Source organism: Labrenzia sp. 5N, assembly GCF_012395805.1.
GTDB lineage: Bacteria > Pseudomonadota > Alphaproteobacteria > Rhizobiales > Stappiaceae > Roseibium > Roseibium algicola.
Genome location: NZ_JAAZTM010000005.1, coordinates 337,511 through 378,832, shown reverse-complemented (window position 1 = coordinate 378,832; position 41,322 = coordinate 337,511). Strand labels below are relative to the sequence as shown.

Sequence of the window (41,322 nt, the reverse complement as noted above, 5' to 3'; positions counted from 1 at the left end):
ACTGATCTTCAAGAATTCAATTCCGAAAAGTGCGGTGTTCGGTTTGGAAATGGGTACACATTTCGAAAGTAATGGGGGCGCAAAGCTGCCATTGAATCAATAGGTGTTGGAGGACTGCTCAGGGCCGAAATTGCCAACGCATGCCGGACCAACGAATGTCAGCTTAACCCTTTCGAGACACGTAAGCCGACCGTCCGCTCCCACCCCCAAATCTACCAGTCGGCAATGCGTCTCTCGGCTTACCCTTTTACTGGAACCACCTCATAAAATTTCCTCATCTTCCCTTACGTTAATTCTTGCATTGCCACACACATCGGCTCACTATCGAGAGCAGTTACTTGTCATACAAAGCCCTGTGACGCGCCATTTCTTGTGCGCTTCAAAGCAAAAGAAAGATGTGCCTGCTGAAGGCATTCAAGGCGCGACAGTCGATCTGGAACCTGACGTATGCCAATTACCTTCGCACCTCGTATCGCCATGTTCGGATTTGACGCCACGGCCTCGCCCAAGTGGCAAATGGTACCCAGGGGGTGGGAGCGCACGATTGTGGTGCGGGGGGCAGGTGCCCTAATTCCCGAATTGACCCCCAATGACATTGCCAGGGTCACCTATCGCCGTGTCGGCGCCGAACATCATCTGACGCTCAAGGGCCTCAAGGCCGGCAAGGGGTTTGTCCGCTTTGTGCCGAATGCCGGGTTTGCGGGGCCTGTTCCCAACAGCGACATTCTGGAAATCTCGGTCAAGACCGAGGTCAAGATCAACACGGCGTTTCACTATGTGAAGGACAACGCCGGCCACAAGACCAACCGCAACATGGGCGACCTCAACGCCCTGATACGGGGCGTCAACCGGTTGCTGGACACCCAGGCCAACGTGCGGATGTACAGAAAGAGCGCACGCACGATAACGGTTCCACAGAACCTGGGCGCCACGGTACGGTTTTCCAGCCACCTGGCGGGTGTTGCGGCCGCCGAACATGAATGGGACGATGTCACGGCCTTTGCCGATGCTGCCGCGGATTTCAATGTCTTCTTCGTGTGGCAGTATGAGCAGGATGCGACGCCTGCGGTCAACAACACCCGGGCCGGAACCCTGGCCGCCGAGAAGAACTGCCTGATGCAAGATACGATCACCGGCTCGACCCATGCCGAAACCCTGGCACACGAGACCATACACCTGCGCGGCATCGGCCCGCACAGCGGAACCGCAACGCACCTGATCGCCAGTGGCGCGGTGCGGACGGGGCAGCTGATTTCGCGCGCCCAGGCCAACATCATCAATCCGTCGGGCACATGATGGTTCGACACCGCAACCTGGCCGGATGCATCGCAGGGGCGTTTCTGGTCACCTGGCTTGCAGGAAGCACTATGGCAGACGACATGAACCTTGAGGCAGAGATCGATACCGCGCTGGCCGGAGGCTCGCCGGAGGCTGTGGTGGAGGCAGGCCCGGCCGCCGTCGCTCCCCTGGCCGCGCGCCTGGCCGCGGCGAAGAGCACCGGGGAAAAATCAGCCCTGGTGGAGCTGCTGTCCGCCGTCGGCGGTGCAGACGCCCTGGCGCCCGTCTTGCCCTATATCGGTGATGCCGACCCGGACCTGCGCGCGCGCGCCAGCGCCGCAGCGCTGAAAGTCGTGCTGGCCAATGGCCCACCGTCTGGCCCCGTCGCCAAGCAGCTTCAGACCGAAGTAACAGCGGCGCTGGAAGCGCCGGACGCGGAAGGCGGCGTGTTGCTGCTGGGGGCACTGGCACCCGGAGCGGAAGACGCGCTTGAAGCTCACCTTTCCGGCACGCGGCTAGTCAAGGCACAACCACAGGGGCCCACGGCCCCCGCAGCCCTGGCAGCCCGGCTGGCGCTTTCGGCTTTGGGGGACGATGAAGCGCGAACCAGCCTCCTGAGGCAAATCCCCGAGGCCGAGCCGGACAGTCTCGTCTTCATGCTGAAGGCCTTGCCCCTGATTGACGCGCCCGAGGTTCTGCATGCCCTGGCCGCAACCACCCTTTCCTCAGACGCCCCCGTCGCAGACGGTCTGCCAAGCGGAGCGGAACCCGCCCGGGAGGTGGCCGACGTCGCGGTCGAGGCGTTTGTCGCGCGCCTGAACCTCACCCCTGGCTTCAAGGTGACGCCGGGTGCCATCTACACGGCGGACCAACGGGCCGAAGTCGAAAGGCTCATCACGGGTTCAATCCCGAACTAGGCAAACCGGTCTTCCAACTCTCTTTTTCGCCCCTGATACTTCAGCCCAGGACAAATGACCGGATTTTACATTAACGAAAGGTCCCATCGGTAAACTGGAGAAAACCTTCCAGAGACGAGAAAGTGATGCCGTCTTCCAGTAACGCCGCTCTCGAAATTCTCAATCTTCACAAGCGTTTCAGCGAACCCGCGGTCAACGATCTCTCGTTGAAGGTGCGCAAAGGCGAATTCTACGCCTTGCTCGGCCCCAATGGCGCCGGCAAAACCACCACTCTGCGCATGGTCGCCGGCCTGCTTCAGGCCGACGCGGGGGCGGTCAGGGTCTGCGGCATCAATGCCTTCGCGGATCCGATTGCCGCCAAGCAGGTTCTGGCCTGGGTTCCGGACGAACCCATGGTCTACGACAAGCTGACGCCGCTTGAATATCTCGAATTCGTGGCAGGCCTCTGGAGCATGCAGCCGGACCTTGCAAGGTTCAAGGCCGACAGCCTTCTGGACGCCTTCGGACTTGCCCCCCATGCCAATGAGCGCTGCGGCGGGTTCTCGAAAGGCATGCGCCAGAAGGTGGCGCTTGCCGGTGCCCTGATCCACGAACCGCGCCTGATCATCCTCGACGAACCGCTCACCGGCCTCGATGCAGGCTCTGCCCGCCAGGTGAAGAAGGTGCTGACCGGGCTTGTCGCGCAGGGCGTGTCGATCATCATGACGACCCATATCCTGGAGGTGGCGGAGCGCATGGCCGACCGGATCGGCATTATCGCCCGCGGACAGCTTGTTGCCGAAGGAACGCTGGAAGAGCTGCGCCAACGGGCAAGCGCCGGCGGCCATTCCCTGGAGGATATTTTCCTGGAAATCGTGGGCGGCGATGCCGGCGCACATGCGAATACGGCCGAACTCCTTGATGAGAAGGTGGCATGAGAGCGTTGGCGGCCCCTTCCGCCCTGATGCGTTTCTCCCGCCATGAATTGCGGCTGGCATGGCGCGACTGGGCCTGGATGTTTTCAGGCTGGCGCAGCACGAGCCTGCGGCGCGCCTTGATCGGCATGAGCATCTTCTACGCGGTCATGCACCTGATCGCCTACGCGGTGCTTTCCCCCCGCTTTGCCACCGGGTTTGTACTCGACCAGACAGCACAGGCAGCGCTTTCGGTCACGGTGCTGCTCAGCTTCACCATGATGCTGTCACAGGCGATGGAGTCGGTAACCCGTGCGTTCTACGCAAGGGATGACCTGGACCTGATCCTGTCTTCCCCCGCCCCCTCGCGTGACCTGTTTCTCGTGCGCATCGTCATGATGGCCTTGACGAGCTGGGCCATGTCGGCGCTGGTCATCTCACCGTTCCTCAACGTTGCAGTGGTGCTTGGCGGGGAACACTGGCTGGCGGGATATGTGGTTCTTCTGGCGGTATCGCTGAACGCGACCGGGGCAGGCGTTTTGATCACGCTCGCGCTGTTCCGAACGGTTGGCGCGCAGCGCACGCGCTTTTACGCGCAAATTCTCGCAGCGGTCGTTGGCGCGGCTTTCCTCATCGGGATGCAGGTGGTGGCGATCCTGTCCTTCGGGTCGATGTCGCGGTTCACGCTGTTCGATCCCGCCTTTCTGGCAAGCCATGCGCCGGGTGAGGGCTCGCCGTGGTGGTTCCTCGCCCACACGGTGGCCGGACAGACCAATGCCGTGTTCCTGTTCCTGGCGCTTTCCGTCGCGTTTTTTGCGGTCGGGGCCTGGCGCGGCGCGGTCCAGTTTCGCAGCATTGTCGTGCTCGCACTTGGCGTTACGGAAAAGACCCCGCGCAGCCGCGCTTCCGAGCGGACCTTTCGCAGTTATTCGCCGCTCGGCGCGCTCGTCTTGAAGGAACTCAAGCTCATCGCCCGCGATCCCTGGCTGATATCCCAGACGCTGATGCAGGTTCTCTATCTCATTCCGCCGGCAGTCATGCTCTGGGTCAGCTTTGGCGAGAAAACCGAGATTTCCGTGATCGTCGCGCCGGTTGTCGTCATGGCGGTTGGACAGCTTGCCGGCGGCCTCGCCTGGCTGACCATCTCCGGTGAGGACGCACCCGACCTGATTGCGACAGCCCCCATCTCTGCGTTCACACGCCTGTGGGCGAAAGTGCTGTCGGTGCTGACGATTATCGCAGCAATCGTGCTGCCGATCTCCCTGGGTCTGGCGCTCATATCGCTCTGGGGCGCTGCCATCACCGCCGCCGGCGCCATGACCGCGGCAGCAAGCGCAGTGCTTGTTCAACTCTGGTTCCGGGCACAGGCCAAGCGCACAACCTTCCGGCGCCGTCAGGTCGCTTCCAAGGCCTCCACGCTTGCGGAGGCCGCCGCATCCATTGCCTGCGCGGCCGGGACGGCCCTCGTCGCGGCGGCAAGCCCGCTGGCGATCCTCCCGGTCTTCCTGCTCCTGAGTGTGCTCGGGATCTCCTGGAGCATCCGCCCGAAACACAGCGCAAGCGCCTGAGGGGCACCACACTTCAAGCAAGTGGCTGTTGACTGAAGCATCGCCAGCCAATCCGCCTATGGGGCGGTGCGAAGGGGCAAATCGACCGCCGGAACGACGCCCAAGCAAGTTCGCTCAAGGATCCTGCAAAGCTCTGCGCGTGCCGCATTCGGCAAGATATCGATGATAGAAATCCGTGTTCAGGTCGCTCGCCTGGCGTTGCAGTGAAGTCGTTTCGATAGCCTGGCCGGGCATGCCCAGCCAGTCCAGCAGGAGCTGTGTTGCCGCGCGGGGATCCTGGGCGAAGCGCTCATAGGTGGCATGGAACGGCACGATGCCGTTCTGTCTGAAATAGGCCAGCCAGCTTTCGCAGTCCTGCGAAATCCAGTTCACAAGCCTGTCGATACTTTCAAAATCGTAGCTGGGCTCGGCGATGCGCTCCTGCGCGGAAACCCATTGCTGGGTCTGGATGGCAATGTGAAGCGATACGGCCTGATAGTAGATATCGCCCCGGAGATTGTAGACGTAGAGGCAGTCGCCGAAGAGCTCCTCCAGCCTCCTCACGCCGAGCTCCCGCAACAGGTCGAACTGATAATTGTGCAGCATCAGCGAGACCGGCAGACCGGAACCGGCGTCAAAATCCCGGATCGCCCGCACATAGCGCTTCAGCTCCTCTGCCGTTGCGGGCAAATCGTGAAACTCCGGCAGGAAGTGCCGGATCTTCTTGTCGAAATGCCCCTGCCCGAACCACTCGTAGCTTTGCCGGGTCACCTTCGACGCACTCAGCGTCGTTGCCAGCGCCGTGCTGCCCGTTCTCTGGGTAGAAGCAAATACGATCGTGTCGCACGCAAGGCGGTGTGGGGCTGTCACAAAGGTACCTCGCCCGGGAGAAATGTTGGCAACCGCAAGCTTGGGCCGCCTGGATTTGCGGGTCAACAGGCGTTCCGACACATCGCCTTGAAACGGCCGGCAGGCGCCTTCAGAGTGATTGATGGATCAAATTGCCACGCAGAACCCTACGAAGCAGATCTCCCCTCCGGTCGATGATTGCGCCAGCCAGTGGGCTCTTATCGACTAAAAGTTAGCCAACTGGAAAACTTTCTTGACATGACGGACGCCGCATCATTACTTAGCCATATGGCTAACTTAGATTCGATCTTCCACTGTTTGTCCGACACGACCCGGCGCGCGGTAATCGCACAATTGGTCAACGGACCAGCCCCGGTTTCGGAACTTGCGGCATCCCATGAAATGGCGCTGCCGAGTTTTCTCAAACACATCAATGTGTTGGAGAAGAGCGGTTGGATCGAAACGAATAAGTCCGGCCGAATCCGAACTTGCCGCCTTCGCCCGGAAACGGTCCGTGCTGCAGAAGGCTGGCTGGAACAACAGCGACGCCACTGGGAGGCGCGGCTCGATCGGCTCGACGCATTTCTGGCCAACATGAATGAGGCAGAGGACAAGGAATGACACACGACCCCGAACTTGATTTGGTGCTCGAACGGAAGGTTTCCGCATCTCCCGCACAGCTTTGGCGCGCCTGGACAGAACCGGAGCTGCTTGCTCAATGGTTTGCCCCCAAACCGTGGACAGTGGCGCGGGCCGCTATCGAACCGCATCCCGGCGGGATTTTCACTGTCGTTATGGCGTCGCCGGAAGGGAACGAAATGGCAGAACCTCCCGGCTGCGTTCTACTTGCAAAACCCGAGCAGCGACTGGTCTGGACTGATGCCATGGGGCCAGGTTTCAGGCCCAACGGCGAAACGTTCATGAGCGTGGACATCACCATGCGCCCTACCGAAGGCGGAACGTATTACCGGGCATTGGTGATGCACAAAAATCCGGAAGACAGAAAACGGCACGAGGAAATGGGTTTCCACTCTGGATGGGGAACCTGCCTCGACCAACTCGAAGCTTTCGCGCGCAGTCTTTGACAGTCAGGCGCGACAGGCAAGGCTGAGGATAACCTTTCCATGAAAAGACATATGACGAGTGCCGCTTTGATCTTGTCGATGCTGGCGTCACCCAGCATCGCGCTTGCCGACTCTACACTACAAAACGGCTATGCCGAGGTGAACGGCATGCGGATGTATTACGAGATAAGCGGTGAAGGCGAACCGATTGTTGTCCTCCATGGGGCATACATGAACATTCAGTCTATGGGTGACATCATCCCAATGCTGGCGGAGACCAGACGCGTTTACGCGGTGGAACTCCAAGGGCACGGCCGGACGGAAGATATAGACAGGTCCATAACTTACCCTGCCTTGGCAGAAGATGTTGCCCTATTCATGGATGCCCTGAACCTGCCAGAAGCAGACGTTTTCGGCTACTCCATGGGCGCTGCAGTCGGGTTTCAGCTTGCGGTGCGCCACCCTGGGAAGGTCGATCAACTGGTCGCCGCTTCCCTTGCCTACGACATTGAGGGCATGCAGCCGGAATATCGCGCCATGGTACCCTCCATGACGCCAGATATGTTCACCGGAACACCGATCGAGCAAGACTGGAAGAGGTTGGCACCCGATCCGGACGGGTTCGACGATTTCGTTACACGCATGATCGGTCTGGAACATGAGCCGGTATCCTGGGAAGAGGACGTCAGGACCTTGCAGGCCCCTGTGCTCCTGATTTCCGGCGACGCCGACGTCTCGACCCTTGAGCACTCGGTGGCAATGTTCCGTCTTCTGGGCGGCGGTTCGATGGGCGATCTGGGAAATCCCTTGCCCGCGTCGCGCCTTGCGATTTTGCCGGCAACCTCCCACACCGCGATCATTCGGCAACCGGAATTGCTTAATGCGTTCATTGCCCCCTTCCTTGCGGGAGAAACACCGAAAGGCATGTTCGACTACCCCTCCCAGATCGGGCTGGCCGGCATCGACAATTTCCGACGCAGGCACCGGTGTTGCCGCTCGTGCAGAACGCACAACAAAATCAAACCTCAACACAGGTCAAGGCATGTACACGCTCGTGAACACCGCAACGGCGGCACACTACAATTGGGGCGACAACTGTGACGGCTGGGTTCTGGCGAACAGCGACCCACTCCTGATTATCGAGGAGTTCATGCCCGCACGCACAGCCGAACAGCGTCACTATCACTCCCGCGCGAGGCAATTCTTCTATGTTCTCGATGGTTGGTTGACGATGGAGATAGAAGGCCATTTGTATAAGGTCCCGGCCCGGCAAGGCATCGAGATCCCGCCCCTTGTATCCCATCAGGCAAGAAACGACGAACGTTCCGGAGTGACGTTTCTGGTCATATCGACCCCAACGTCCCGCGGTGACAGAACTATCGCGCCTCCGAACCAGGATCAGATCACATGATCAGAATTGCAGTTGTTACAGATATTCATCATCACGCAACGCATGGAAAATCTGCTCTCCATTCTCTCGCGGACTTCGTGGTCTGGGCAAACACCGAAAAGCCAGACATTGTTCTTGATCTGGGAGATCGCATTACCGACGTTGACAAACAAACAGATATGCGTCTCCAGAGAGAGGTTGCAGAAATCTTCGCGGAACTGGAAGCACCGGTGCAGCATTTGTGCGGCAACCATGATCGTGACAACCTGAGCGTTGGTGAAAACGCGGAAATCCTGCGCACTGGGCTGGATAACACCGTAATTGACCTCGGTGACTGGCAACTTGCAGTGTGGCGCGCCGATACCAGATTCACATATCATGAGACGAACGCAGGGTTTGTTCTGCCTGAAGCCGACCTTCGCTGGTTATCTCAGATGACCCAGCAGGTCGACAAGCCGACACTGATCGCCAGTCACATCCCGTTTTCAGGACACAGCCAGATCGGCAATTACTATTTTGAGCGAAATGCCGAATATTCGACCTATCCGCAATCACAGCGCATCCGCGCAGCTATTGCCCAGGCGCGGGTGCCACTCGCCTGTATCGCAGGACACGTGCACCGGAACACGGTCACAACAATTGACGGCATTCCACACCTCACACAGCAAAGCCTGACCGAATGCTTCACCACGGGCGGAGAGCCTGCCCACGCCTGGGGTCTTTTGAAACTCGGCTCCAAACTTGAGTGGCAAGTTTTCGGGAACGATCCGTTTGAGCTGAGGCTCACTCCCTCTCGGAAACGCTCGCCGGCTCCTCTCGCTCCCTTCGTCTTCGAGCAGCGCGCATAATTATAGTAAGCATTCGGGTTAACGCAGCGGCTTTTTGGGTTGCCACTAAGACATTCAGCCTCCCGGTTATCCCCTCGCAACATGTCTTGCTTCGTTCAGCGTCGCCATTGTTTCCTTGCGCGGATTTCAGATGACGTGCGACACAAGGCTTTCAGCTCAGCCACAAGACGGATCAAGAATGCCGCGGCCAAAGAAAGTTTCGGATTTTGATGTTCTCAATGCCGCTCTGGAAGTCCTGACGGAAAAAGGAGCAGGCTTCACGTTAAGTGACGTTGCCAGCCGGGTAGCGCTCTCCCGGGCAACTCTCATCCAGAGATTTGGTGATCGCGACGCCATCCTCCACAGGATGGCAAGACATGAGGTCGACACGACCAGGGCCTGGCTTGCCGAACTTCCTGTCAACCGGGGAAAAGACAATCTCTGGCGGTTTCTGGTCGAGATTGTCGAGAGCATGGGCAGCGGAGAGGGGTTCTCCGCACGGGTTGCGATCGCGGCTCTGGAAGCGCGCGATCCCATTCTCCGGGCTTGTGCAAACGAACGGTATCAACTTGTCCAGGCCGCGATAGCGGCTCGTCTCACCGACCATCAGCATGCGGAAGAGATTGCAGTCCATCTGCATGCCCTAATCGCTGGCGCCACCATGCAATGGGTTGCAAGTGACGAAAGAGTTCCACTGCCAACCTTTGTCCTCGAACGTCTCGAAACCGCGTTCAAATGGCTGCCTATCGATTGACAAAACTCACTTCCATTTATAACCTTCGCGTAGGTTATAAATGGAGGGCGCAATGAATCGGCGAGATGCCATGGCGTTGGTCGTGTCAGCTGCAGTCTTTGCAAGAAGCTCTCTTGCCAGAGAGAGCGGAGACCTGATGTTTGTCGACAGTGGAGACGTTCGCATTGCAACCCAGACCTTCGGAGTTCCTGAAGGTACGCCACTCCTCCTCATAATGGGGGCGACCGCGTCCATGGTCGGGTGGCCGGATGAATTGTGCAGCACCTTGGCCGAACAGGGTTTTTTTGTCATCCGCTTCGACCATCGTGATACTGGATGCTCAACAACAGTGCCGCCTGGTGAAGCGACCTACGCAATTGAGGACATGGCGACGGATGTCCTGGCCGTAATGGAGTCATACGGACTGCCGGCGGCACACCTGGCAGGCATGTCCCTCGGCGGATATATCTCCCAGATGCTCGCCCTGTCTCATCCGGAGCGCATTCACTCCGTCACGCTGATCGGAAGTGAACCTTTGGGCTGGGACGGTGCTCCACTTCCGACAATCTCCGATGATTTTCTTCGACACTTTGCGGGTTTCGGAGAACTGGACTGGCAAGACAGGCGAACCGTTTCCCGTTTCCTCGTCGAAATAGACAGGCTGTGCAGCGGGACTGCAAACACCTTCGATGCAGAAGCGGCACTCGCAAGGGTGGAGAAGGTCCTTGATCGAACCGAGAGCCCCGCCAGCATGTTCAACCATTCTTCCCGGACAACGCGGGAAAACTGGGCTGGCCGTTTCCGCGAGATTTCCTGCCCGGTTTTCGTCCTGCATGGATCGGAGGACCCTATCCTGCCGGTCGAAAATGGCAGAGCCCTGGCTGAAGGCATACCAGGGGCCGAGCTTGCGATCCTCGAAGGGGTCGGCCATGAATTACCCAGGTCGCACCACCGCGAAATTGCAGATCGAATGATACGTTTCGCCTTGGCCCGTTAGGCGGAGAACTACATTCCTACCAAGGTTTTGGAACTAATTCTGTTCACTATTGGAGTTGCCGTTTCCTCGATGTGCCAATGGAGCATGCCATCTGGCAGCAATCGTTGGCTGATCTGAAACCGGACATGCAGTTTACTGAACCTGTCCTTAAGCAAATTCGCGTCTAGTCAGCAATGCGCATGCGCCGCGTTGCCGGAAACGGCAAAGGTTCGAGCGTGCGCAGAGCTTACCGCCGCGCGAGGGGCCGGTGTCCGCATATCAATATGCATTTGAGGTATTTTGGAATGAATTTTAGAGCTTTTGTCTCGGTACTGGCCTTGCTGCCGGCAACAGGTGCGGCTGCCGCGCCGTTCAGCAGCGGCGATTGGGAAGCCGCCAGGATCGGCAGCACCTGCCTTGTCTATAACAACGCCCCGGCGCGCGACACCTCCGGCTCGTTGCAGTTCAGCTTCGACGTCAAAGGCTATAATGCGGATTTCACATACGAATATGCGCCCTACACCGAAAACGAAGAAGACCCCTGGGCCGAAACCGACCTGGTTGAAATTACCATCGACGGAGAAGATTCCTGGCTGGGAGGAGAAATGTTTCCCGTCGGCATGCAGGACCCTTACCAGATCTCGATGACGTCCGGCTTCGTGAAGGACATGGCCGCCGCGGTGGCAGATGCGCAGACAACGATCGACATTTCCGTCGAGCGCGAAAGCCTAGGCGAAACATGGCTCTACGGCCGCTTCTCGCCGGCCGGCTTCAGCGAGAGCCTCGCCAAGGCTGCCGAGATGTGCGACTTCGACCCGGCCAATTTGCCGGAATCCTGATCAAGCGTCGGCCACGCACCCGTCACGGGCGCTTGTTTCCTCAAGTGCCCGGACCATGCTCGAACCCGCCCAACAGAACGCCGTCACACCGGGCTGCGGCAATCCTGTCTTTCTTCAGCGGGGCATAAAGATCGGACTCATACCAGGCTCGGGCTGTCTGGCTGTCGGGAAACTCGATCAGTACCGGGATATTGGGCGTCCAGTCACCTTCCAGAACGCTATCCATGTCGCCGAGAACACGGTAGCGCCCGCCAAAGTGTTCCACGGTTTCAAAGACCTTGGCGCGATAGGCACCCAGGAGTTCCGGATCGTGGATTTCCCTGACGTCGAAAAACACGAATGCAGCCATGGCGAAATGTCCTTCCGTTGATTTCTTACCTGCGGCTGGAAATGCTAAACTCGGACATGTCCCGGCTCCATGCTCCACCGTCCGCAAGTTCTGCCCCCGCATCCGCGCGGGAAACGGCAACCCCTGCCGGGTCTGGACCGGCACAGGATCCACTCGCCGACGTTCTGAACCTCGTGCGCCTGACCGGTGCGCTGATGTTCCTGGTGGATGCCAGCGACCCCTGGTGCGTCGATATTCCCCACACGAATGCCTACCGCGCGATCCTTGCAGATCCCGGGCAGCACGTGCTGTCCTATCATGTCGTCCTGGAAGGCTCAGGCCTGGCCTCCATACCGGGCGAGGCGCCCATCCGGTTCAACCGGGGTGACGTTCTCGTCTTCCCGCAGGGCGATGGGTACCGGATGGAAAGCGCAGCTGGAATGCCTCCCGAGTTCAGTGCGGACGAGGTCGTCGACTTTTTCGAAAACCTTGCCGCCGGACGCTTGCCGAGCATCGTTCTGGAAGGCGGTGGCGGAGACCCGCGGGCCTTGTTCCTGTGCGGGTTCCTCGCCTGCGACGCAAGACCCTTCAACCCGCTGCTTGCAAGGCTCGAACGCCGGCTTCTGGTCTCGTCATCCGAAAGGACTGATGACAGTCTGCAAAGGCTGATCGACATAGCCCGGACAGAAATACAGTCAGACCAGCCCGGCAGCCGCAGCGTACGCCTGCACCTGTGCGAACTGATCTTCATCGAAACGCTTCGCCGCCATGTGCTGTCGCAGGCCCCGGCGAGCGAAGGCTGGCTCGGCGCCCTCACCGACCCGGTCGCCGGTGCCGCGATCACCGCCATACACGCCGACCCGGCATCGGACTGGACGCTGGAACGCCTTGCCCGGCAGATCAACACGTCCCGCACGGTGCTGACCGAACGCTTTGCCGGAAAAATGGGTCAGGGACCGATGCAATATGTGACGTCCTGGCGCCTGCAGCTCGCAGCGCGCCAATTGCGGGACAGCAGGTCTTCAATTGCGGAAATCGCCTGGAACGTGGGCTACCGGTCGGAAGCGGCGTTTTCCCGCGCATTCAAGAAGATGGCGGGCGTGTCACCCGGAGCTTGGCGGCGGATTGATTGATCCTGCGGACATGGCTCACCGGGCGAATAAGACGAACCAACCTCGCGTCAATGTGAGCGTCTAAACCTCGCCGCTGACCACCAGCTGCATACGGTCGGCCGCCACGCGGGCACGGGTGTATTGCAGGGGCTTGCCGGTCATGTCCAGGTTGACGCTTTCCATCACCATCACCGGCTGGCCCAGCGCCAGGCCAAGCTGCTGGGCATCGCGGTTTTCCACCAGCTCGGCCGTGATGCGCGTTTCCTTGCGGCGGTAATCGGAAATGCCGGCACGTTGCAACGCCGCCGTGATTGATCCGGTGTCGGCATAATCAGCGACGAAATTGGGCACGCGGGACTGCTCGAACCAGCTTGTGGCCGCGATCATCGGTACACCGTCGGCAACGCGCAGGGTTTCCACGCGAATGAGTAGCGTTCCGAGCGACACGCCAAGCTGATGCGCCAGAAGGGCGTCGGCTTCCTCGACAGCCGAGCCGATCAACCGTCCGGACGGTGCCCGAAGTTGGCCGGAAACGATTTCCGAAAAGCGCGTGCGTGGCCCGATGGGATAGCTGAGCGGGGCAGAGGCAACAAAGGTGCCACGGCCCTGGTCGGCCCGCAGAATACCATCCGACGTCAGCGCGGCGATTGCCCGGCGCACCGTGTGGCGGTTGACGCCGAACCGGCTTGCAAGCTCGGATTCCGGCGGCAGGCGGCTGCCTTTTTCAAAGGCCCCGCTCACGATTTCCGCCTTCAGCGTTTCCATGATCTGGCGCCACACCGCAATTCCGGCGCTGCGGTCGAGAGTGCTGTTCGTCGTCATGAGCCCGTCATCAAATTTCGATACCAAAGAGTCAACCGGATTATTTGTCTAGACAAATAGACAAATCGAGTCTAGGACAAGGGCGTTTTCAAACGCTTTCCGAAGAACCGCCCAACCCAAAAGGCGCGCTTCATGACAGACATTACCTCTTCCGCCTCCCCAGACACCCAACCCGGCGCAGCCGTGGGCGCCCGCCAGAAGGTGATCGCGACACTGGCCGCAGCCTCCGCCGAGGCCGTCGCGGAAAAATTCAGCGCACTTCCGCCGCAAAGCTACGAGCTGGTGCGCCAGCCCGAAACCGGACTGGTGATGGTGCGCGGCCGCATGGGCGGCACCGGCAGTCCGTTCAACCTGGGCGAGGTCACGGTCACCCGCTGCGTTGTTCGCCTGGAAACCGGTGAAACCGGCAATGCCTACAGCCTTGGCCGCAACAAGCAGAAAGCGCTGCAGTCCGCCGTGATCGACGCCCTGTGGCAACACCCTGCAATGCAGGAGCGCATCGAGACGGACATCATCGCGCCGCTGGCCGAAGCCCAGGCAGGAACGCAGGAAACCGTTCGCGAGGAAACCGAGGCCACCAAGGTCAACTTCTTCACCATGGTGCGGGGAGACAACTGATGAGCGCAGCACAACAGACCGCCGCCGCCCCGCTGGCCGCAGGATTTCAGGACCCGGTTCACGATGCGCAGGGTTGCTTTCGCGCGATCATGAATGCCATGGCCCGGCCGGGTACGCTGCAGGCGATTTCCACCGGCAATCTGAAGCCGCCCGCACCGCTGACGCAGGTGGCCGCCGCCATTGCCCTGACCCTGTTCGACTACGACACGCCGATCTGGCTCGACAAGCCTCTGATGACGTCGGACGCCGTGAAGACCTTTCTGCGCTTCCACACCGGCTGCTCGATCGTCACCGAACCGGTGGAAGCGGCCTTCGCGCTGGTCAGCGCACCGGTGAGCATGATCCCGCTGGCAAGTTTCAACCAGGGATCCGCCGAATATCCGGACCGATCGACAACGGTGATCCTGACCGGTCAGGACTTCGGGTCCCATTCAGCCGTCTCCTTTAGCGGCCCGGGCATCAAGGACACCGTTTCCTTTGGCACCGGTCCGGTTCCACCGGTGTTCTGGGACCAGGTGATTGCCAACAACCGCCAGTTTCCACGGGGTATCGATCTGGTTTTTGCCGGACAGGACGCGCTGTCTGCCCTGCCCCGTTCCACCCGCATCCTCAAAGCGGAGGTCTGAACCATGTATGTAGCCGTAAAGGGTGGTGAAAAGGCCATCCGCAACGCCCACAAGCTCATGGCCAAGCGCCGCCGGGGCGACACCTCCGTTCCCTCGCTGACGCTGGAGCAGATCGCCCAACAGCTGTCTCATGCCGTTGCCCGTGTCATGGGCGAAGGTTCGCTCTACGACGAGACGCTGGCCGCGCTCGCCATCAAGCAGGCACGCGGAGACCTCATCGAAGCCGCCTTCCTGATGCGTGCCTACCGAACGACCCTGCCACGGTTCGGCTACAGCCAGCCGATTGACACCGCGAAGATGCTGGTGGAACGGCGCGTTTCAGCCACCTACAAGGACCTGCCGGGCGGCCAGGTGCTGGGCCCGACCTTCGACTACAGCCACCGCCTTCTGGATTTCGCGCTGGCCGCCGAAGAGGACGGTCTCGAAAAGCCTGTCGAAACAGCTACCGCAGAAGAAGGCAGCATGCCGCGCGTCACCGACCTGCTGGGCGACGAAGGCCTGATGGAGCCGGACCCGGTAACCGACGAGGATGCGCCCGTCGGCGACCTGACCCGCGAGCCCCTGTCCTTCCCGGCCGATCGGGACCTGCGCCTGCAGAACCTTGCCCGTGGCGACGAAGGCTTTCTGCTGGCATTGGCCTATTCCACCCAGCGCGGCTACGGCCGCACACACCCCTTCGCCGGCGAAATCCGCTACGGCGAGGTCGAGGTCGAATTCTTCGCCGAGGAACTCGGCTTTGCCGTGACGCTCGGTGCCATCAAGGTGACCGAGTGCCAGATGGTCAACCAGTTCAAGGGTTCGGCCAAGACCGCCCCAACCTTCACCCGGGGTTACGGTCTCGTGTTCGGGCAGGTGGAGAGAAAGGCCATGTCCATGGCCATGGTCGACCGTTCCATGCGCTGGCAGGAACTGGGCGAGGAACAGTCCGCCCCGGCTCAGGATGTCGAATTCGTCCTGTCCCATTCAGACAACATCCAGGCGACCGGTTTCGTCGAACACCTGAAGCTGCCGCATTACGTCGATTTCCAGGCCGAACTCGATCTGGTGCGCCGGATGCGCGGCGAATGGTTCGAAAAACGCCGCCAGGAAGAAGAAGAGGGCAGCACCGCCCAGGAGGCGGCGGAATGAGCAGCGGCCTTAGTCATATGACGTTCATCGTCAGTGATCTGGACAGGATGACGAACCTGCTGACGACGGTGCTCGGAGCCCGGGAAGTCTACTCCAGTGAAGAGGCCACCTTTTCCCTCTCCCAGGAAAAGTTCTTTCTGGTCGGTGACGTCTGGATCGCGATCATGCAGGGCGATGCCCTGAACGAGCGCACCTACAATCACGTGGCTTTCAAGATCGAAGAGGAAGACTTCGACACGAAGCTGGCAGCCGTCGAGCGCCTTGGCCTGGAAGTCAAACCACCACGCGCCCGCGTCGAAGGTGAAGGCAGGTCCATCTACTTCTACGACAACGACAATCACCTGTTCGAGTTGCACACCGGAACGCTGGACATGCGCCTCGACCACTATCGCCGGATACTCAGGGAACGGAGTGCTGCGCAATGAACGACACGGCTCAGATTTTCGAACAGGGCGAATACAACTTCGCCTATCTGGATGAGCAGACCAAGCGCATGATCCGCCGGGCAATCCTGAAGGGCATCGCGATACCGGGTTACCAGGTGCCTTTTGCCTCGCGTGAAATGCCGATGCCCTATGGCTGGGGCACCGGCGGGGTGCAGGTCACGGCGGCAATTCTGGGCAAGGACGATTGCCTGAAGATGATCGACCAGGGCTCCGACGACACCACCAACGCGGTTTCCCTGCGCGGTTTCTTCGAAAAGACCGCCGGCGTGCGCACGACCTACGAGACGTCGGAGGCAAGCGTCATCCAGACCCGCCACCGCATTCCGGAAAAGGCGCTGCGCGAGGACCAGATCATCGTCTTCCAGGTGCCGATTCCCGAGCCCCTGCGCTTCCTGGAGCCGCGCGAAACCGAGACCCGGAAGATGCATGCGCTCGAGGATTACGGCCTCATGCATGTGAAGCTTTACGAGGACATCGCCAAGAACGGCCATATCGCCACCACCTACGCCTATCCGGTGAAGGTCAACGACCGCTACGTGATGGATCCTTCGCCGACGCCGAAGTTCGACAACCCGAAGATCGACCAGATGGCGGCGCTTCAGCTTTACGGTGCCGGGCGTGAGAAACGCATCTACGCCATTCCACCCTACACCAAGGTGAAGAGCCTCGACTTCGAGGACTATCCTTTCGAGGTGCAGAAATTCGACAAGCCCTGCGGCCTGTGCGGCGCGGAGAATGTCTATCTCGACGAGGTGATCCTGGATGACAAGGGCGGGCGCATGTTCGTCTGCTCCGACAGCGACTATTGCGAGGAACGGCGCGCGGACGGCCATCTCGGCCCGATGGCGGCCGATCCGGCGGCACACCAGTTCGGCGCCCCCCTGGCAGAGGAGACCGCCCGATGAACGCCTTTCCCTCCGCGGACCCGCTGCTGCAGGTTCATAACGTCACCCGCTATTATGGCGACCGCATCGGCTGCGCCGATGTCTCCTTCGATCTCTGGCCCGGTGAGGTGCTTGCCATCGTCGGCGAAAGCGGCTCCGGCAAGACCACGTTGCTCAACTGCCTGTCGACACGGCTCGCGCCGACGGCGGGAGCAATCGAATACCGCATGCGGGACGGCACCATGCGCAACCTCTATCAGCTGACCGAGGCCGAGCGCCGCCTGCTGATGCGCACCGACTGGGGGTTCGTGCACCAGAATGCTGCGGACGGGCTGCGCATGAACGTTTCCGCTGGTGCCAACGTCGGCGAAAGGCTGATGGCGGTTGGCGAGCGCCACTACGGCAACATCCGCTCCACCGCCGACGACTGGCTGGGACGGGTGGAAATCGACAGCGACCGGATCGACGACGATCCGCGCTCGTTCTCCGGCGGCATGCGCCAGCGCCTGCAGATCGCCCGCAACCTTGTCACGAGACCACGGCTGGTCTTCATGGACGAGCCGACCGGCGGTCTGGACGTCTCCGTGCAGGCACGTCTTCTCGACCTCTTGCGCCGTCTTGTGGCCGATCTCGGACTTTCCGTGGTCATCGTCACCCACGACCTTGCGGTCGCCCGGCTGCTGTCGCACCGGATCATGGTGATGCGCCACGGCAACGTCATCGAAAGCGGCCTGACGGACCAGGTGCTCGACGATCCGCGCGAGCCCTACACCCAGCTGCTTGTTTCTTCCATTCTCCAGGTATGAGGACCGAAATGCCCGTACGCCTCTATCTCAACAACGTCGGCAAGTCCTTCACCATGCACCTGCAGGGCGGAACCGTCATTCCCGTGGTCGAGAAAGTCGAATTCTCGGTGAATTCCGGCGAATGTGTCGTCCTTGGCGGCCCCTCCGGTGCCGGCAAGAGTTCGATCCTCAAGATGATCTACGGCAACTACCGCTGTGACGAGGGTCAGATCCTGGTGACGGTCGGCGATGAAATCGTCAACATTGCCGGGGCCGAGCCGCGCAAGGTCCTGCGCCTGCGTGAAGACACGATCGGCTATGTCAGCCAGTTCCTGCGCACCATCCCGCGTGTTTCGGCCGAAGACGTCGTCGCCGAGCCGCTTATCGCCCAGGGCACCAGCGAGGAAGAAGGCGTCGACAAGGCCCGCTCCCTGCTGTCGCGGCTGAATGTGCCCGAGCGCCTGTGGACCCTGCCACCCGCCACGTTCTCTGGCGGCGAGCAGCAGCGCGTGAACATCGCCAGGGGGTTCATTGCCCATTATCCGATCCTGCTGCTGGATGAGCCTACCGCCTCTCTCGACGCTGCCAACCGGGCCGTGGTCGTGCGTCTGGTGGAAGAAAAGAAAACCCAGGGCGTTGCCATGGTGGGCATTCTTCACGACCAGGACGTCCGGGAACAGATCGCCGACCGTATCATCGACGTGACCGGTTTCAGCGCGGAGGCAGCCGCCTGAGCCACGAGATGAGGAAAGGCTTGCAGACGGGCGGAAACTGTCACAGAAAAGTCACCGCCCGCCTTTAGGTCACTCCCTCAGAAAGTTGAAGGATGTGGCCCTGCCACATCCCGGCCAAACCACATTTCAAAATCGCGATTTTCTTCATGCGCTACGCCCTCTATTTCGCCGCCGATGCCGACGACCGCCTGATGCAGCTCGGAAATTCCTGGCTCGGGCGCGATCCCTTTTCCGGCACGGCCCTTCCGCAACCGGAGCTGCCCGGCATGACATCGGCACGCTTCCAGGAGTTGACGACCGCCCCCCGGCGCTATGGATTTCACGGGACGTTGAAAGCCCCGTTTTCTCTCGCAGCCGATCAGACCGAGGCAGCACTGCTGGACGCCTGCGCAGCCTTTGCGGCAGAAATCGCCCCTTACGAAATAGAAGCGCTCGGCGTGAACAGGCTAGGCCGTTTTCTGGCACTGACCCCCGAGGCAGAAGAGCCGGCCCTGCGCGCCTTCGCCGGCCTGTGCGTGCGTCGCTTCGAGCCGTTCCGCGCACCACTGTCCGAGGCGGATCTTGAGCGCCGCCGCAAGAGCGGACTGTCGGAAAGGCATGACACCTATCTCGTCAGGTGGGGCTATCCCTATATCTTCGATGAATTCCGCTTCCACCTGACCCTTTCCAACAAACTGGAAGACGACAGCGACATGGAGCGGATGGCAAATGCCGCCCAGGACCACTTTGCGGATGTCATCGGCAAGAAGCGGCTGTGCCGCCACGTTGCGCTCTACACCGAAGCCGAACGCGGCGCGCCTTTCCAGGTCCATACCGTCTTTCAGCTGACCGGCAGCGTCGCTCCCGCCGACGCCCTCAGCCAGGCCGAGCGTCTTTCCCAAGAGGAATCTGCATGAGCAAGCATCCCAAAGTCTTCAAGAATGCCAGTCTGGTTCTCGCAGGCGAAGTGTTCGACGGTTCCCTGACGGTCGATGATGCCGGTCTGATTTCCGGCATCGGGTCGCCGACCGACGTCGACGGGCATGATTGCGAAGGCGACTTCCTGCTGCCTGGCCTGGTCGAGCTGCATACCGACCACCTGGAAACCCACTATGCGCCGCGTCCCAAGGTGCGCTGGAGTCCGGTTTCCGCCGTGCAGGCCCACGACGCCCAGATCGCGTGTTCCGGCATCACCACCGTGTTTGATGCGCTGCGCGTCGGCATGGATGAAGACGCGGACCTTGGTTATTCGGATATGCGCGCGCTTGCGGATGCCATTGAAACCGGCCAGCGGGAAAACCGCCTGCGCGCCGACCATTTCATCCACCTTCGCTGCGAAGTATCAGCGCCCGACGTACTCAGCGCCTTCAAGGTGTTCGAGGACGACGACAGCATCCGCCTGATCTCGCTGATGGACCACACCCCCGGTCAGCGCCAGTTCGTGTCGATGGATGCCTACAAGATCTACTATCAGGGCAAGAAGGGCTTCACCGACGCCCAGATGGACGACTTCATCCGCAAGCGTCAGGCGCGTGCCAGCAGTCTTGCCCCTGAAAACCGCAAGCATCTCTCGGCCATCGCCCAATCGCGCGGCATCGCCATCGCCAGCCACGACGACGCCACCACCGCCCATGTGGACGAGGCGATTTCACTGCAGACGAAAATCGCCGAATTTCCAACCACGCTGGAAGCCGCCAAGGCTTCGCACGAAGCCGGTATGGCTGTTCTGATGGGCGCGCCGAACGTCGTGCGCGGCGGATCCCACTCCGGCAATATCTCGGCGAAGGCGCTTGCCGAAGCGGGCGTTCTGGATGTGCTCTCCTCGGACTATGTGCCGATTTCGCTGCTGCAGGCTGCGTTCCAGCTGGCAGCAGAGATCGAGGCGATTGCCCTGCCACAGGCAGTCGCCATGGTCACGGCGACGCCCGCGAAGGCCATCGGCCTGCAAGACCGCGGCACCCTGGAACCCGGCCTCAGGGCCGATCTCATCCAGGTGAAAATGGTTGGTGACATCCCGATCGTGCGCGGTGTCTGGCGCGAGGGCAAACGAGTTGCCTGAGGCTGGCTCCGACATGACAGAAAAACTCGGCCCCGGCCGCATGGTGCTCGTGGTTGGGCCGAGCGGGGCCGGCAAGGACACATTGATGGCCGCGCTCAAGGCCCGTCTGGCGGGCCGGACGGACGTCAGCTTCGCCCGGAGAGCGATCACCCGGCAGGCCGATGTCGAGGCCGAGGATCACGACACCCTTTCGCGCGCCGAATTCGATCAGCTGAGAGCTGCCGGAAAGGTTGCCCTGTGCTGGGAGGCCCACGGGCTCGGCTACGTCATCCCGCAAAGCTACGACCAGGCAATCGAAGCAGGCGCAACCGTGATTGCCAATGGCTCGCGCAAGGTGTTGAAGCACGCAGAGGACAAGTACCACAACGCCAGCGTTCTGCTGATCACCGCGCCGGTCGAAGTCCTCGCCGAACGCCTCGCCGCACGTGGCCGCGAAAGCAGACAGGAAATAGAGGAACGGCTGCGCCGTGCCGACCTTGAACCGGAAAACGTCGCCAATCTGATCCGCATTGAAAACACCAGCTCGGTGGAGGATGCGGTCGACAGGATGGTCGCCGCACTCGGCCTTTGACCTCAACCGTACCCGTCTCTAGTCCGCAAAGGCACTCTGGACAGCCTGACTGAAAATCAGGGCCCTGGCATCCAGTGCGTCCTGATGATCACCGTCGAACGCGTGAACCATGGTGCGGAACTGTTTTGCTTCTTCGCCCAGTTCGGGCTCCCCGACCGCCCGGCGGAGATGGATCAAGGCGTGTTCGTGCCTGACCACAAGGTCTGCCAGATGGAGGGCGGAACCGATCATGTAGGCCCGATACTGCAGGCGTTTGACATGATCGAGCCTGTGAACATCCGGTTCCTGCAAAAGCTGCCAGAATCCGATGACATTCCTGCAAGCGGTACGCATCAGGCGACCGCATTTCTCTTCGTCTGACCGGGACATGCTTGCCTCGCAAGATTCGCCTCGACCACTCAAGCGTAGCGCTACACCCGGAAACTGCAATGAACCAGAAGAGTCATGATGCGTCATTACACGCCCAGATTCATTGATTTCGAAATTATTGTTCTTGGACAAAGACTTGTGCGGTGGATTGCAGTCGGAAAAATTTCATTTCAAGGCCAGAAAATACAACCATAGGGTAGAACTTTGGTTCACATCCGGGTCAACGGGCGCCCGCAGCGATCGCCTGGTTGATTTTCAAACCCGCATTCACGGCGTGATAGATCGGGAAAGGTGTGCGCTGTGACAGGTCGATGTCCCGCCTCAGCCACTCCTGCTCTTCCAGAACACCAAGGGACTTCGACAGGGCCCGGTCCGTCACCGGACCGAGGTTTGACTTGATCGCCGAAAACCGGCTTGGCACCCCGGTTACGGCCAGGATAGGCACAGTCCAGCTGCGTCGCAGTACCGAAAAGGCATCCTCGTTCGGAACGATCTCCTCGATCCGGCTCGCCATGGCAGCAACAGCCTTGCCTTTGTCCGTCAGTCGAAACTCGGGCCGCAGGGGATGGCCGTGGCCGGGGTTTCGCTCCAGCAGCCCAAGCTGGAACAGATGTTCAAGGCTTGCTGCAAAAGAACTGCGACTCGCCCCTGTCGCCGCGATCAGCGGGGCTTGCCGACCGGAAACACCTGCATGCAACTGAGCCAGAATTTTCAGCGACCAGGCTTTGGATGTGAGGTTGACAAGAAGCTGCATATTCATATTTTATAGCTACTATACTTTTGATACATAGGAAAGTCTCATGCCTCTCGTTTCTCTGGATAATACGATCACTCTCGCCCTCTCCGTTCGCGACAGGCATGCAAGTGCCGACTGGTACGCGCAAAAACTCGGATTCGAGTTGCTCTATCATATGGACGAAGCTGGCTGGAGCGAGCTGGCAACCCGAACCGAAGGTGTGACCCTGGGACTGGGCGAACAATCCGAACCCACGCCCGGAAACACGGTTCCCGTCTTCGGCGTGGCCGATATCGCAGGTGCCCGCAGTGCGCTGGAAGGGGCCGGTGTCAAATTCGACGGAGCGACGGAGACCATCGAAGGCATGGTCAGCACCGCAACCTTCTACGATCCCGATGGCAACGCGCTCATGCTTGCTCAGGACCTGTCCAAATAGGCGGCTCACAAGGAACAGCCCCCCGAAGAACATCGGCACATCCGGCCGGGCGACCGACCGGATACTGTCTGCAGCGGGTTTTCGCAAACATCCAAGGCACGAATTTACGATCTGACAGGCAGCAGGCGACAGAAATACGTCATGCTTCCCAGAGGAAGCTGACGAATGACGCAAAGGAATAGTCGACACAAAATCTTTGCATTGCCAGAATAGTCGACTACTCTCTTATTCTTGATCTCATTCTGAAAATCGAGTTCTGCGGCATGCCTGCGACATTGTTTGAAAAGTACGGCGGCTTCGGGTCGGTGAGCCGCATCGTAATGACCTTTTACGACAAGGTTCTCGATTCCGACGAGATCGGTGACTTTTTCGACGACGTCGACATGACCCGCCTGATCGATCATCAGACCAAGTTTATCTCCTATCTGTTGGGCGGGCCGGTCAGCTATTCGGAAGAGCGGCTGAGACGGACCCATGCCACCCTTGACCTGAAAAACGAGGACTTTGACGAAGTTGCACGTCTCCTGCGCGAGACGCTGGTGGAACACAAGTTCGACCCTGCAGACATCAAGTCCGTGATGTCGGCAATCGAAGCGCGTCGTTCCGCCATTCTTTCGACCGGTGCGACATGAGCATCACCGCCATCAACCAGCAGCTCTTGCGCGCGATCGGGGTCGGCATTGCCGTCGTCAACAGCAAGGAGCTCCAGTTCCTTTTCCAGAACGCTCCGTTTTCCGATTGGTTCGGCAAGCCGGAAGCCGTCACCACGCTTGCCGATCTGCTGCCGGATATCGACATCGAACAGCTTCGCGAAACAATCAAAGAGCAGGGACGCTTTTCCGGAGAAGTCTCCGTCAAGCTCAAGCGCCGGACCCTGGTCATCGCCCTGACCGTTTCGCCAGCTGAAGAGCAGGACTTCCTCGTCGTTGAGTGCCAGAACATCACGCGGATCCGCGAACTGGAGTCCATGATCGACAGTTACTCCTCCATGGTAGAGCGGAATACGCGCGAACTGGAACGCGAGAAGGAACGTGTCGAGCGCCTGCTGCTCAACCTGATGCCGCGTTCGGTCTACGAGGAGTTCAAGACCTTCGGTGTCGTCACGCCGCAGCTTTACGAGAGCGTTTCCGTGGTCATGCTCGACTTCGTGGACTTCACGAAATTTTCCGCAGAGCACGACCCGACGGTGACGCTTGGAGAACTGAACGACATCTTTACCGCATTCGACCGTATCGCCGAGCAATTCGGCTGTGAGCGCATCAAGACCATCGGCGATGCCTATCTTGCCGTTTCAGGCATGCCCGAGCCCTCGCCGGATCACATGCGCGCTGTTGCCAACTGCGCCGTGCGCTTCATTCGTTACCTGGAGCGTCGGAACCAGAGCCATCAACACAAGTGGCGGGCGCGTGTCGGACTGGGTACAGGATCGGCAGTCGGTTCCGTCGTCGGAATCCAGAAGTACGTTTATGACGTCTTCGGCTCGGCAGTGAACCTTGCCGCACGACTGCAGGAATTCGCCAATCCCATGTGTGTCGTTGCACCGGATGCCATGAAGGAATTCCTGGTGGACGAGTTTCACCTGGAAGACCTTGGCAAACGCGAGATCCGCAGCTTTGGAGAAATGCGGCTGATGCGGGTCAGTCCCGGTGTCGAACTGGCCCATCGGGCGCGGCAGTTCTGACCGAACAACAGGTCCGCTGCCAGGCCACTCGCACCCCCGAACGAAACCCACCCTCTCAGTCCCACGGCAAAAGCAAAGGTGCGGCCCCCGAACGCAGCACCTTTGCGCCAATGTGCCGTCAGTTCTTGTTTTTCTTCTTGTTCCCGAAAACGTTGCCCAAAAGGCCGGAAGGCAGGCCGAAGCCTTCTTCTACCGCTTTCAGAACTTCCTCGTCATCGACCTCGCCGTCCAGAACCTTCTGAACGTCGATCTGGGTCTTGCCGCCGGTCGCCTGGTTGATGACCTTGTTGGCCTGGTCAACCAGCTCCTGGGATGGTTCCTTCTTTCCCTGAAGAATAGAGATCAGCTCACCGCCGGTCTGCTGCAGTTGCTTGTAGGCTGCCTCCGGGTTTTCCAGAATACCCTTGATGTCCGGATAGATCCGCGGATCGTTCCACGGACCTTCGATCACGATGGGCACACCTAGGCCGGCCAACTTCTTGTCTTCGCCCTTCCGCCGAGGCTGCGGGGCCTGGCCTTCCAGCGTCGGCACGATCTTCGGCTCCACACGCCAGGAAAGTCGCTGCGCCGGCATGTCCGTCGTGCCCTTGCCGGTCATGCGAACCAGCGGACCGATCAGGGACAGATCGTCGGTCTTGGCAATGCCGTTCTGGATCTGGAACGTTGACCCGAGCGAGCTGAAATCGGTCTTGGCCGACGGATTGGCCTGCCATCCGAGCAACGTCTCCACCGACAGGCCACGCACCATCTGCGGCACGTTGATACCCTTGATCGCGCCGTCGGCGAACGTGTAGTTGGCTGTCCCGTTCAGGGCCTGCACCAATGCCTGTTCGCTGCCGCCTTTGGAGGTAACATCCAGGTTGATGTTGGCCTTGCCTTCGATCCAGCTGAAATCGGCTGCATCGCGCAGCAACGGATAGGCGTTGAGGTTGGCGAGAGCAAATTTCGCGGCAACTTGAGGTGTTGCGGACGCCCCGTTGAGCGTAACCGTACCGGTGCCGGAGCCGCCGTAAAGTGCCAGCTTTTCCAGGTTCGCAGTCAGCACACCGTTCTTGATGGTGGTCGACAGGGCGCTCTGGTCGATCTTGATCTTGTCCCAGCGGATTTCGCTGGTGGTCAGCTTGAAGTCCGCGTCGATCGCGTTGAGACCGGAGAAATCTATCGGCTCTGTACTCCAGCCACCTGCCCCACCGCGTTTGCCGCCGCCAGCCGAGGAATTTCCGGACGCCTGGCCAGAACCGCCACCACCGCCGCTGCCTGCGCCCGAAGACGATGCGCCACCGAGATAGGGGTCAAGCACAAGTTCCCGCAGATCCAGCCGCGCCGTAACGCTTGGCTTGCCACCGAGGACGATCCGTCCGTTGGCTTCACCCGACGTATCGTCCAGCGTGAACCGTGTTTCCTCGAATGAAATCGTCTCGCCTGCAACGCCGAAGATGCCCGAAGCCTTGAAGCGCTTCAGACCGCCACCGCTGCCAAGTGGTTTGCCGAGCCACGCCATGAGCCCGCGCAGATCGGCAGTATCGACACTGACCGCACCATCAAGTGCACCGTCGCGCGAAGCCCGACCGTTGAAGCCGGCGCTCACCCGATTGCCTTTCACGCTCACGGAAACCGGCGCAGCTCCCCCCGCCAGCAGGCGAGCTGTGTCGCCTTCGCCGGTCAGGCTGAACGCTTCGCCGCGCCAGGACAAGGCACCGCTGAGCGATATCGGGTTTTCCAGTCCCTGCAGATCGATATCCATGGCAAGGTTCGTCAGGCGGTCCGCTTCCGGATCGCCGCCGACCGCCGAAGCAAGCCCAAGTCCGCCAATCTCGCCCTCGGCGATACGTACGGACCCCGTGATATCAAGACCGGCAAGCAGTTCTTCCCCTGTCTGCCCAACGGTTGCAAAGGCAAGGTCGAGGCTGAGTTTGCCGCTTGCAGGCAAATCCCTGCCCGCCAGCTGCAGGAGATCGGCAATCGAACCGTCTTTCAGCACCAGCCGGCCGGAGACTTCAGGAACGCTCCCCGACAGATCCGCGTCCGCCGCACCGCCAAGAGACAGTTGGCCAAGCGTGATGTCGAGATCAGCCAGCGACAGCATGGCCTCGGTGCCTGCAACCTTGGCCGACACGGCAAAAGCACCCGGATCGGCGGCAAGGTCCTGCCCGGCCAGCGCTGCAAGCGCTTTCAGGGAAGGACCGGCTGCAGAAAGGGCCAATTCGGCGCGCATCGGATCGAGGCCGGATTGACCGGTGACGGAGACGCTGTTTTCACCGCTGGAAATTTTCAGGTCCACCGGAACCTGCTCCCCGCCCATGAGAGCGAGCGGGTTGGTCAGGGATCCTGCGACGGCGACCGGCATTTCGCGGAACGTGAAACTGGATGTCAGATCCACCTCACCCGACAGGCTGGGCGCCTGCAGGCTGAGATCAAGGTTGGAGATACGAACCGGCTCGGCAGCATCCGGCGCCTTGTAGGTCACCGTGCCACCAGTGATCTGCAGGCTGTCGACACCAATGCTCTTGAGATAGCCCTCGGGAGCTGCGGCTGTTTCTGCCGGCTCTGCTTCAGACGCAGGCGCTGGCGCGACTTCCGCCACCGCATCGGTTTCGGCGTCGCCGGTTTCAGCCTCGATCAAGTCGCCAATGTCGCTGATGTCGCGGCGGGGCTCCCAGCTCGTGGTGCCGTTCGGGCCGATTTCCAGATAGATGTCCGGCTTGTCCAGGGCAATTCCGGTCACCTGGATATTGCCGGAAACCAGACCACCCCAGGCGAGACCAAATTCGACACGCTCGGCCTTGGCAAACTCGATTCCGTCGGCACCGGCCTCGCCGGCGAGGCCGATATCTTCCGCGACCAGCGAAAATGCGGGAAACAGCGACAAGGACACAGGTCCGTCCAGGCGCACGCGCCAGCCAAAGCGCTTGTCTACCTGTTCAACTACCTGACGCTTGATTTCGTCCTTGGGCAGGAACAGCGGCACCACCAGAATGATGGTTACCAGCATGAACAGCAGACTGCCCAGTCCGATCAAAAGCCGACGCATTTAGTGTCTCCCCGTCGCGAATCGGTCCCCAATGTAGACCAATCGGGCCGGAACGTCCCCAAGCAGAAGCAACCGCTTTCGCAGGAAAGGAGACAGAACGATCAAATACCGGCAAATCGGTCTACAACACCGCATACCGCCCCTGGGACCGGCATACGATCCCGATCACTGTGCCAGCCGATTTTGACAAAAGCAGGAAGTCTGCCGAATTTGCCCCCGGTTGGCACCTTTCAGGCTGAAAACAGCCTGAAAGGTGCAGGATCCAGCCGTCCGATGCTCTGTCTCAGGACAGGGCAAACATGTGATTGTCCCAGGAAATGCCCGGTGGGCGAGCCAGAATTTCCGCCGGCTGGGCAGGATCCTCGACAAGAGACAATGCCCCGTTGCCGTCGGAAATCAGAAAGCTGCCCTGATCGATCGGCGCAACGCCGCATCCGTCGGCAATGGCCTCGGCACCCAGGAATGCGACGGTATCGGCCTTCCAGAACAACGTCTGCCCGCCCCTTGGAGCGGACGTTGCAATCACCTCACCGCTTGCGTTTGCGGTCACCGAGCCGATGTAGTTCTGAAGGCCTGACGCGATACCTGTCGGAATTTCCGTCAAGATGGGTGCCTCGTCCCGCGAAAACACGCCAACCAGAGGCGGCAGGTCTGTTTCCGGCCCCTCGAACTGACCGCCGACCCACGCCCGCCCTTGTCCGTCCAGCGCCATATGCCGGAGCGACAGCTGGTGCAGGGAAGCGTCCAGAGCGTGGCTGGCATGAAGATCACCGGTTTCGCGATCCAGGAACACCACGGTCGGCGCCATGGTGTCGAGATTAAGCTTTTCCCGCCCCTTGTCCGGATGGGTCATGATGCCGCCATTGGCAACGACAAGCGTGCGCCCGTCCGGCGCGAGCAGCAAGTCATGCGGACCGATGCCATGGGTCTCGATCTCGCCGATCCGCTGAACCTGACGGCCACTCATGTCGTAAACACCAATCACGCCACGGGCTACGGCATAGTCGTTTTCGACCGCATAGAGCAGTCTGCCATCAGCGGAAAAACAGCCATGTCCATAGTAATGGCGGCCAGGTTCCGCCGTAAGAACCTCCGGCTCCACATCCTGATATGGCCGAACCACGACAGCGAAAGTGCCGGGCCGGCGGGCGAAGGCTACAAACCTGGACTTGTCGGGAGAAACCGCGACGCCGTGGCCCCGTCCCGGCAGACCGATCCTGGCCAGAACCTGTCCAAGGTCGTCGACAACACCGACTCCATAATCGCCGTTTTCAAGCTTGTAGGCGCTCACGAACAGTGGCACGCCGTCGGAAGCTTCCCGGTTCAGAAGGCTTGCCGCCAGCGTCGAGCCGGAAAATGCCGGCAAGGCGGCAAGGCCGCCGAGTGCTGCCAGAAAACCACGCCGGGAAAGGGGCTTAGTCACCATCGAGCGCATTAAAACCTCCAGCAAGTTCCAGGGCACCTGCAAGTTCAAGGGCAATCGTGTCGCGAAGCGATTTCAGCGTGATCGCCAGGACAACCATCTTGTCGTAGGCATCGCCTTCTTCGAAGGACTGGCGCAAGGGCGGATCCAGGGTCCCCAAAAGAGTGACAGCATTGCCAAACTCGAAGTCGAGCGTGTCGTAAATCCAGGTGAAATCGTCCGGCGTCAGGTCTTTCAGGTCGAGGGAAGCAATGGCCTTCTGAATGCCGAGCAGCTCGCCGTTGAGATAGACCACGCTGTTGCCGGAGCGCGAGAACGGAAAGCGCGTCGCCCTGGCCTTGTCCTTGCCGGTTCCCAATGCCGGAAGCACATCCTGATCCCGCGCGATGATCAGCCCCGTGACCAGCGCGTTGAACACGCTTTCCAGCGCTTCCTTCGACGTATGGAACCGCTCGTTGCCGCCTTCAGCTGTCAAGAGCACCTCGCTGTATCCGTCGGGATCCTGCCAGCCGGCAGCGATTTCGCTGGCCATGGCCGCAAGGTTTTCCGAAATTGCCAGTGCATAGCCGCAGCTAAAGTCCTTGCCGTCGTCCGCCTGCCCAAGCCGAACCGCATTGTCCTTGTCGAAAGCGAGCAATTCCAGTGCTGTCAGTCCCTGAACCGCGACGCTCTTGTCCTTGAGCGTCGCCGCAGACAACGCGTCCTTGTCTTCAGAAGCGAGAAGTTTGCGGATCTGGCGTTGCGTGATGCCACGCGGGTCAGGCAGGAAAGCCAGCCGACTGAGGCGATCGTTGTCGATCAACGGGCCAAACCGCAAGAAATGCACATGGGAGAAGTCCCGCACAGTGTCTGAAAAGGCCGTCCTGAACCCCTCGACCGATGCTTCGTCCGCATTTGCGCAGACCGCTCGAACAGCGTCCGGCAGATTTGCAGAGGTTTCGGCAAACGCACCGGTTGCCGGTTGGATATAGGTCTCGATCAGATTGCCTAGTTTCGGCTCGTAGTCCGTGGCGAACGCGGGCTGGGCGATAACGGCTCCGGAAACGAGAGCGGCAAATAGCAAACAGCGCATCAAAGGGACTCCAGAAAACGTATAAGCGATTGTCGGTCGGCGGGCGGAAGCGCAACCACAGCGTCGCGCGCCTGTCGGGCTTCGCCGTCGTGCCACAGGACCGCTTCCAGCAGATTGCGTGCGCGGCCGTCGTGCAGGAACCGGGTGTGATTGTTGACAGTCTCGGTCAGGCCGATGCCCCATAGCGGCGGCGTACGCCACTCCTGTCCACTGGCGTCACCCACCGGGCGATTGTCGGCAAGGGCTTCGCCCATGTCATGTAACAGGAAATCCGAATAAGGCCAGATCAACTGGAACCTGTGCGCCGGATTTTCCGCCTTTCGGCTGGTCACGAATTTCGGTTGGTGGCAGGCCGGACAGCCCGACTGGTAGAAAACCTGCTTGCCTTTCAGCACCTCGGGATCATCCACGTCGCGGCGCATCGGCACCGCCAGGTTTTCCGAATAGAAAGTGACGAGATCCATGACCGGGTCCGGAGCTTCCGAGACACCAAGGTTTGCCTGTTCGCCATGAGGCAAGGCGCGGCAAGCTGTCTGCGCCGTGGTGCAGTCGCCGTAATTGTCCGGCATCTCGGGTGTCGAAATGCCGATATCACCTGCAAACGCTGCCGCGGACTGGGCACGGATCGAGGGTTTGGAAGCCTTCCAGCCGAAACGGCCAAGCGTTAACGCACCTGTCGCAGGGTCACGAACCCGGCTGACCTTGCCGGAAATTCCATCACTGTCGATGTCGTCGGGGTCCGCAAGCGCTTCAATGTCGCCGGGGTGAATGGCCTGCACCAGACCGAGGCCGATCATGGGCGGGGCCGCGCGGGCCGAAATCATGGTGTCGGGGTGCATGTCGCCATATCCAAGATCCCGGATCCTGTAGACGGGCTTCTGCAACACAGCCTTTTCTCCACCGGCCAGCGGAACCTCGGTCTCCTCCACCTCGATATCGAAGCGTCCTTCACCGGGCAGGCCCGGCACCGCAAAGGTCTGGAACTGACCGCCGTAGGTCGGCTCCGGCACCAGCAGGATATCCTTGTCGGCAAGTGCCTGGCGCTGCGCCTCGGACTGAGGCGGGATGGACAGGCGAAGGAACATGGAAACCGCGTCTTCACCCGCCCGCGGCGGTCGGCCCCGGCCATCCTTCAAGTGACACCCCTGGCAGGAGCGCGCGTTATAGAGCGGCCCCAGGCCATCCGATGCCTGTGTCGATGAGGGAGAAGACGCCCAGAGCTTCTTGAAAAGCCCGTTGCCCACCTTGAAGGTGGCCTGTTCTTCAAAAGTCAGATTGGCATTGGAGTGGGAATAGGCATCCCGGTTGATCCGCCTTCGGGACGTACCGGCCCCGCCCTGCATGATTTCGAATGCTTCAGCGACTTCGAAATCGGCCGGCGGCTGCAGAACCTTCGCGGCCTTGATCCTGTCCTTGGCCGAAAGATCATCCCGGTGAGACAGCGTATCATCTGAAAGAGCGGTTCCTGCCGCCAGGCAGAAACACAAAAAGACGCCCGTCATGGCGCCCGGTCTGGGGACCAGTCTCATATTCGCATCCTGACTGTAATCCGCGAGCCCCAATTCGCGGACAAGCCGTCAGGCGGCCGATGCCGCCTGACGATCTGTTCGATTATTCGAAAACGGCGCCCGGGTTGTCCAGGCTGTCGGAACCTTCAAACGCGATATCGTCGAGTTCAAGCACCTTGACGACCCGCTCGATGGAAGCCGTCTGGTCAACCAGCGCATCGACAGCAGCCTGCACGACGGCGTTGCCCTCGTCATTGCCTTCGCCGATCATCTGGTCATAGGCTTCGCCGCCTTCGGCCCGGGCCTTCATGGCTTCGAAAGCCGCCAGCGTGGCGTCGAGCTTCGTCTTCATTTCTTCCGCCAGCGCCGGATCCTTTTCCGCCACCAGATCGGCGAGGGAAGCACCGGAAACATCGTTGCCGACCGGGCTCTTGTACGACCCGAAATAGACGTTCCGGATGCCGACCACGTCGTTGTAGTGCGACATGTGGGTGTTGTCGGAGAAGCAGTCATGCTCTTCTTCCGGATCATGCAGCATAAGGCCAAGCTTGATGCGCTCACCGGCCAGTTCGCCATAGGAAAGAGATCCCATGCCGGTCAGAATGGTAGCAAGACCACCGGCCTCGCCCTTGCCGGCCAGCTCTTCGCGCGCAGCCCCGTCAGGAGCCCAAGCATTGGCCATTTCTTCAAGATCCGAAATCAGAAGATCGGTTGCGGCCTGCAGATACTGAATGCGGCGCTCGCAATTGCCACCGGTGCAGTTGGCCGGATCAAAGTCGGTGGCAGGGCGGTTGCCGGCACCAGCTTCGGTGCCGTTGAGGTCCTGACCCCACAGCAGGAATTCGATGGCGTGGTAGCCGGTCGCAACATTCGTTTCCACTTCGCCGGCTTCCTGCAAGGATTCAGCAAGCAGGGTCGGCGTGATTTCGGTGGCATCGATGGTTTCACCACCGACCTTGAGTGTCGGATTTGCAATCACGTTGGCGACGTAGAGATCGTTTTCTTCCGATTCATCACCGTAGGACGCGTCGACATAGTCGATCAGGCCTTCGTCGAGCGGCCAGGCATTCACCTTGCCTTCCCAATCGTCGACAATGGCGTTGCCGAAACGGTACGCCTCTGTCTGCTGGTAAGGGTCGCGTGCTTCCTTCCAGGCGGTGCGCGCGGCTTCCAGGTTTGCTTCGGTCGGCTCAGCTACGAGCTTGTCGATCGCGGACTTGAGCGTCTTGGCCGTTGCGAGCGAGTCCGCATATTTCGCCTGGGCGATGTCGCCGTAGGTCGACAGAACGTCGGAAGGTGCTGCAGCCAGGGCCGGAGTGACGAAAAGGGCAGAAGCGGCCAGAAGACCAAGCTTGAAAGTATTCATTGATCCATCCCGTAATATGTGTCGCCCGCAGTGCGCGTGGACCGTCTCTGGGCGAAACCTGAATGATTTTGTGGCGCGGAAACACGCGCCGCAGGGAGAGGGAAACCATTTCATGAGGCAGGAAGTCAAGTTATAATTCCAAAAAAATCAATAGTTTAGAACGGTTCCAAAAAGTTGACTTATAAATGCCGGATTTGATTCCCATCTCAAAGTCTTAAAGCCGACATCAACCCTTTGATGGTAAAGAGGGAATGGTATAGCAATAAAAGCCGGCCTGTTTGGGGGGCCAGGCAACAGGAACGACAGACATGCTCAATGCGCTGAAAAGTTTTGTTCGGGAGCTGACCTTTGGTGACAGCGGAGAAAAGACCTTCGCCGAAGACGACAAGCGCCTGGCTGCGGCGGCTCTCTTGTTTCACCTGATCGATATCGATGGCGTGATCGAGGAAAGCGAAAGCTCGAAGCTGCGGGAAATCCTGCGCAAGCACTATGACCTGACGGACAAGGAAACGACCGAACTGATCGCCGCCGCCAAGCAGCGCGACGAGGAAGCGGTCGATCTGTACGGCTTCACATCGGTGCTGAAGCGCACAACCGACGAGGAAGAGCGCCTCGCGATCGTCGAGATGATGTGGGAAATCGTCTATGCCGACGGCCACGTGCACGAGTTCGAGGACAACACAATCTGGCGGGTTGCCGAACTTCTCGGGGTCTCGACACGCGATCGCATGACCCTGCGCCACAAGGTTGCCCAGACTGCCCCGGAGACCGACGAACTGGACTGATCGCCCACGCGATAATCAGCCGGGACGCGTATTTATGCAGGATGAAGTGGCAACGGGACTCGATTTTCGTGCCGACCTCCCTCATATTAAGTCCATGCTTTTTCAGTCCGATCCCGTGAAGAACCGACCGAAAGTCCTGATTGTCCTGCATCAGGAGCATTCCTCGCCCGGACGAGTGGGCCTTGAGCTTGTAAAGCGCGGCTTCGCGCTGGACATCCGCAAGCCTCGGTTCGGCGACCTTCTCCCCGACACTATGGAAAACCATGCCGGCGCCGTCATTTTCGGCGGCCCGATGAGCGCCAACGATCCCGATGCCTTCATTCAAAAGGAAATCGACTGGATCGGTGTTCCGCTTGCCGAGGAAAAACCCTTTCTCGGCATCTGCCTTGGTGCGCAGATGATGGTCAAGCATATGGGCGGCACAGTCACGGGCCATCATGAGAGCCTGGTTGAGATCGGCTATTATCCGCTGCAGCCGACCGAGGCAGGCAAATCCCTGATGGACTGGCCGAAAAAGGTCTATCAATGGCATCGGGAAGGGTTCAACCTGCCCCGCGGCGCCGATCTGCTGGCCTCCGGACCGACTTATCCGAACCAGGCGATCCGCGTCGGGTCTTGCGGCTACGGCATCCAGTTTCACCCGGAACTGACCCACCAGATGATGGTCCGCTGGACGACCAAGGGCGCCCCGCGCATGGAGCTGCCCGGCGCCCAGCAACGCCGCGACCATTTTGCCGGACGCTTCGTTTACGATCCCGCTGTTCGGAAATGGCTCGACCGTTTTCTGGACCTCTGGATCGGCACGGCCGCCGCCCCGGTTTGCCACGGCATGTTGAAGGCAGCGGAATAACCGCGTTTCAGACCCGGTACCCAGGCAGGACATTGCTTTAACGTGGCCCTGAACTGCCTCCACCGTCATTCCGGACAAGTAAGGCGAAGCCGAGCGCTGATCCGGAACGACAGTGGCGGGGGCTCAGGCGCCTCGAATTCGGCAACAATTGTCACCGGGCTCCCCTGCGCGTCTCACCTCCAGTGACAGATGAAAGAGTAACAAAAGTCGCCCCCAATAATCCCGAACGGCTTTTGAAATGAGTGTCGCAAGCACCCAATCTTTTAATGACGCCGATTGCGCAACTCTTGCGAATAAGGCTGTCTATGCGGCGAAACAGAAACCACAAGCTTCTGGCAATCATTCAGGAGCGGGAGTGACACACGCTTTGGGCCGTCCAGCAATTCACCTTCACAACGCCAGGCCCGAAGAAACAGAAACCCTGGCTCGTATTGGCCTGGAGGCCTGGCTGAAGGGCATTGCCCCTCTTGTCCCGGACGGAGTCCGTCAGGAGATCCTTGCTGACAATCCATTTATTCCCTTTCTTAAATCATTCGGGCCTGCGGTGATCGTCGGAACAATCAACGGCGAACCTGCAGGCATCGGCGCCTGCGAACACGCCGAGGACACCATCTCTGACATCTGGGTCGCTCCTGCGTTCGAGGGGCTCGGTGTTGGGACAGCCTTGGTCAGATCACTTGAAACAGAGATCCTCAACCGTGGTCACCCTGTTGCCTACATCCAGGTTGCCGCGCTCAACAGCCGCGCCTTTAGCCTGTACCGCCATCTAGGATATCGGGAAGAATGGCGGCAGATGAGCTTCGATCCGATCCTGAAGGTAGAGATGGAAAAAGTTGGACTATCGAAACAGCTCTAGCCCTTGGCCAAGCGAAAATCGGAGCAGTTCCTAGGACAACATTCGAAGTAACTCGACTATCGTCTCTTGTTACCCCACACACGTTTTCACAGGAGACGCGGGCGGTGCCCCAGAAAAAGACAGGGCTAGACGCAATGTGCATCTGCCCGGGAATACTGGATCCCGGGTCTGCGCTACGCTTCGCCCGGGATGACAATCGAGAGGCACATCCACCGTCATTCCGGACAAGTGCAGCATCGCTGTACGCCGATCCGGAATCCAGCGCATCTGCGTGAGCACAGCGAACCCTCAAGCTGGAAGAAAGACGCGCTTGCAGCGCGAATGATATCCGGCTTCCGGATCTGTGCGCGGTGCCACCCCGCTTGTTCGGAATGGCGGGCAAAGTGGACACAAAAAGGCCGCCCGGAATGGATCCAGACGGCCTTTGGTTGATGCTGTCGCCAGCATCTTAGCTTTCGAAGACCACCAGAAGGTCCTTGGCGTCGATCTGCGAACCCGGTGAGACCAGAACTTCCTTGACCTTGCCGTCTCGTTCGGCGTGGAGCGCGGTTTCCATTTTCATGGCTTCGATCGAGACCAGCACATCACCGGCGGTGACATCCTGGCCGGCGCTGATCGCCACCGTGGAAATGACGCCCGGCATCGGTGCTCCGACATGCGCCGCGTTGCCGTCCTCAGCCTTGCGCATTGCGGCAGCTCCGGTGGCGCCATGGGCACGGTCCGGAACCTTGACGTTGCGCGGCTGGCCGTTGAGCTCGAAGAAAACCTTCTTCTCGCCCTTCTCGTCGGTCTCGCCAATCGCCTGGCAGCGGATCACCAGCGTCTTGCCGGCTTCCAGATCGACGGAGATCTCGTCACCCGGTTCCAGGCCGTAGAAATAGACCGGAGTCGGCAGGACGGACGTCGGACCATATTGCTGCTGGGCCTTGTCGAAGTCGGTGAACACCTTCGGGTACATCAGATAGGAGGCAAGCTCGGTGTTGCTGATGCCGTGGCCGGTCTTGTCGGAAACAGTCTTTCGCTCCGCATCCAGATCGGCATCCTTCAGGAGCGACCCCGGCCGCACGGTGATCGGGGTTTCGCCCTTCAGAACCTTCTTCTGAAGCGCTTCCGGCCATCCGCCCGGAGACTGGCCGAGGTCACCGTGCAGCATCTTGACGACGCTGTCCGGGAACGCGACATCCTTCGCCGGATCCTCGACCTCCGCCACGCTCAGCCCCTGGCTGACCATCATCAGCGCCATGTCGCCGACGACCTTGGAAGACGGGGTCACCTTGACGATGTCACCAAACATCATGTTGACGTCGGCATAGGCCTGCGCCACTTCGTGCCAGCGGGTTTCCAGGCCAAGCGAACGGGCCTGTTCCTTGAGGTTGGTGAACTGGCCGCCCGGCATTTCGTGCAGGTAGACTTCCGACGCCCCGAAGCGCAGGTCGCTTTCGAAGGCACGATATTGGGTCCGCACCGCTTCCCAGTAGAACGAGATCTGGCGGATCGTCTTGGCGTCGAGGCCGGTATCACGGTCGGAACCGCGCAGGGCTTCCACGATGGAGCCAAGGCACGGCTGGGAGGTCAGGCCGGACAGCGCGTCCATGGCTGCGTCCACCGCGTCGGCGCCCGCTTCGACCGCTGCCAGAACAGTGGCCGCGGCGATGCCGGAAGTGTCGTGCGTGTGGAAATGGATCGGCAGGCCGACTTCCTGTTTCAGCGTCCGGATCAGGACCTTGGCTGCTTCCGGCTTCAACAGGCCGGCCATGTCCTTGAGACCCAGGATGTGTGCGCCGGCTGCTTCCAGTTCCTTGGCAAGGCCGACATAGTATTTCAGGTCGTATTTCGGCCGGGCACTGTCCAGCATGTCGCCGGTATAGCAGAGCACGCCTTCGCACAGCTTGCCTGCTTCCTGGACCGCGTCCATGGAAACACGCATGTTCTCCACCCAGTTGAGGCAGTCGAACACGCGGAAGAGGTCAATGCCGTTTTCAGCGGCTTCCGCCACGAAATACTTGACCACATTGTCCGGATAGTTGGTGTAACCGACACCGTTGGAGCCGCGCAGCAGCATCTGCAACAGGATATTCGGCGCCTTTTCGCGGATCTTGTGCAGGCGTTCCCACGGGCTTTCGGTCAGGAAACGCATGGCAACGTCGAAGGTCGCGCCACCCCAGCATTCCAGCGAGAACAGGCTCGGCAGACCGGCTGCATAGGCATCCGCGATGTTGACGATATCGTGGGTCCGCATGCGGGTTGCCAGCAACGACTGGTGCGCATCGCGCATGGTCGTGTCGGTCACCAGCGTCCGCTTCTGGTCCTTCATCCAGTCGGCAAAACCCTTCGGACCCAATTCGTCCAGCAACTGGCGTGTGCCGGAGGGCTTGGCATCGCCGAAGTTCGGGATGACGGGCGCGGCCACATCCTTCGGCGGACGTGCGCGGCTCTTGGTTTCCGGATGACCGTTCACCGAAACGTCGGCGATATAGGTCAGGAGCTTGGTTGCGCGGTCCTGACGCTTGGTCTGCTCGAACAGGGCCGGCGTCTCGTCGATGAACCGGGTCGTGTAGTTGTTGGCCTTGAAGTCGGCATGGCTGATGATGTTCTCCAGGAACACCAGGTTTGTCGCCACACCGCGGATACGGAATTCGCGCAGGGCGCGGTCCATGCGCTTGCGGGCGTCTTCCGCCGTCGGGGCCCAGGCCGTGACCTTTTCAAGAAGCGGATCGTAGAAACGGGTGATGACCGCACCGGAATACGCCGTGCCGCCGTCCAGACGGATGCCGAAGCCCGTCGCCCCGCGATAGGCGGTGATGCGCCCGTAATCCGGAATGAAGTTCTGCTCCGGATCTTCCGTCGTGATGCGGCACTGCAGGGCATGGCCGTTGAGACGGATCTTGTCCTGGGAGGGAACGCCGCTTTCCGGCGTGCCGATCTTCTCGCCTTCGCAGATCTTGATCTGTGCCTGGACGATGTCGATGCCGGTGACCTCTTCCGTCACCGTGTGTTCCACCTGGACGCGCGGGTTCACTTCAATGAAGTAGATGGCACCGGTGTCGGCATCCATCAGGAACTCGACCGTGCCGGCGCCGCGGTAATTCACGGCCCGGCCGATCTTCAGACCATATTCACAGAGCTCGGCCCGCTTTTCGGCCGAAAGATACGGCGCCGGAGCGCGCTCGACCACCTTCTGGTGGCGGCGCTGGATGGAACAGTCGCGCTCGAACAGATGAACCACGTTCTCGCCGTCGCCCAGGATCTGAACTTCAACGTGGCGCGCCCGCTGGACCAGTTTCTCCAGATAGATCTCGTCCTTGCCGAATGCCGCCATGGCTTCGCGCTTGGCCGCCAGAACTTCTTTGGCCAGGGTCGCTTCGTCCGGAATGACGCGCATGCCGCGGCCACCACCGCCCCAGGAGGCCTTCAGCATGACCGGGTAGCCGATCTCGGCGGCCTGGCGCTTGATTTCGTCCATGTCGTCCGGCAGCGGATCCGTTGCCGGCATCACCGGCACACCCGCCTCGATGGCCAGATTGCGCGCGGCCACCTTGTTGCCCAGGCGGCGCATGGTTTCGGACTTCGGTCCAATGAAGGTGATGCCGGCTTGTTCGCAGGCATCCACGAATTCCGGGCTTTCGGACAGAAGGCCGTAACCGGGGTGAATGGCGTCTGCACCGGAGAGTTTGGCAACGCGGATAATCTCGTCGATGGAGAGGTACGCCTCGATCGGCCCGAGCCCCTTGCCGACCTGATACGCTTCGTCGGACTTGAACCGGTGCAATGCCAGTTTGTCCTGCTCGGCATAGATCGCAACGGTCTTCATGCCCAGCTCGTTGGCGGCACGGAACACCCGGATCGCGATTTCAGATCGGTTAGCAACGAGAATTTTTGTTATCGCCAAACGCCTTCTCCCCCTAATTTTACGCAAAACGAAAAGCCAGTTTCGGCAAGATTTCTACTTTGGTCGGAGGCGCTTGAAAAGGGGCAGAAGCTATGTCCTTTTTTTAACTTGGAAAATAATTTTGCGTCTGCGCCCGTAACTGTAGGAAAACGAACACTAATTCGATTGAACCCCAGAGCCTCCCGGACTTTTTGAAAAAGGTGCAGCGCAGCAATTTTCAGATCAGGACAGGCGCCGAAACCGCAAAAACCGGCTTGTGTGACTGCTGACCATTTCGGGACACATTCCTGTCGGCAAGACAAAATCACCCTCGGGACGGCCCAATCGCGTAGACACGGCTTCGCCGGAAACCCACTAGATCTTGTGAGAACAAATCCGCAACCTTGATGAAACAGCGATTCGTCCAAGATTCGTTCACCCTGTGTCCCCGGGTAAACGACATAGCCCCACTGTCGAGGATGCGCGTTTATAGAAAATTAATCATTGACAGAGATTCGACGCAAATCAGCTACAACCGCGCAAAACGACTCAACCTCTTGACCAGATTCAGGATTTTGTGGCTCTACCCACCTCGCAAACCACATGTCGTAGGGAACAAATCCTGAATCGTCCGGAGTCGCCGATTCGGTTTCGGTTTGTTCCAGAGTCGTTCTCCACAACATATTTCAACCGTCAAAAACCTGACCGGCTGGCCAAAAGAATAAGGACATGCCCGCCCCGGCTGTGCTAGACACGCGACACCAGATATAGGCGCCATCCGTTTGCGCCGATCCGAAGAAAGCCGATCACAAGCCTCCCCATGCCCCGTCCCCAGACCCTGCCGCTGCCGCCGTCTGCCCGGTCCCGCACTGTGACGGCCGTGCTCGGACCGACCAATACCGGCAAGACCCACCTCGCCATTGAACGCATGCTGGCCCAGCCTTCCGGGCTGATAGGGCTGCCACTGCGCCTGCTCGCACGTGAAGTCTATAACCGGGTTGCAGACCGCGCCGGTCCGGAAGCGGTGGCGCTGGTCACCGGCGAAGAAAAGATCGTCCCGAAGAACCCGCGGTTCTGGGTCTCGACTGTTGAGGCCATGCCGCTGGACCTGAAGACGGATTTCGTCGCCATCGACGAAGTGCAGCTGGCGGGCAACCTCGATCGCGGTCATGTCTTCACCGACCGCATCCTGAATGTCCGCGGTCAATCCGAAACGCTCCTGCTGGGTGCGGCGACCGCACGCCCGCTGCTGGAAAAACTGCTGCCGGGCATCAATGTGGTCACGCGGCCGCGCATGTCCGTGCTGGAATATGCGGGCTCCAAGAAGGTCTCGCGCCTGCCGGCCCGTTCAGCCATCGTCGCCTTCTCGTCAGACGAAGTTTATTCCATTGCAGAGCTCATCCGTCGCCAGCGCGGCGGGGCGGCCGTGGTGCTCGGCTCGCTGAGCCCGCGCACGCGCAATGCGCAAGTGGAACTGTTCCAGAACGGCGATGTCGATCACCTGGTCGCGACCGACGCCATCGGCATGGGGCTGAACCTCGATGTGCATCACATCGCCTTTGCGGGTAACCGCAAATATGACGGCTACCAGTACCGCCAGCTGACCGCCTCGGAGATGGGTCAGATCGCCGGACGGGCTGGCCGCCACACCAAGGATGGCACCTTTGGCGTGACCGGACGGGTCGATCCGCTGGACGACGACCTGGTCGAACAGATCGAAAGCCACCACTTTGACAGCCTGAAAGTGCTGCAATGGCGCAACAGTGCGCTGGATTTTTCGTCGGCAAACGCCTTGCGCTCAAGCCTCGACATGGTGCCGCGTGAAGAGGGTCTCGCAAGGGCACCCATTGGCGACGACATCACCGCTCTTGAACATTTATTGCGCGATCCCGCAATATCCGGCATGGCAAAGGGCGGAAATGCGGTCGAATTGTTA

At 60.2% G+C, this 41,322-nt stretch carries 41 protein-coding genes (1 of these 41 running past the window's edge); 30 read left to right on the top strand and 11 right to left on the bottom strand.

Annotation, left to right across the window (positions count from 1 at the left end):
* Nucleotides 1-447 precede the first annotated feature (447 nt).
* The 4 genes from HEP89_RS09215 to HEP89_RS09200 all read left to right on the top strand — a co-directional run bounded on the left by HEP89_RS09215 (nucleotide 448) and on the right by HEP89_RS09200 (nucleotide 4,656).
* A complete protein-coding gene (locus HEP89_RS09215) occupies nucleotides 448-1,296 on the top strand; it encodes a hypothetical protein (RefSeq protein ID WP_139314088.1) in 849 nt (282 codons plus the stop codon).
* Nucleotides 1,297-1,367: 71 nt separating this feature from the next.
* Nucleotides 1,368-2,195 carry a hypothetical protein gene (locus HEP89_RS09210; RefSeq protein WP_168691845.1) on the top strand — a complete coding sequence of 276 codons (828 nt, stop codon included), beginning with the start codon at nucleotides 1,368-1,370 and terminating at the stop codon, nucleotides 2,193-2,195.
* A gap of 125 nt (nucleotides 2,196-2,320) precedes the next feature.
* Nucleotides 2,321-3,112: an ABC transporter ATP-binding protein gene (locus tag HEP89_RS09205; protein WP_168691844.1), complete on the top strand. Its 792-nt coding sequence runs from the start codon at nucleotides 2,321-2,323 to the stop codon at nucleotides 3,110-3,112.
* Entirely contained in the window at nucleotides 3,109-4,656 is a 1,548-nt protein-coding gene (locus HEP89_RS09200) for a permease (RefSeq protein ID WP_168691843.1), read from the top strand. The genes HEP89_RS09205 and HEP89_RS09200 overlap by 4 nt, the downstream gene beginning before the upstream one ends.
* 114 nt (nucleotides 4,657-4,770) lie before the next feature.
* Here HEP89_RS09200 and HEP89_RS09195 read toward each other — a convergent pair whose 3' ends face one another.
* Nucleotides 4,771-5,505 carry a Stf0 family sulfotransferase gene (locus HEP89_RS09195; protein WP_167579540.1) on the bottom strand — a complete coding sequence of 245 codons (735 nt, stop codon included), beginning with the start codon at nucleotides 5,503-5,505 and terminating at the stop codon, nucleotides 4,771-4,773.
* A 237-nt stretch (nucleotides 5,506-5,742) separates the two neighbouring features.
* Here HEP89_RS09195 and HEP89_RS09190 point away from each other — a divergent pair, with 237 nt between their 5' ends.
* From HEP89_RS09190 to HEP89_RS09155, 8 genes are all read left to right on the top strand, one after another.
* Entirely contained in the window at nucleotides 5,743-6,105 is a 363-nt protein-coding gene (locus tag HEP89_RS09190; RefSeq protein ID WP_208993430.1) for a metalloregulator ArsR/SmtB family transcription factor, read from the top strand.
* Nucleotides 6,102-6,569: an SRPBCC family protein gene (locus HEP89_RS09185; protein ID WP_062486318.1), complete on the top strand. Its 468-nt coding sequence runs from the start codon at nucleotides 6,102-6,104 to the stop codon at nucleotides 6,567-6,569. The genes HEP89_RS09190 and HEP89_RS09185 overlap by 4 nt, the downstream gene beginning before the upstream one ends.
* A gap of 39 nt (nucleotides 6,570-6,608) precedes the next feature.
* Nucleotides 6,609-7,649 (top strand): alpha/beta hydrolase, encoded by a 1,041-nt coding sequence (locus HEP89_RS09180; RefSeq protein WP_197923178.1) that lies wholly within the window; start codon nucleotides 6,609-6,611, stop codon nucleotides 7,647-7,649.
* Nucleotides 7,591-7,959 (top strand): cupin domain-containing protein, encoded by a 369-nt coding sequence (locus tag HEP89_RS09175; RefSeq protein WP_168691842.1) that lies wholly within the window; start codon nucleotides 7,591-7,593, stop codon nucleotides 7,957-7,959. The genes HEP89_RS09180 and HEP89_RS09175 overlap by 59 nt, the downstream gene beginning before the upstream one ends.
* Nucleotides 7,956-8,786 (top strand): metallophosphoesterase, encoded by an 831-nt coding sequence (locus tag HEP89_RS09170; protein WP_168691841.1) that lies wholly within the window; start codon nucleotides 7,956-7,958, stop codon nucleotides 8,784-8,786. Before HEP89_RS09175 ends, HEP89_RS09170 begins: the two co-directional genes overlap by 4 nt.
* Before the next feature lie 178 nt (nucleotides 8,787-8,964).
* Nucleotides 8,965-9,519: a helix-turn-helix domain-containing protein gene (locus tag HEP89_RS09165; RefSeq protein WP_167579539.1), complete on the top strand. Its 555-nt coding sequence runs from the start codon at nucleotides 8,965-8,967 to the stop codon at nucleotides 9,517-9,519.
* 52 nt (nucleotides 9,520-9,571) lie between these two features.
* Nucleotides 9,572-10,495, top strand: coding sequence for an alpha/beta hydrolase (locus tag HEP89_RS09160; RefSeq protein WP_197923177.1), 924 nt, complete (start codon nucleotides 9,572-9,574; stop codon nucleotides 10,493-10,495).
* 284 nt (nucleotides 10,496-10,779) lie between these two features.
* Nucleotides 10,780-11,313, top strand: coding sequence for a hypothetical protein (locus HEP89_RS09155; RefSeq protein WP_023002657.1), 534 nt, complete (start codon nucleotides 10,780-10,782; stop codon nucleotides 11,311-11,313).
* 40 nt (nucleotides 11,314-11,353) lie between these two features.
* On the opposite strand, the gene HEP89_RS09150 is transcribed toward HEP89_RS09155, so the two are convergent.
* Complete coding sequence (locus HEP89_RS09150) at nucleotides 11,354-11,662, bottom strand: DUF1330 domain-containing protein (protein WP_168687362.1); 309 nt, start codon at nucleotides 11,660-11,662, stop codon at nucleotides 11,354-11,356.
* 56 nt (nucleotides 11,663-11,718) lie between these two features.
* On the opposite strand from HEP89_RS09150, the gene HEP89_RS09145 reads away from it, so the two are divergent.
* Nucleotides 11,719-12,774 carry an AraC family transcriptional regulator gene (locus tag HEP89_RS09145; RefSeq protein ID WP_168691840.1) on the top strand — a complete coding sequence of 352 codons (1,056 nt, stop codon included), beginning with the start codon at nucleotides 11,719-11,721 and terminating at the stop codon, nucleotides 12,772-12,774.
* A gap of 60 nt (nucleotides 12,775-12,834) precedes the next feature.
* Here the strand turns inward: HEP89_RS09145 and phnF are convergent, their stop codons facing one another.
* Nucleotides 12,835-13,575 carry a phosphonate metabolism transcriptional regulator PhnF gene (gene phnF / locus HEP89_RS09140; RefSeq protein ID WP_168691839.1) on the bottom strand — a complete coding sequence of 247 codons (741 nt, stop codon included), beginning with the start codon at nucleotides 13,573-13,575 and terminating at the stop codon, nucleotides 12,835-12,837.
* A 132-nt stretch (nucleotides 13,576-13,707) separates the two neighbouring features.
* Here phnF and phnG point away from each other — a divergent pair, with 132 nt between their 5' ends.
* From phnG to phnN, 10 genes are all read left to right on the top strand, one after another.
* Entirely contained in the window at nucleotides 13,708-14,193 is a 486-nt protein-coding gene (gene phnG / locus HEP89_RS09135) for a phosphonate C-P lyase system protein PhnG (RefSeq protein WP_168691838.1), read from the top strand.
* Entirely contained in the window at nucleotides 14,193-14,819 is a 627-nt protein-coding gene (gene phnH, locus HEP89_RS09130; RefSeq protein WP_168691837.1) for a phosphonate C-P lyase system protein PhnH, read from the top strand. Before phnG ends, phnH begins: the two co-directional genes overlap by 1 nt.
* Nucleotides 14,820-14,822: 3 nt before the next feature.
* Nucleotides 14,823-15,947, top strand: coding sequence for a carbon-phosphorus lyase complex subunit PhnI (locus HEP89_RS09125; RefSeq protein ID WP_168691836.1), 1,125 nt, complete (start codon nucleotides 14,823-14,825; stop codon nucleotides 15,945-15,947).
* Complete coding sequence (fosX, locus tag HEP89_RS09120) at nucleotides 15,944-16,372, top strand: FosX/FosE/FosI family fosfomycin resistance hydrolase (RefSeq protein ID WP_152509110.1); 429 nt, start codon at nucleotides 15,944-15,946, stop codon at nucleotides 16,370-16,372. The genes HEP89_RS09125 and fosX overlap by 4 nt, the downstream gene beginning before the upstream one ends.
* Nucleotides 16,369-17,298: an alpha-D-ribose 1-methylphosphonate 5-phosphate C-P-lyase PhnJ gene (locus HEP89_RS09115; RefSeq protein WP_168691835.1), complete on the top strand. Its 930-nt coding sequence runs from the start codon at nucleotides 16,369-16,371 to the stop codon at nucleotides 17,296-17,298. Before fosX ends, HEP89_RS09115 begins: the two co-directional genes overlap by 4 nt.
* The gene (phnK, locus tag HEP89_RS09110; RefSeq protein ID WP_055660045.1) at nucleotides 17,295-18,083 is read left to right on the top strand and encodes a phosphonate C-P lyase system protein PhnK; all 789 of its coding nucleotides are present in this window, start codon (nucleotides 17,295-17,297) and stop codon (nucleotides 18,081-18,083) included. The genes HEP89_RS09115 and phnK overlap by 4 nt, the downstream gene beginning before the upstream one ends.
* Before the next feature lie 8 nt (nucleotides 18,084-18,091).
* Nucleotides 18,092-18,796 (top strand): phosphonate C-P lyase system protein PhnL, encoded by a 705-nt coding sequence (gene phnL, locus HEP89_RS09105; RefSeq protein ID WP_055660504.1) that lies wholly within the window; start codon nucleotides 18,092-18,094, stop codon nucleotides 18,794-18,796.
* A gap of 146 nt (nucleotides 18,797-18,942) precedes the next feature.
* On the top strand, nucleotides 18,943-19,692 hold the full coding sequence (locus tag HEP89_RS09100; RefSeq protein WP_168691834.1) for a DUF1045 domain-containing protein: 750 nt from the start codon (nucleotides 18,943-18,945) through the stop codon (nucleotides 19,690-19,692).
* Complete coding sequence (locus HEP89_RS09095; RefSeq protein WP_168691833.1) at nucleotides 19,689-20,834, top strand: alpha-D-ribose 1-methylphosphonate 5-triphosphate diphosphatase; 1,146 nt, start codon at nucleotides 19,689-19,691, stop codon at nucleotides 20,832-20,834. The genes HEP89_RS09100 and HEP89_RS09095 overlap by 4 nt, the downstream gene beginning before the upstream one ends.
* 13 nt (nucleotides 20,835-20,847) lie before the next feature.
* Entirely contained in the window at nucleotides 20,848-21,405 is a 558-nt protein-coding gene (gene phnN, locus HEP89_RS09090) for a phosphonate metabolism protein/1,5-bisphosphokinase (PRPP-forming) PhnN (protein WP_168691832.1), read from the top strand.
* A gap of 18 nt (nucleotides 21,406-21,423) precedes the next feature.
* Here phnN and HEP89_RS09085 read toward each other — a convergent pair whose 3' ends face one another.
* Complete coding sequence (locus HEP89_RS09085) at nucleotides 21,424-21,774, bottom strand: hypothetical protein (RefSeq protein WP_023002643.1); 351 nt, start codon at nucleotides 21,772-21,774, stop codon at nucleotides 21,424-21,426.
* Between the two features lie 220 nt (nucleotides 21,775-21,994).
* On the bottom strand, nucleotides 21,995-22,528 hold the full coding sequence (locus tag HEP89_RS09080; protein ID WP_209014555.1) for a winged helix-turn-helix transcriptional regulator: 534 nt from the start codon (nucleotides 22,526-22,528) through the stop codon (nucleotides 21,995-21,997).
* Nucleotides 22,529-22,574: 46 nt separating this feature from the next.
* Here HEP89_RS09080 and HEP89_RS09075 point away from each other — a divergent pair, with 46 nt between their 5' ends.
* From HEP89_RS09075 to HEP89_RS09065, 3 genes are all read left to right on the top strand, one after another.
* Complete coding sequence (locus HEP89_RS09075; protein ID WP_168691830.1) at nucleotides 22,575-22,946, top strand: VOC family protein; 372 nt, start codon at nucleotides 22,575-22,577, stop codon at nucleotides 22,944-22,946.
* Between the two features lie 263 nt (nucleotides 22,947-23,209).
* Complete coding sequence (locus HEP89_RS09070; RefSeq protein ID WP_075282204.1) at nucleotides 23,210-23,578, top strand: group 1 truncated hemoglobin; 369 nt, start codon at nucleotides 23,210-23,212, stop codon at nucleotides 23,576-23,578.
* Nucleotides 23,575-24,627: an adenylate/guanylate cyclase domain-containing protein gene (locus HEP89_RS09065; protein ID WP_168691829.1), complete on the top strand. Its 1,053-nt coding sequence runs from the start codon at nucleotides 23,575-23,577 to the stop codon at nucleotides 24,625-24,627. Before HEP89_RS09070 ends, HEP89_RS09065 begins: the two co-directional genes overlap by 4 nt.
* Nucleotides 24,628-24,745: 118 nt before the next feature.
* On the opposite strand, the gene HEP89_RS09060 is transcribed toward HEP89_RS09065, so the two are convergent.
* The 5 genes from HEP89_RS09060 to HEP89_RS09040 all read right to left on the bottom strand — a co-directional run bounded on the left by HEP89_RS09060 (nucleotide 24,746) and on the right by HEP89_RS09040 (nucleotide 33,027).
* Complete coding sequence (locus tag HEP89_RS09060) at nucleotides 24,746-27,658, bottom strand: AsmA family protein (protein WP_168691828.1); 2,913 nt, start codon at nucleotides 27,656-27,658, stop codon at nucleotides 24,746-24,748.
* A 283-nt stretch (nucleotides 27,659-27,941) separates the two neighbouring features.
* Entirely contained in the window at nucleotides 27,942-29,084 is a 1,143-nt protein-coding gene (locus HEP89_RS09055) for a DUF1513 domain-containing protein (RefSeq protein WP_168691827.1), read from the bottom strand.
* Nucleotides 29,074-30,153, bottom strand: a complete 1,080-nt coding sequence (locus HEP89_RS09050; RefSeq protein WP_168691826.1) for an imelysin family protein — start codon at nucleotides 30,151-30,153, stop codon at nucleotides 29,074-29,076. The genes HEP89_RS09055 and HEP89_RS09050 overlap by 11 nt, the downstream gene beginning before the upstream one ends.
* Nucleotides 30,153-31,682: a di-heme oxidoredictase family protein gene (locus HEP89_RS09045; protein ID WP_168691825.1), complete on the bottom strand. Its 1,530-nt coding sequence runs from the start codon at nucleotides 31,680-31,682 to the stop codon at nucleotides 30,153-30,155. The genes HEP89_RS09050 and HEP89_RS09045 overlap by 1 nt, the downstream gene beginning before the upstream one ends.
* An 82-nt stretch (nucleotides 31,683-31,764) precedes the next feature.
* Nucleotides 31,765-33,027 (bottom strand): imelysin family protein, encoded by a 1,263-nt coding sequence (locus HEP89_RS09040; RefSeq protein ID WP_152505224.1) that lies wholly within the window; start codon nucleotides 33,025-33,027, stop codon nucleotides 31,765-31,767.
* Nucleotides 33,028-33,335: 308 nt separating this feature from the next.
* On the opposite strand from HEP89_RS09040, the gene HEP89_RS09035 reads away from it, so the two are divergent.
* The 3 genes from HEP89_RS09035 (at nucleotide 33,336) to HEP89_RS09025 (ending at nucleotide 35,518) form a co-directional block, all read left to right on the top strand.
* The gene (locus tag HEP89_RS09035; RefSeq protein WP_023002633.1) at nucleotides 33,336-33,812 is read left to right on the top strand and encodes a TerB family tellurite resistance protein; all 477 of its coding nucleotides are present in this window, start codon (nucleotides 33,336-33,338) and stop codon (nucleotides 33,810-33,812) included.
* Nucleotides 33,813-33,906: 94 nt separating this feature from the next.
* Nucleotides 33,907-34,662, top strand: coding sequence for a glutamine amidotransferase (locus tag HEP89_RS09030; RefSeq protein ID WP_168691824.1), 756 nt, complete (start codon nucleotides 33,907-33,909; stop codon nucleotides 34,660-34,662).
* Nucleotides 34,663-34,900: 238 nt separating this feature from the next.
* Nucleotides 34,901-35,518 carry a GNAT family N-acetyltransferase gene (locus tag HEP89_RS09025; protein ID WP_168691823.1) on the top strand — a complete coding sequence of 206 codons (618 nt, stop codon included), beginning with the start codon at nucleotides 34,901-34,903 and terminating at the stop codon, nucleotides 35,516-35,518.
* Nucleotides 35,519-35,966: 448 nt separating this feature from the next.
* Here the strand turns inward: HEP89_RS09025 and pyc are convergent, their stop codons facing one another.
* Nucleotides 35,967-39,407 (bottom strand): pyruvate carboxylase, encoded by a 3,441-nt coding sequence (gene pyc, locus HEP89_RS09020; RefSeq protein WP_168691822.1) that lies wholly within the window; start codon nucleotides 39,405-39,407, stop codon nucleotides 35,967-35,969.
* A 799-nt stretch (nucleotides 39,408-40,206) separates the two neighbouring features.
* Between pyc and HEP89_RS09015 the strand changes: the two genes are divergently transcribed.
* Nucleotides 40,207-41,322: the 5' end (the start) of a helicase-related protein gene (locus HEP89_RS09015; protein ID WP_168691821.1), read on the top strand. It continues 2,016 nt past the right edge of the window; only the first 1,116 of its 3,132 coding nucleotides appear in the window; its start codon is at nucleotides 40,207-40,209; the stop codon falls past the right edge of the window.

Bases quoted from the DNA above. Each gene is read 5' to 3' on its own strand.
- HEP89_RS09215 (WP_139314088.1), top strand. From the start codon at position 448: ATGCCAATTACCTTCGCACCTCGTATCGCCATGTTCGGATTTGACGCC.
- HEP89_RS09210 (WP_168691845.1), top strand. From the start codon at position 1,368: ATGGCAGACGACATGAACCTTGAGGCAGAGATCGATACCGCGCTGGCC.
- HEP89_RS09205 (WP_168691844.1), top strand. From the start codon at position 2,321: ATGCCGTCTTCCAGTAACGCCGCTCTCGAAATTCTCAATCTTCACAAG.
- HEP89_RS09200 (WP_168691843.1), top strand. From the start codon at position 3,109: ATGAGAGCGTTGGCGGCCCCTTCCGCCCTGATGCGTTTCTCCCGCCAT.
- HEP89_RS09190 (WP_208993430.1), top strand. From the start codon at position 5,743: ATGACGGACGCCGCATCATTACTTAGCCATATGGCTAACTTAGATTCG.
- HEP89_RS09185 (WP_062486318.1), top strand. From the start codon at position 6,102: ATGACACACGACCCCGAACTTGATTTGGTGCTCGAACGGAAGGTTTCC.
- HEP89_RS09180 (WP_197923178.1), top strand. From the start codon at position 6,609: ATGAAAAGACATATGACGAGTGCCGCTTTGATCTTGTCGATGCTGGCG.
- HEP89_RS09175 (WP_168691842.1), top strand. From the start codon at position 7,591: ATGTACACGCTCGTGAACACCGCAACGGCGGCACACTACAATTGGGGC.
- HEP89_RS09170 (WP_168691841.1), top strand. From the start codon at position 7,956: ATGATCAGAATTGCAGTTGTTACAGATATTCATCATCACGCAACGCAT.
- HEP89_RS09165 (WP_167579539.1), top strand. From the start codon at position 8,965: ATGCCGCGGCCAAAGAAAGTTTCGGATTTTGATGTTCTCAATGCCGCT.
- HEP89_RS09160 (WP_197923177.1), top strand. From the start codon at position 9,572: ATGAATCGGCGAGATGCCATGGCGTTGGTCGTGTCAGCTGCAGTCTTT.
- HEP89_RS09155 (WP_023002657.1), top strand. From the start codon at position 10,780: ATGAATTTTAGAGCTTTTGTCTCGGTACTGGCCTTGCTGCCGGCAACA.
- HEP89_RS09150 (WP_168687362.1), bottom strand. From the start codon at position 11,662: ATGGCTGCATTCGTGTTTTTCGACGTCAGGGAAATCCACGATCCGGAA.
- HEP89_RS09145 (WP_168691840.1), top strand. From the start codon at position 11,719: ATGTCCCGGCTCCATGCTCCACCGTCCGCAAGTTCTGCCCCCGCATCC.
- phnF (WP_168691839.1), bottom strand. From the start codon at position 13,575: ATGACGACGAACAGCACTCTCGACCGCAGCGCCGGAATTGCGGTGTGG.
- phnG (WP_168691838.1), top strand. From the start codon at position 13,708: ATGACAGACATTACCTCTTCCGCCTCCCCAGACACCCAACCCGGCGCA.
- phnH (WP_168691837.1), top strand. From the start codon at position 14,193: ATGAGCGCAGCACAACAGACCGCCGCCGCCCCGCTGGCCGCAGGATTT.
- HEP89_RS09125 (WP_168691836.1), top strand. From the start codon at position 14,823: ATGTATGTAGCCGTAAAGGGTGGTGAAAAGGCCATCCGCAACGCCCAC.
- fosX (WP_152509110.1), top strand. From the start codon at position 15,944: ATGAGCAGCGGCCTTAGTCATATGACGTTCATCGTCAGTGATCTGGAC.
- HEP89_RS09115 (WP_168691835.1), top strand. From the start codon at position 16,369: ATGAACGACACGGCTCAGATTTTCGAACAGGGCGAATACAACTTCGCC.
- phnK (WP_055660045.1), top strand. From the start codon at position 17,295: ATGAACGCCTTTCCCTCCGCGGACCCGCTGCTGCAGGTTCATAACGTC.
- phnL (WP_055660504.1), top strand. From the start codon at position 18,092: ATGCCCGTACGCCTCTATCTCAACAACGTCGGCAAGTCCTTCACCATG.
- HEP89_RS09100 (WP_168691834.1), top strand. From the start codon at position 18,943: ATGCGCTACGCCCTCTATTTCGCCGCCGATGCCGACGACCGCCTGATG.
- HEP89_RS09095 (WP_168691833.1), top strand. From the start codon at position 19,689: ATGAGCAAGCATCCCAAAGTCTTCAAGAATGCCAGTCTGGTTCTCGCA.
- phnN (WP_168691832.1), top strand. From the start codon at position 20,848: ATGACAGAAAAACTCGGCCCCGGCCGCATGGTGCTCGTGGTTGGGCCG.
- HEP89_RS09085 (WP_023002643.1), bottom strand. From the start codon at position 21,774: ATGTCCCGGTCAGACGAAGAGAAATGCGGTCGCCTGATGCGTACCGCT.
- HEP89_RS09080 (WP_209014555.1), bottom strand. From the start codon at position 22,528: ATGCAGCTTCTTGTCAACCTCACATCCAAAGCCTGGTCGCTGAAAATT.
- HEP89_RS09075 (WP_168691830.1), top strand. From the start codon at position 22,575: ATGCCTCTCGTTTCTCTGGATAATACGATCACTCTCGCCCTCTCCGTT.
- HEP89_RS09070 (WP_075282204.1), top strand. From the start codon at position 23,210: ATGCCTGCGACATTGTTTGAAAAGTACGGCGGCTTCGGGTCGGTGAGC.
- HEP89_RS09065 (WP_168691829.1), top strand. From the start codon at position 23,575: ATGAGCATCACCGCCATCAACCAGCAGCTCTTGCGCGCGATCGGGGTC.
- HEP89_RS09060 (WP_168691828.1), bottom strand. From the start codon at position 27,658: ATGCGTCGGCTTTTGATCGGACTGGGCAGTCTGCTGTTCATGCTGGTA.
- HEP89_RS09055 (WP_168691827.1), bottom strand. From the start codon at position 29,084: ATGGTGACTAAGCCCCTTTCCCGGCGTGGTTTTCTGGCAGCACTCGGC.
- HEP89_RS09050 (WP_168691826.1), bottom strand. From the start codon at position 30,153: ATGCGCTGTTTGCTATTTGCCGCTCTCGTTTCCGGAGCCGTTATCGCC.
- HEP89_RS09045 (WP_168691825.1), bottom strand. From the start codon at position 31,682: ATGAGACTGGTCCCCAGACCGGGCGCCATGACGGGCGTCTTTTTGTGT.
- HEP89_RS09040 (WP_152505224.1), bottom strand. From the start codon at position 33,027: ATGAATACTTTCAAGCTTGGTCTTCTGGCCGCTTCTGCCCTTTTCGTC.
- HEP89_RS09035 (WP_023002633.1), top strand. From the start codon at position 33,336: ATGCTCAATGCGCTGAAAAGTTTTGTTCGGGAGCTGACCTTTGGTGAC.
- HEP89_RS09030 (WP_168691824.1), top strand. From the start codon at position 33,907: ATGCTTTTTCAGTCCGATCCCGTGAAGAACCGACCGAAAGTCCTGATT.
- HEP89_RS09025 (WP_168691823.1), top strand. From the start codon at position 34,901: ATGAGTGTCGCAAGCACCCAATCTTTTAATGACGCCGATTGCGCAACT.